This is a genomic window from Pedobacter caeni (genome assembly GCF_900129215.1).
Taxonomy (GTDB): domain Bacteria; phylum Bacteroidota; class Bacteroidia; order Sphingobacteriales; family Sphingobacteriaceae; genus Pedobacter; species Pedobacter caeni.
On the sequence record NZ_FQUQ01000004.1, the window covers coordinates 1038084 to 1079012 of the forward strand.

The window sequence follows — 40929 nt, forward strand, 5'->3', positions numbered from 1 at the left end:
AGGCCACCTTAAAACAAAGCAAAGCGGCTTACTTTCCTACCTTAAGTCTTGATGCCAATTATACCAGGTCGAAACAGTCTGAAGCAGGATTGAATTTTCCTCCGGGGATCAACATCAATACACTGACCAATAACTTCAAGGCGCAGTTGAGCACGAGTTGGGAAGCAGACATCTGGGGCAAACTCAGCAGCACGAAAAGATCTGCACTGGCTGGTTATTTAAAGAGTGATGCGACCAAAAGAGCAGTTCAGACTCAACTGATCGCCGATATTGCCAACAATTATTATAACCTGCTTGCTTTAGACAGACAGCTGGAAATCACTCAGGAAACGCTAAAAAGTAGAATTGCCGGTGTAGAAACGATGAAAACACTGAAAGAAGGCGCCGTAGTGAACGGAGCTGCAGTGGTACAAAGTGAGGCCAGCCGTTATGCAACAGAAGTAACGATACCTGATTTGAAAAGAACAATCAGAGAAACTGAAAATGCCCTGAACATCTTGTTGTCCAGAGCACCGGGGCCAATCAGCCGCAGCAAACTGAACGACAACAGCCTGAGTACGGATGTAAAAATCGGTGTTCCAACCCAATTACTGGAAAACAGACCTGATGTTCAGGGAGCAGAATATGCTTTCAGAGGTGCATTTGAAAACACCAATCTTGCCCGTACTTATTTTTATCCTTCGCTAACCATCACGGCAGCGGGAGGATTATCAAGTCTTGACATTAAGGATTTCTTTAGCAAGTCTATCTTTTACAATCTGGTAGGTGGATTAACACAGCCGATCTTTAATAAAGGCCTCAACAAACAAAGGCTGGAAACTGCAAAATCTGCACAGGAACAAGCAATGAACTCTTTCCAGAAAACCTTATTGGTAGCCGGACAGGAAGTATCCAATGCTTTATATGCATACCAGACTGCCGTTGAAAAAGAAGAAGCCAGAGCAAAGCAAATTGCTGCTTTGGAAAAATCAGTGAATTATACCCAGGAGTTATTGAGATATAGTTCTGCAACAAATTATACTGATGTATTGACTTCAGAACAAAGCCTTTTGGCTGCACAGCTGAGTGGAGTGACAGACAGGTTACAAAAATTGCAATCTGTAGTTAATCTCTACAGAGCACTTGGCGGAGGCTGGAAATAGTAGCTTAAGCGATATCAAAAGGGGATTTCTCAACAGAAATCCCCTTTTGTTTTTACCACCTGTTTCAAGACAGGAAACCACCTGTTCTTTAATCAGGTATTTTTGCCTTTTTCAGTTCTGATCAAAGCACTGATATTAAATGATTTTTTACGTAATATTGAACGCATGAATATTCTGATTGTTGAAGATGAAAAAAACTTAGGACTGGAGATTGCAGAATTTCTTGGCAAAGAAGGTTATACCATAGAGCATGCCTGGAAGAAATCATCAGCTGAAGAGAAAATATTTGTCAATACCTATGACTTTATCCTGCTCGACCTCGGCTTGCCTGGGGGAGATGGGTTTGAGCTCCTGCATCAACTCAAACAACTTAAAGACCGGGAAGATGCGGTAATTATTCTTACTGCCAGAGGCGATGTAGAAGACCGGATCAAAGGATTGGAAGCCGGAGCAGATGATTATCTGCCCAAACCTTTTTCTTTAACAGAATTGCTGGCACGCATGCATGCCATCATCCGAAGGAAACATAAACTGGAAATGAATGAGGTGAATATCCATAATTTCCTGTTAGACATTAAAAACCATAAAGTAAGTTTCGAAGGCCAAAAAATCAACCTGACTGGTAAAGAATTTGAAATCTTCAATTACCTGGTACTGAATAAAGACCGGGTGATCTCCAGAATTAACCTGACAGAACATGTTTGGGGTGATATCCTGGAAATCAATTCTGATTCGAACTTTGTAGATGTCCACGTTAAAAACCTGCGTAAAAAACTTTCCGGTCATGCTCCTATTGACTGGTTTGAGACCGTGAGGAGTATTGGTTACAGAATCAATTCCGGTAAATAAACAGGATGATGAAGCTGCAACTTAAACTGGCCTTATACAATACGCTCACCAAAGTTGCGATCATCACCTTTATGGGAATTCTGATCCTTGTTTCCATCAACAGAATTTCTGTCAACCATATCCAGCATCGCCTGCATCAGAAAAAGAACAAGCTCATTGCCAACTTATCCAGTGTCAAGATCAACGATTTGCTCACCCAGCAAAAAACCTTTACGGATTATAACCTGCTGAAAGAAGAGTACATCATTCTGAAAGAAGTTAAAAACAGTGACACCTCAAAGCTGAAACATTATTTCAGTCAGGAGAGCAGGGAAATAGAGGGTGCGGAAGAAGCTTATCAGATCCTGAATGCAGAGTTCAAATATGGAGGAAGAAGGTACTTGCTGGAGCTGGGGGAAACGATGTCGACTGTTGGCCAGCTGGAACAGACCATTTCCGTATTTACCTTTCTGATTCTCCTTGCCGCTGTAATTCTGACCTTGCTTACTGACCTTGCCTTCAGCAAATTTTTACTTGCCCCATTTTACCAGATCATCGATCAGAAGCTCAATAAGGTGAACGATCCCATCAGCTTCAATTATGAACCGGTAAAGACCACAACAGAGGATTTTAAGATATTGGATCAGAGCATCAGTATCCTGATGAATAAAATTGCCGACTTGTTTCTGACAGAGAAAGAGTTCATTGCCAATGTTTCTCATGAGCTCCTCACGCCCATCTCTATTCTGAATACACGTTTGGAAAACCTCTTAAATGATGAAAAATTGAGTCATGAAGGAGAGAACAAGATTTTTGCCTGTTTAAAAACTTTAAACCGGTTGAAGTCAATTATCAATAGCCTTTTACTCATCTCCAAAGTAGAGAATAATCAATACAAAAAACCGGACACCATTGTGATCAAAGAGGTGGTTCATGAAGTTTATGAAGAACTGGAGCACCGGCTGATGATGATGGATCTTAAATTTAACATTAACCTAAGCCAGGATCATGTGTTTACCGGGAACCGTTCTTTGTTCAATACCTTAATGATGAATGTGGTGAATAATGCCATTAAGTACAACCTTCCCTCCGGCAGTGTTTCCATTTATGATGCTATCATTGACCAGCATTATCAGCTGATTGTGAAGGATACCGGACAGGGCATGGATATCAATGAGGTTCAACATGCTTTCCAGCGGTTTGAAAAGTTCCAGTCGGAAAAGGAAGACAGTCATGGTCTGGGACTTTCTATCGTCCGCAGTATTGCTGCTTTCCATGGAATTGAGATCGAGATTGAGTCGGAGAAAAGTATTGGAACACAGGTTATTATTATTTTTCCAAAAAAAGATTAGCACGATTCCATCTTCATGAAATCTTCATGTTTGATATGCAACTTTGATCTAACAAATCACATTAAATATTAAAAACATGAAAAGAACAATTTTAGCGTTAGCATTAGTTGCAACAACTTTCGGCGCATTCGCACAAACTCCTGCTGCTACTGCAAAACCTGTAGCTCATAAAGTAAAAGCAAACAAAAAAGCTGAAGTGAAAAAAACAGAAGCAGCTAAACCAGTTGAAGCAGCAAAAACTGCTCCTGCAGCAGCTCCAAAAGCACCAGCAAAACATAAATAAGGTTTAAGCACCTCGTTAAGAACTATAGCCTAAGAGGATGTCCAATCATGGATATCCTCTTTTTTTTGTATTTTGGGATCAACCACACAAACGAACCAAATTATGAAAACAACCACAATAGCCCTTCTTCTATGCGGCTTTATGCTTTGCGGCTGCGGCAGCAGAAAAAAGCAGTCTAACGAATATCCATCTGATCAGGGTAAATGGATTTCTCTTTTCAACAAGAAAGACATCAAAGATTGGTTTGTAAAGATCCACCATCATGGCATAGATGAAAATTTCGGCAATACTTTCCGTGTAGAAGATGGCATGGTAAAAGTGAGGTATGATCAGTATGGTGATTTCAATGATCAGTTTGGTCATTTGTATTATAAGGTTCCCTATTCCTATTATCACCTTGTGGTGGAGTACCGTTTTGTAGGTGAACTTCAAAAAGGAGCTCCTTCATATACCTTAAGGAATAGCGGAGTGATGTTTCATTCACAGGATCCACGGACCATGCTTAAAGAGCAGGACTGGCCGATTTCTGTAGAAATGCAGTTTCTCGGTGGCTTGGGAGATGGAAAGCCAAGACCAACAGGAAACATGTGCTCGCCGGGAACCAATGTTGTATATCAGGGGAAAATTGCCGCATCACATTGTCTCAATTCCAGTTCAAAGACTTATGATGGTGACCAATGGGTGCGGGCAGAGCTGATCGTTCTGGGCGATTCTCTGATTACCCATATCATTAACGGGGACACGGTATTACAATATTCAAAACCACAGATTGGCGGAGGTGTAGCCAATGGTTATGATCCTAAAATGAAAATAGATGGCCAACTACTCAGCAGCGGTTACATCGCCCTGCAAAGCGAAGGACAACCCATAGATTTCCGTAAAGTGGAGCTTAAAGACCTGTCTTCACGGAAAGAAAAAGCAAAACGCAGGTAAGGCGGTTAAAAGTATTCTGCCAGGTAAGGGGTTCTGCAATTCTGTCTCAGGGTTTTCAGGGCCCTGTCTTTTAGCTGGCGGATTCTTTCTTTGCTCAGATTGAATACTTCGACCATATCGTCAAGGGTTAATGCGGTATGGTTATCCAGGCCAAAGAAAAGGGTGATGATCCATTTTTCCCGTTCCGGTAAAACACCCAGTGTTCTGTTCAAATCTTCACTTAGAGACTCCGTGATCATCAAGGCATCGGTATTCGGCACATTGTCGTTGGCCAGGGTATCCATCAGGGTAAAACCACTTTCTTCATTGGTGGTCATATCCAGGGAGTAGGATAATGGAGCGCTGGACAGGTAATCGGCTACTTTCTCCTGAGAAAGTTCAGTAGCGGCAGAAAGCTCTTCATAGGTAGGCAATCTTTCCAGCTGTTGTTCCAAAAGATCTGCAGCTTTATTGATTTTAATAATTCCCAGCACCTGGTTCCCAGGAAGTCTGATCATCCTTTTCTGGTCGGCAAGGGCTTGCATGATGCTTTGGCGGATCCACCAAACTGCAAAAGAAATGAATTTAAACCCTTTGGTATCGTCAAAACGATGGGCAGCTTTGATGAGGCCCAGATTTCCCTCACTGATCAGGTCTGCCAATTGCAAACCCCTGTTCTGGTATTTTTTTGCTACTGAAACGACAAAACGTAAATTGGTTTTCACCAGTTTATCCAATGCAGCGGTATCTCCTTTTTTGATTCTTTTGGCCAGGCTTAATTCCTCTTCAATGGTAAGGAGGTCTATTCTTCCAATGTCTGTCAGATATTTATCAATGGAATCGGTATCTCTGTTGGTAATGGATTGTGCAATTTTTAATTGTCTCATACGGACTCATTTAGTGCTAATTCTACTTGTTGATTCGCTTTTACATTTTCGAAGTCACTCATACAGTTTACCAGGATTTCCACACTTGAAATTGGTAATGCATTATATAACGATGCTCTGAACCCTCCTACTGACCGGTATCCTTTTACACCAACCACACCTCTTTTGGAAGCGAAGTCCAGAAATTCCTGCTCCAGGGATTCGTCATACATTTTAAAGGTCACATTCATTCTTGATCTGTGCGCAGGATCAGCAAGTCCATAAAACAAGGAATTGCGGTCTATCTCCTGATATAATAGTATGGCTTTGGCAATATTTTCTGTTTCAATGGCTGATACGCCACCTTTTTCTTTCAACCATCTTAAGTTTAACATAGCCACATAGATGGAGAATACCGGAGGGGTATTAAACAGGGAACCATTGTCTCTGTAGATGCGGTAGTCTGACATAGAAGGAACCTGGCGTTGTATGCGCTCCAACAGGCTGTTTTTAACCACAACAAGGGTCATTCCTGCCGGCCCCATGTTTTTCTGTGCACCTGCATAGATCAGGTCAAAATCAGCAACATTAACCGTTCTGCTAAAAATATCAGATGACATATCGCAAATCACCGGAACAGTAGTTGCCGGAAAGCTGAACATCTCCGTCCCTTCGATGGTATTATTAGAGGTATAATGGAAATAGGCGGAATCTTCAGGAATCTGATATCCCAGAGGGATATAGTTATAACCTTTATCTTTTGAGGAAGCAACAATGTCTACCTGGCCAAATAACAACGCCTCTTTAATCGCTTTTTGCGAAAAGTAACCACAATCCAGATAGGCTGCCTTTTTATCCTGATGCAGGAAATTCATCGCCAGCATAGAGAACTGTGTACTTGCCCCTCCTTGCAAAAAGAGAATGCTGTAACCTTCCGGTACCTGTAGTAATTCCTTTACCAGGTCCTGAGTTTCCTGCATCACAGCTTCGAACTCCGGAGTACGGTGTGAAATCTCCAGGATGCTGAGGCCAATGCCATTAAAATTCCTGACTGCATCTGCTGCCTGATCTAAAACTTTAGCTGGCAGAATACAAGGCCCGGCTCCGAAATTGTGTTTGATAATTGTTGTCATTAGTTACAGTTGATTGCACCAAAGTTCGGAAGGTCAAAACAGATATCTAATTTTTCAACTACATTCAGCAAATTTTTCTGTTTTGACTGCTTTATACCATACAATTTTTGGGTAACAATTATTATCTCTCTGCTTAGCAAAATATAATTTCCCTACTTTCCTATTTTTTAGGGAGTTAAGGTATTATATACACTATGCTTATTTCGGGAGGGCATAAATGTTTCATAAAAAATAAATAATACTATATTTGACCGAAATAGCGTTATAAAAAGAATACACTAAGCTGTAATTTCATTTTCTAAACAATGTCTAAATTAGATCCCACACATCTTGGAATTTTACGCCTCTTACAAGAGGATGCCCGAATGACTCATAAGGAGTTGGCAAGAAGGTTGAGAAAAAGTGTTTCTCCGATTTTTGAAAGGGTAAAATGGCTGGAACAGAATGGCTATATTAAAGGCTATACTGCATTGGTAGATTTGCAGAAAAGCAGCAATAGCATCATTTCTTATACCCATATCCAGATGAATGACCATTCTGAAGAAGCCTTAAGTGCTTTTCAAAGAGAGGTTGTTCTTTTTGAAGATGTCAGGGAGTGTTATTACATCACCGGAAATTTTGATTTTATCCTGAAAATTGTATCTCCGGATATGAAGGGCTACAATGATTTTCTACGTGGGCAATTGTCTAAACTGCCCAATGTGGGCAGCGTACAGAGCTTTCTGGTTTTATCAGAAGAAAAAAGGGATACCACTTACAAGATATAAGTCACTGGCAGCTACTCTTCCATTAAAGCGAGGTAAGCACCTGCAGGATCCTGAATTACAATGTATTTTTGTTTCCCCATGAGTGCCGGCCCCAGCACCACTTTACCTCCGGAAGCATTGCACTTCTCTACGCAGGCATCGACATCTTCTACAATGACATAATTTAACCATTGAGAAGGGAAATCCGACAGGGCTCCTCTTTTATGGCAGATACCAGCAACCACTTCATTGTCTGAGGTACTGATGATGTTATAATCGTCATAGCTTCCCTGACTGACGGCAGAGAAGGTCCATCCTACTACTTCAGTATAAAAATCTTTTACTTTTTCAGCATGTTCTACGGTCAGGTCCTGCCATAGTATTTTTCCCGTTTTGCTCATGTTTGATGGTTAACTGAGCTGAAGATCTAAAAAATTGTCAGGTATTTAAACATTAGGTTTTCGATGTTGAAAAAAATCTGTTTTAAGAACAGTAGAATTATTCCAATTTATTTTGCGGATAAAGGATCAGTTGCTTTCTTTGTAGCTAACTAGATTTAATCCAAATAAAATTCAGCTCATTGAATAAGAAGAAAAACAGGTTCAAATACTGGATCGGACAAATACACCTATGGCTGGGATTGATTTCCGGAATTTTCGTATGTTTCTTAGGCATCACGGGCTGTATCCTTGCATTTGAACGTGAGATAGAAAACATCAGTCAGCCTTATCGTTTTACCTCCGTACAAAAGGCAGCGCTTTTGCCTCCTTCGCAACTTAAACAAATTGCAGACCGTTTATTACCGGGAAAGCATGCCCATAGCGTCGGTTATCAGACAGGCAAATCCGCACAGGTGGTTTATTATGCCGCAGAACCTGAATATTACTGGATTGTTTTCTTAAATCCCTATACCGGAGAAGTCTTAAAGGTAAAAAATATGGATGACGACTTTTTCCGGGTGGTCATCATGGGGCATTATTATTTGTGGTTACCACCAAATATCGGTCAGCCTGTCCTGGCCAGCGCCACTTTAATGTTTCTCTTTTTGTTGATTTCAGGCTTATTCTTGTGGTGGCCTAAAAATGCTGCTGCCAGTAAGAAAAGATTTTCCATAAAATTCAATGCAAAATGGAAAAGAGTTAATTATGATTTACACAATGTTTTAGGCTTTTACATGACCTGGATTCTGATCTTTATCGCCGTCTCCGGATTGGTAATGGGCTTCCAATGGTTTGCAGGTTCCGTTTACTGGATTTCTTCCGGCGGGAAAAGCATAAAACCTTTTGCAGAAACTTATTCAGATACTACAGCAGTAAAGTCCAGTATTCACAAACAACCAGTTATTGATATCCTATGGACAAGAACAATGGCAGGTTTGCCTGATTACACCGGAGGAGTAGAAGTTCATGTACCTGAGAATGATAAACTGGCCATTGAGGTCGCCATTAACCCGGATACCGATACTTACTGGAAGGCTGATTACCTTTATTATGACCAAAATACCCTCAAAGAGATCCCTGTAGATCATATCTTCGGAAAGCTGGCCAATGCAAGTGTGGCGGACCGGATTTCCAGAATGAATTATGACATTCATATTGGCGCTATCGCTGGCCTGACAGGTAAGATCATGGCATTCTTTGCCAGCCTGATTGCGGCAAGCTTACCCATTACCGGCTTTATCATCTGGTGGGGCAGGAAAAAGAAAAAAGCAAAAACACCAGCCTAGCCAACAGATAAACAGACACTTAGTATTGATTAAAAACAAAGTAAAGAGGGGTATTTGAGACAAATTTTCTTAAATTGCATCCTCTAGACTTCTAATGATATGATACAGGTAGCTTTATTATTAACCAACAAATACCGTTTGCTCAGCGTAGCAGCAATATTGGATGTGTTTGATACAGTGAACAGTTATTATGAAAACAATGGAGAAGAACCCTTCTTTAAGATTAACCTGATCCGTAATGGAAATTCGGCTTATGAGGGTGCTTCATTTGAAAAATATGATTCTCTTTCTTTAAACGAATCCGGACAGCAAGATCTGGTTTTAATTCCCGCATTTGATGGAAAAGACCTTAGTTCTTCTATCCATAACAACCTGGAGTTTTTGCCATGGATGCAACAGCAATATAAAAAAGGAGCAGAACTGGCCAGCTTTTGTACAGGAGCCTTTTTATTGGCTGCCAGTGGATTATTAAATGGCAAAAGTGCCACAACTCATGTCAATGCGAGCGATGCCTTTGCCTCAAATTTCCCGGATGTCTACTTCAAACCGGATAAGGTAGTGACCGTTGACCAGGGAATCTATACCAGCGGAGGCGCAACAAGCAGCTTCCACCTTATGCTGACCCTCATTCACAATTATTGTAACCGCGACCTGGCTGTCCATATTGCGAAGATTTTTGCGATAGATATGAACAGGGAACAGCAAAGTTATTTCGGAACTTTCCATCCTGTTAAGGATCATGGTGATGAACTGGTTGCCAAAACACAGGTATGCATTGAAAATGCGTATAAGGAGGCTGTTACTATTGAGGATATTTTACAACAGATCCCATCCAGCAGACGCAATATCGTACGTCGTTTTAAACAGGCTACGGGAAATACACTGATTGAATATTTACAGAAAACCAGAATAGAGGCAGCCAAGAAGCTATTGGAGCAAACCAATTTCAGCATTTTGGAGATCATGCTCCATTCTGGATATAATGATTTGAAGACCTTCCGTCAGCTTTTCAAGAAAAACTCCGGAATGACCCCTAAAGATTATCGGGATAAGTTTAAGCCGAAAGCTGCATAGCAGGTTTTTGTTTTACTTTTTTCTTTTTCTTCTTCAATTTATTTAACCAGATTAAAGTTCCGGTAACGGGTAAACTCGTGGCGATCAGACAGGCCAGAAAATAAATGATTTTTGTAAACATGCCATATACATCACCAAGGTGCAATGCTTTTATAGAGCCTGAGATGCGCTCGTTAAATGGCTTATCCTTAAATACATCTATTTTAAGTACGCCCGCGGTGTATTGATCTAACAGTAATTTATCTCCCGCTGAAGGTGCAAAAAAGCCAACCTTATTTTTTGTGATGGCAATTGCAGAGATGGAGTCCTTAGCCAGGCTAATGCTGTAATCTCCGGGATAAGGTAAAACCGCATCCGCTTTTTTCAGGTATTCAGCGATACTCAAAGGAGCAGCATTTCCAGCGCCAGCCTTGATCACCGAGACAGGGTCTTTAGGTGGCTCGAAGCCTTCCGGCTGATAAGTACCTAATGTTTTACGTAAAGCCTCCCGATACCAGGGGAATGACCATTGAGGTCCGGTGATGCCCATCAGAAATAAAAAGATACAGGCATAAAAACCCAGGCTATTGTGCAGGTCATGGTTTGTTCTTTTCCAGCTCCCTGTCCATTTAATCTTCAGGCCCTGTTTCCAGGATTTCAACTTTTGAGGGAACCAGATGACCATTCCTGTGATCACCCCAAGGGTGAAAAGAATCGTTGCCGCACCGGAAATGTAACTTCCCAGTTTTCTGTTTTCCAACTCTCCAAAAATTGGTTTTTCAATTTTATCCAACAGCAACCACCTGTGCAGACTGAACATGGTCTTCATAAAAGACGCGGCTGTACTTTTTGTTTCTGAGATATTGCCAATGACAACTCCCGTATAAGGATTCACCGCAAAAGCAGATGGGCGTTTTTCTTCGGAAGGTTTATCTTTTCCACCTTTGCCTTTTTCGCCTTTCCCCTTTTCAGTTTTACCTTTTTCGTCTTTTCCTTTTTCGCTTTTGCTTATTTCTTCTTTATTTCTCTGCCCTTCTTTAGCCAGATCATTTACCAGTGTTTTATTTTTATCATCAAGTGCTGTTTTCCCCTCTCCTTTCTTTTTTTCTTCTTTCATTTTAACCATGAACTGATAAGTACGGTTAGGGTCAGCTGGAATTCTTACTGAAACTACTTTTCCACCTGTATTGCTTTTAACCTTTGCAATCAATTCTTCTATTGGCAAAGCCACAGCACCTGCAGTACGTTCTACTTTATACAATTCCGGAGTGGCCATTTCCTTCACCTCAGTGTTAAATACATAGAGTGTCCCGCTGAGACAAACTAAAATCACAATAATACCACTGGCTAGTCCCAGCCATAAATGGATATCATTAAAAAGTTTACGTGTGATTTGCCAGGCAGATCTTGGTGCTGAATATTTCATTTAGGCCTTGTGTTTTTTGCAAAATTAGCATAATTCCTGAAGTATTAAGAACTAGTCTAAATACCCTTGAATTATTTATTGTGTTTTACCTTATTTATCTCAGCTTATCTGCCCGATAAGACCAAAATTCTAACCTTGGGATTTAACCCCGAATTTCATCATCTTTTGTTCCCGATCGCCTGACAATCCCCTGTTTTATCTACAATCTGTTCTAAATCAACAACATTTATCACAAAATCCTTTTCTTTAAAATAATTAATTTCTATCTTTGCCGTCCCTCACGGGAAAAGGAGATTAAATTTTAATGGCTAAAAAACAAGTAGCAGAAAAAGAACTAGAGGCTAAAAAAGCCGAATTACAAGGTGCAGACGCTCGTCTGACCGAGAAAGAAACCATTGAGTCAGAAGCTGATTCAGTGTCGATCGAACAGATCAAATCATCATTAGCTACCCCTGATCAAGATTTTGACTGGGATGCAGATGACAAAGTTTTCGGAAAATATTCTGATGAAGACCGTAAAAAGTTTGAAGACATGTATACCGATACTTTCAATCAAATCAACCAAGGTGAAATCATCAGCGGTATTGTTGTGTCAATCAACAATAAAGACGTAGTATTAAACGTAGGATTTAAATCTGACGGATTAGTATCTACTTCTGAATTCCGTGATACACCTGACTTGAAAATTGGTGATACAGTTGACGTATTCGTTGAAGCTCCGGAAGATGCGAACGGTCAGTTGATTTTATCTCGTAAAAGAGCAAAAACCCAAAGATCATGGGAGTCTATCAATGAGGCTCTTGACAATGACAGAATCATCAACGGATTTGTTAAAAGCCGTACTAAAGGTGGTCTTATCGTTGACATCATGGGTGTTGAAGCTTTCTTACCTGGTTCACAAATCGACATCAAACCTATCCGCGATTACGATGTATACGTGGGTAAAACAATGGAATTCAAAGTTGTTAAGATCAACCATGAGTTTAAAAACGTAGTAGTTTCTCATAAAATCTTAATCGAAGACGATTTAGAAAGCCAAAAAGTTGAAATCGTATCTAAACTTGAAAAAGGACAGGTATTAGAAGGAACAGTTAAAAACATTACTGATTTCGGTGTATTCATCGATTTAGGTGGAGTTGACGGTTTACTTCACATCACTGATATTTCTTGGGGCCGCATAGAGCATCCAAAAGAAGTATTGAGCTTAGATGAGAAAATCAACGTGGTAGTTCTTGACTTTGATGATGAGAAAAAACGTATTGCATTAGGTTTAAAACAATTGACTCCACACCCTTGGGAATCTTTGGATACTAACTTAGCTGTTGGATCTAAAGTTAAAGGTAAAATTGTTACTGTTGCTGATTACGGTGCGTTCTTAGAAATCATTCCTGGTGTTGAAGGTTTAATTCACGTATCAGAAATGTCTTGGTCACAAAACTTACGCAGCCCACAAGAATTCTTGAAAGTTAGCGATGAAATCGAAGCTGAAGTATTAACTTTAGACAGAGACGAACGCAAAATGAGCTTAGGTATTAAGCAATTAACTCAAGATCCTTGGCAAAATGTTGCTGAAAGATATCCTATCGGAAGCAAACATACTGCAGTAGTTAAAAACATGACTAACTTCGGTGTATTCGTAGAAATTGAAGAAGGTATTGATGGATTAATCCATATCTCTGATCTTTCTTGGTCTAAAAAAGTTAACCATCCTAACGAATTCACTAAAGTAGGTGATACATTAGACGTAGTTGTTCTTGAATTAGATGTTGAGAGCCGTAAATTAAGCTTAGGTCACAAACAATTAGAAGAAAACCCTTGGGATACTTTTGAAACTATCTTCACGTTAGATTCAATCCACCAGGGAACTGTTGTTAAAGTAACTGATAAAGGTGCTGTTATTGCTTTACCATATGGTGTAGAAGGTTTCGTACCAACTAAACACATGGCTAAAGAAGACGGAACTACAATCAAAGCTGAAGAAACCAATGACTTCAAAATCATTGAGTTTAACAAAGATGCTAAACGTATCGTTGTTTCTCATGCCCGTATCTGGGAAGAGGCTAAAGCTGAAGCTGTTGCTGAAGAAAGAGCTACTAAGAAAAAAGAAGCTAAAGCATCAAGTAGTGCAGTTAAGAAAGTTAAAGATTCAGTTGAGAAATCAACTCTTGGCGATCTAGGTGTACTTGCTCAATTAAAAGAGCAGATGGAAGGTGAAGAAAGCAAAAACAAAGCTAAATAATCTTCAAAGCTGAATATATTAAAGGCATCCCAATCGGGATGCCTTTTTTTTTGTTACTTTGTTTTGTAAAACCAATACCCCCATTCATTTTATGAGAATCTTAATCAGCATCATCAGTACCCTGCTGTTGTTCCAGATCAGTTATGCACAACTCCCCTCGCTCATTCCTCAACCTGTGGAGATGAAAGCAGGAAAAGCAACGGAGAATTTCACACTTGTCAATGGCAGTACCGTAGTATTCACCAGCGATAACAGCTTAAAGCCTTCGGCAGATTTTCTGATTAATCACCTTAAAAAGTATTATAATATTGACCTTAAGACCAGCAATATCGCTGATGGCAACAGAAAGAATGCGATCAGCTTTGTTCTTGATAAAACTGTAAACCAGTATCCGGAGCAATATGTAATGGAGGTTTTCAGTAAAACGACAACCATCCGTTCGGCTTCTGCTGTTGGCATATTTTATGGTGTCCAGACCTTGATTCAATTGCTGCCACCAAGTGCCAAACCATTTCCTTTGCAGTTTCAGGCAGTCAGCATTACCGACTACCCCCGCTTTGCTTACCGCGGGATGCACCTGGATGTCAGCAGGCATTTCTTTGATGTCAGCTTTGTTAAAAAATACATTGATTACCTCGCCATGCATAAGCTCAATTATTTCCACTGGCACCTGACAGACGACCATGGCTGGCGTATAGAAATTAAAAAGCATCCAAAGTTAACGGCTATTGGTGCCTGGAGAGATGGAACCATTATCGGTCTTTATCCGGGAACGGGAAATGATGGCATCCGATATGGTGGTTACTATACCCAGGAGGAAGTGAAAGAAGTGATCAGGTATGCGGCAGAAAGGTACATCACCATCATTCCGGAAATAGAAATGCCCGGACACAGTATGGCCGTTCTTGCAGCTTATCCGGAATTGAGCACCACCCCAAAGCTGCCAAAGAAAGTTGCAGAAACATGGGGTATTTTCAATAAATTCAACAATGTGTTACTTCCTTCAGAACAGACCTTCAGCTTTCTGGAAGAAGTCCTGACAGAAGTGATGGAGCTCTTCCCCTCTCCTTACATTCATATCGGTGGAGACGAGTGTTCAAAAATCTGGTGGAAGCAATCTGCCTTTTCACAACAACTGATTAAGGAGAAAGGACTTAAAAATGAAACCGGACTTCAAAGTTATTTTATCCATAGGATAGAAAAGTTTGTGAACAGCAAAGGAAAAACCATTATTGGCTGGGACGAAATCTTAGATGGTGGCCTGGCTCCCAATGCAGTCGTGATGAGCTGGCGGGGAGAAAAAGGAGGAATTGCAGCAGCGAAACAAAAACATAAAGTCATCATGACTCCCGAGAATTTCATGTACTTTAACCATGCACAGTTTTTAAAAGACGACTCCCTGACAGCCGCGAAATTTTTACCCTTGGCAAACGTATATAATTATGAGCCTGTACCTGCTGAGCTGAGCCCTGCCGAAGGGAAATACATCTGGGGAGCACAAGGCAACCTGTGGTCTGAATACATCAGCAATCCTGCTAAAGCAGAGTATATGTTATTCCCAAGACTGGATGCTTTAAGCGAAGTACTATGGAGCCCGAAAACGAAGCGCAATTTTAATAACTTTCAACAAAGGTTAAAACAGCAACTCAAAAGGTATGATCAGATGGGCATAAAATACAGCAAAAGATATTGGGAAAATTAAGCTTTTTAAAAACCCGTTGCTTATCGTCTAAATCGTTTCTTATCATTTAAATAGCTTCTTATCTTCTAAACCGTTGTTTATAGACTTAAAGAAACTTCTTTTTCAATTCTGGGGAAGGAACCATACAACTCTCTCTCTTTCCCCAGATTCTGTACCTGTTTTTAGAGATCAGCTGATAGATAAAATCTCTGATGAATGCAGGAATAATAATAAAACCGTATAATATCGGCCATCCCCCACTCAAGCGCCGGGCAATCCGGAGTGCCGCAGTAGAGCGGAGGTAAATCTTCCCGTTCTCCAAAAGAATAATTGTTTTCAAATCTTCTGCTTTGAAATTAAAACCGGCCAGTTTCTCCTTAGCGATTTCACTTTGCAAAGCTCCGAAACGAAAATAATCTTTGTGGTCTCTTTTAATCGCGAACTGCACAGAATGATTACATAAATTGCAAACCCCGTCAAAAAAAATCAAGCCATGTGTGCGATCTTCATTCATTAGATTATTTTCTCTTAATATCCCCCGATATTGGATATATACAAATATAATTTTTTAAATCCAGAGCTTCAATCTATAGTTTTATAAATAAGACAGTTAAAAGTTTTATCTCTTTTAAAATCAATGCAATTGAAAAATCAACAGGAATAATTCCACATTCAGCTTTACGGAATTGAAACATTTTCCTATATTTGGCCAATCCTTTAGTCAATGCAAAAGAGAACCCTGCTAGACGGTCAAAAATTCCAGATCACAATTAAGAGACTTTGTCATCAATTAATTGAGAACCATACCGATTTTTCAAATACTGTTTTAATTGGCATTCAGCCGAGAGGCAGTTATTTTGCCGATAGAGTACAGACCGAACTCTCCCAAATCCTTAAGAAAAACACCATCAAAAAAGGCAATTTAGACATTACCTTTTTCCGTGATGATTTCAGAAGGAAGGACGGAATCGTTTCTGCAAACAGCAATACCATAGATTTTATTATCGAGGGCAAGAACGTAATCCTGATTGATGATGTACTCTGGACCGGACGTACCATACGCGCCGCTATGGATGCATTACTCGCTTACGGAAGGCCGGAAAGAGTAGAATTGATGGTCTTGATCGACAGGCGTTTTTCAAGGCATCTGCCTATAGAACCCGATTATATCGGCCAGCAGGTAGACAGCTTAAACTCACAACAGGTAAGGGTAAGCTGGAAAGAAACAGAAGGAGAAGACAAAGTAATCTTAATATCAGAAAGCAATAAATAACATGGCAGTAGAAAAATTATCAACCCGACATCTTTTAGGTATCAAAGATATTAACCGAAATGATATCGAATTGATCTTAGAAACTGCAGATAATTTTAAAGATGTGATCAACAGGCCCATTAAAAAAGTGCCTTCCCTGAGAGACATCACCATTGCCAATATCTTCTTTGAGAATTCTACCCGTACCAAGCTTTCCTTTGAGCTTGCAGAAAAGAGACTTTCTGCTGATACAATCAATTTTGCTGCTTCCTCCTCTTCAGTGAGCAAGGGAGAAACCCTGATTGATACGGTAAACAATATCCTGGCCATGAAAGTGGATATGGTGGTGATGAGACACCCCTATGCCGGCGCTGGTCAGTTCCTGAGCAAACACATTAATGCACAGATCGTAAACGCAGGAGATGGCGCACACGAACATCCTACACAAGCCCTTTTAGATGCCTTCTCTATCCGCCAGAAACTGGGAGATGTAGCCGGTAAAAAAGTGGTGATTGTAGGTGATATTTTACACTCCAGGGTAGCCATATCCAACATCCTGTGCCTGCAAAAGTTAGGTGCAGAAGTGATGGTATGCGGCCCTACTACCTTGATTCCTAAACACATCGAAAGTCTGGGTGTAAAGGTAGAACACAACCTGATTAAAGCTTTGAACTGGTGTGATGTAGCCAATATGCTGCGCATCCAGCTGGAAAGACAAGATATCAAATACTTTCCCTCCCTTAGGGAATACGCCATGATGTACGGCTTGAACAAGCAGATCCTGGACAACCTGGATAAAGAGATCATTGTAATGCATCCAGGCCCGATTAACCGTGGTGTGGAGATCACCAGTGATGTGGCCGACAGTAAACAATCCATCATCCTTGAACAGGTGGAAAATGGTGTTGCAGTGAGAATGGCGGTACTTTATCTGCTGGCCTCTCAAAGAGATTAAAAAACCAAAAAGTTTTTTATACCAATCTCGTTTTCTTTTCGTTAAACCAGTGTTATCAACAGTTGTTAATTTCTTATGTTAATAAGACATAATACTATTTTTATATTAGTACCAACCATATTTGAAACCAGATGCAGAAAAAATACCTTTTTATTCCGCTATTATTAGCAGGTAGCTTTACGTCTAGTTATGCGCAGTCCAGCATACTAGTACATTTAAATCAGAATTACCGAACCGGCCTGGAGTTACTGGACAATGAAAAGTACATCGCAGCAGCACAACAATTTAGGTTGGTAGAACAAGCCAGACAAAAACCAGGTGCTCAACAGGAAAGTAACTCAGAATTATCCTTACTTAAAGAAAACGCAAAGTTCTATGCAGCCGTTTGTGCTTTGGAACTTGGGAACAATGATGCAGAAAGCCTGTTCCAGAACTTTATAAAAGATTATCCCCTGAATGCTAATACCAAACTGGCCTATTTCCATGTTGGTAAATCATATTTTGCGCAGGAAAACTATCAGAAAGCATTGGATTGGTTTGAAAAAACAGATCCTTCTACCCTTTCAGGAAAACAACGTTTAGAATATCAGTTCAAACAAGGTTATGCTTATTTCATGTTGAAAAACACGGAGAAGGCGGAACCCCTGTTTGAAATCGTGAAAAAAGAAAAATCTCCTTATCAGGAAAGTGCAACCTACTATTTTGCTTACATCAATTACCTGAACAAAGAGTATAAAACGGCATTGGCCAACTTTGAAAAGTTAAAAGGTTCGCCAACTTATGAAGCCAGCTACCCTTATTACATCACCTCCATGTATTACCTGGACGAACGTTATGACGATGTACTTGCTTATGCCATTCCTATTTTAAAAACATCAAAGCAACAGTATGAAGCAGAGATGCTGAGCCTGATTGCAGCTTCTTACTTTGCCAAATCTGATTATACCAATGCAGAGAAATATTTCAGTGAATATTATGCAAAAGATAAGTCAGAGGTAAAAAACAACCTGTTTATCTATCAATACGGCTATTCCTTATTCCATTTAAAAAGATATCAGGAATCGGTATCTATTCTGGAAAAACTGGACACAGATGATGTATACCTGCAAAGCGGGATGTATACTTTAGGCCGCTCTTTCATTCAACTGAAAAACAAAGAAAAAGCGCGCAGTGCTTTCTTCAGGTCTTCAAGACTTGACTTCGATAAGTTCATACAGGAAGAAGCATGGATCAACTATGCACGCTTAAGTTATGAGCTTGATTTTAATCAGCAGGCCCTGGAATCCACTCAGAGTTTCCTGAAGCAATTCCCTAAATCAAGGAAAGCAAATGAAGCTAAAACCTTATTAGGCGAGATCCTGTTAACAAGTAAAAACTATCAGGCTGCCATAGATATTCTGGAGCCTATCCCGGATAAATCACCTGAAGCAAAAGAAGCTTATCAAAAAGTAACGTATTTCAGAGGACTTGAGTTTTATAATGAAAGGGCTTTCCCTAATGCATTATCAATGTTCTTACGTTCTGAGAAGTTTCCTGAAGATAAGGAGATCCATGCATTAAGTACTTACTGGAAAGCAGAAGCCAGCTATGAATTGAGAAAATTCGGAGAGGCGGTGAAAAACTTTGAGCTGTTCCTTGACATGCCCGGAGCGGATAAAACGGAAGTATACAATTTCGCTAACTATGCTTTGGCTTATGCCGCTTTCGAAGACGAACGTTACGGAAAAGCAGCTACCTATTTTGAGCGCTTCCTGAAAGGAAATGATAAAGATCAGAAAACAGTAACTGATGCCACGATCAGATTGGCGGATTCTTACTTCGTAAATAAAAGCTATGGCAATGCCTTAGAAAATTACAATAAAATCATTGCCAGTAAATCTACCGGAGAAGACTATGCCCTTTTCCAGCGTGGAATGATCCAGGGACTTGAAAACCAAAACGATGCAAAAATCAGTACGATGCAAAGTTTGTTAAAGCAGTTCCCTTCTTCAAACTATGCAGATGATGCCGGTTTTGAAACCGCTTATACCTATTTCAATAAAGGAGACCTGGAAAAATCAAAAACAGATCTGACAGGTTTGATCAGTCAGTATCCACGTAGCAGCTATGTACCGCGTGCATTGGTCACCATCGGTTTGGTTCAATACAACCAGGATCAGGATGATGCAGCTGCAGAAACCTTCAAAAAGGTAATTGCCGATTACGGAAGTAGTGAAGAGGCCAAACAAGCTTTGGAATCCATCAAAAACATTTACGTAGACAAAGGCGATTCAGAAGGTTTTATCAACTATGCAAAAACAACTCCAATCGGAGATTTCTCTCTTGCAGAACAGGACAATATCATCTTCACGGCTGCCAATAACCGCTACCTGAAAGGTGATGCTAAAGGTGCTTTTGAAGCGATAAATGCTTATTTTGATAAGTTCCCGAAAGCCATTCATACCAAAGAAGCTAAATTCATCAGAGCAGAATCATTGGTGAAATTAGGCAGACCGGACGAAGCGATTCCTGATTATGAGTTCATCTTAAACGACTGGACAAGTGATTATACAGAACGTTCATTGGTTTCTATCTCCAAACTATTCCTGGATCAGAAAAAATACAATGAGGCGATCGTTTATCTGAAAAGACTGGAAACAACTGCAGATTATAAGGTTCACTATACTTATGCCATCAACAACCTGTTGAAAGCCTACAGTGCTTTAAATATGCCTGATGACGTGATCAAATATGTAGCCCTGATCAAAGAATCTGATAAGTCTTCTCAGGAAGAGAAAAGCAGCTCTGAATTGTATGCAGGAAAGGCCTATTTAGCAAAAGCAGATACCACACTTGCCGTTAAATCATTCAACGCGGTAGTAGAAAAAACAAAAACCCTTGCCGCTGCTGAAGCAAAATATAACCTTGCTGCCATTCAGTATGCAAAAAGAGAATATAAAACTTCTACCAAGACCTGTTTTGACCTGATCAATAACTTATCATCTTATGATTATTGGGTGGCTAAATCTTTCATTTTGTTAGCAGACAATTACGTTGCATTAAAAGACAATCTACAAGCTAAAAGTACGCTCCTTAGCCTTATAGACAATTATGAAGGCAAGGACGAAATTGTCCAGACTGCTAAGGATAAATTACAAAAAATTAAATAAGACAAGCACGATGAGATTGACGAAATTAATATATACCACCCTATTTTTTATTACTGCAGGATCTCTGAGCGCATTGGCACAGGAGACAAAGAAAACTGAAGAAAAAGCCGTAACGGAAGAGATTGAAGTTGTAAGGCCATATAAACCAGTTTTAGCCGAAGCTGTAAAATTGAGAAGAAGCCCGGACCTGAATACCGTAAAGACCTATAAAGCAAAGTTCAATTATAGCCTGACCGACAGAAAACTGGAGTTAAATTCAGACATCAATAAATTACAGGCAGAGCAGGTAGCAAAGGAAAGAGAAACTGAACTGATCAACAATTATGTAAAAGGCGGTTTCGGAATGCGTACGACCATTTTAGGGGAAGCTTACATTAACCTGGGCAGAGATGAAGCCCTACAGGCAGGTGCCTTCTTTAAACACTTCGGACAAAAAGGAAAGCTTGCCGGACAAGAAGTGAATCAACAGCAATTGAGTGTCTTCGGAAGAAGTATCGGTGATCAGGTGACCATGAGTGGCCGTGTGAATTACCAGAGAAACGGTTTGTTCTTTTATGGCTTTAACCCGGCTAAACCGGAACTTAACCTGAATCCTGACAGACAAACACTGAGCTTTATTGAGGCAGAAGGAGAGATCGTAAATAAGTATACGGATGACCCTGATGCACTCAGCTACGCTGTAAAACTAAACGGATACTTATGGAATGATAAATATGCGGCAAAAGAAAACTCTATCGTTCTGAACGGATATGTGAACAAAAGAATCAGCAGCTTTAACTTAGGTCTTGCCGCTTCAGTAGAACTCGGAAATACCAAAGATGAACTGGTAAGCGTGGGAAATAATGTATTGAAATTAAACCCGTACATCAGACTTCAGGCAAATGGGGTAAAGATCAATGCCGGTATTAATTTCGTACAGGAATTTGGTGCGTTCTCAAAAAGCAGGATCTTCCCTTCAGTTACTGCAGACCTGACCCTGATCCCGGATTACCTTCAGTTATTTGCTGAGGTAAAAGGTGATGTAAACCGTAATTCATTAAAACAATTTACAGACGAAAACCCATTCCTGAATTCCAATATTCTCATCAGAAACTCGGTAGAGAAACTAGGCTTCAGTGCAGGGATCAAAGGAACGGGTGGTCCTGGTTTTGGTTACAAAGCAAGAGTTTATCATAAGAAAATTTCTGATATGCCATTGTTCGTAAACAACTTTGCGAACCCAACCCGTTTTGATGTGATCTACGATTTCGGATCTACCACAATGACAGGTCTTGAAGGAGAAATTTCTGTACAGGTGAGCAACTCATTGAAATGGACAGGTAAACTAAACTTTGAAGATTATAAACCTGCTCAGGAATCTGAAAGCTGGTTTAAGCCTCAAATGAGAATCAGCTCAGACCTACTATTCAATATCACAGATAAGATCGGATTAAATGCATCCGTTGCCATTCAGGATGCCAGCAAAGCAAAGGTTTACACCTCTGCCCCAGCAAGTCCTTATCTGATTCCTGACCGTTCTATCGAAACAACAGAAAGTGTGAAAGCTTTTGTAGATCTTGGTGTTGGTGCCAGCTATAAAATCAACAACAAATTCTCTGCTTTTCTAAGAGCGAACAATCTGTTGAATACTTCATACAGCAGATACTTGTATTATCCAACAATCGGAACCAATATTTTCGGAGGTTTAACTTACTCCTTCTAAGCGGTTTTCAATTATTAATTGGTTGATATAGAATTAAAATTTAATTTTACCAGAATGGACATGCTAGCGTATCTTACAGAGCTTATTAAAACCCGTAGAGAGGTTGGGATCCCCGGACTTGGAACGATCTATAAAAAGAAATCACCGGGAAGGTATGATGCGGAGACACATTCGTTCTTACCACCCAGCTATATACTGGATTTCAGTTCTGAAGTAAGAGAGCAATCGGCACTCATTGACCATATCTGTAAAAAAAGAAACATATCTCCGGATGCCGCCACTTATTATGTGGATGAGTTTTCGGACGACATAAAAAAACAACTGGAGCAACATGAGGAAGCCAGCCTTTATCCGCTGGGAACTTTATATGGAAGCCCTGACGCGTTTAACTTTAAACCTGTAAATGATCAAAACTTCGGTTTTGATTTTTACGGTTTACCGCCAGTCAAAGAAGAAGCAAACCTGGTTACTGAACCTGTTGAAACGCCTCCTTATTCTACCGATCCTGTCATTGAAAATCAAGAAATTGAGCAAGAGGAATCCATCGATGATTCATCAGAACATCAGGTTAGCGAAGAACAATTGGAACTGGAAAACAGCAATGCGGATCTTAGGGAAGTAGAGAACGAAACTGCTGCCGAAGCCAAACAACCTATCGTTGAAGAGGCTGGAGAAGAAGATGTGGTACCTGAAATTGAAGAAGTCGCAGCTGTTCCGGAGGAAGAACAACCTTTAGTAACCGAGGTTCAGCAGGAAGAAGAAACACCGGCGGCTACAGAATTACCTACTGCAGCAGAAGTACCAGCGGTAACAGAAACGCCAGCGGTATCTGAAACAAATGCGGAAGAACCAGTAATCCCCCATGGAGAAGAATGGTCTGAAGAAGAAGAATCTGCAGAAAAACAAGAGACTGAAAAGTATCAGATAGAAGAAGCAACTATAGAGGAAATATACGAGGTTGAAGAAGAAAATCAGCCGCTACCTGTAGCTGATGAACAACCTGTTTATGAAGAAATCGCAGAGGTTGAATTTCCTAAAAAACCAATAGAGGAACCCGTAATTGAAACGGTTGTTCCTACGACCATCAACGATATCTATGCGCAGTCTAACAGGCCCCCTCTTTATGAGCCCCGCCCGATTCCGGTACAGCCTGAGCAACCAGTAGAAAGTGAACAAGTAACAGAACCAAGATTTTACAATTCTGATGGAGAATATACAGAACCCGCTAAAACACCTGTTTATTTAAAAATCCTGATCGCCTTATTGCTGATCCTGATCGGACTTGCTGCAGCTTATTTTATTCGCCCTGATCTTTTTGATCCTCTTCTGAAAAGAGGGGAAAACCAGGCTGCAACACCTGTTGAAAACAGTGTTAGTGGTCAGGCAGCGGCACTCACAGCAGACTCACTAGCAAAAGCAGACAGTGCCAAAAGAAATATAGAGAAGACGCTTCCGATAAAAGACAGCACTAAAAAGGACAGTTCAACAGGAGCCAAACCAGTAGCTGCAAAACCTGTGGCTGAAAAACCGGTAGCCACCAAAGCTGAAACGGCAGTAGTACCTCCGGCAACAAAAGCATTACCAACGCCCCCTCCTGTGGCAGAAACAGGAACAACTTATGAAGTAATTGGCTCTTCCGTAACCAGTCAGAAAGAAGCGGACCGCTTTATTGCCAATATGAAGTCTCTGGGAATTACCGCGAAAGCCATCCCCCCTGCTCCAGGCAGAAAAATAATAAAACTGAGCATTGGTTCGTTTAAAGACTACAACTCGGCTCATTCGGAAAGACCTAAACTAGAGAAAAAGTTAGGGATTAAAGACACATACATACACACAAACAAACCATTATAAATTATGATCGCATTAATACAGGGTGCTACTGATAGCCTGACACAACTTGCTGATACTGCTAATAACGCCACTAAAGCCCTTGCTGCAGCACCTCCGGAATTGCACTTTATCGACCTGCTGTTCAAAGGCGGATGGGTAATGCTTCCCCTGGCTTTTCTTGCCTTTTTAGGATTAGTCATTTTTGTTGAAAGATACCTGACCATCAGAAAAGCTTCTAAAACTGAATCTAACCTGATGCTTCAGATTAAACAATATATCCATGACGGCCGATTGGACAATGCCATTGCACTATGCAAGAACAACAACTCTCCTTTAGCCAGAATGCTGGAAAAAGGGCTAAAACGTATTGGCCGTCCGATTAAAGATATTGAAGCCGCAATTGAGAATAACGGTAAACTGGAAGTATCCAAACTGGAGAAAAACATTGGTGTACTTGGAATTATCGCCGGTATTGCACCGATGCTTGGTTTCGTTGGTACCATTATTGGGGTAATTACCATTTTCCATGATGTGTCTATCAAAGGTGCTATTGAGATCGGAACGATATCCGGAGGTTTATATACTAAAATGATCACTTCCGCTACTGGTCTGATCATCGGTATCATCGCTTATGTATTGTATCATATATTGAATATGATGGTAGAGCGCATCATACTAAGAATGGAAACTGATGCTATTGAGTTTATTGATCTATTAGAGGAGCCAGGTAAATAATGAATCTACGCAAGAGAAATAAAGGAACGGTAGAGGTTCATACTTCTGCACTGAACGACATCATGTTCTTCCTGCTGCTGTTTTTCCTATTGGCGTCTGCCGTAGTGAATCCGCAGGTGGTAAAGCTGTTGTTGCCAAGATCAGAATCAGGACAACAATCTTCTGCACAGAAGACCGTTACGGTATCGATAGACGAAAAGCTGAACTATTTTGTAGACAAGCAACCTACAACGCTGGAAAACATCCAGGCTGCAATTGAGACTTATCAAAGAGCATCACCTGATCTGACCATTGTGCTTTATGTGGCCAGAGGGGTTTCCATCGAAAACACCATGCTTGTATTTGATATCGCCAACAAATTAAAACTTAAAGTTGTACTCGCTGTAGAACCTAAGAAATAATGATGTACCCTAAGGAAGAAAACAATTATCCTAAAGCAGTAGCCATCTCTACTGGTATTATGATTGCCCTCATCGCGCTGAGTTTCTTCATTGCGATAGGAACATTCCAGCCTCCTGTTGAGGCAGGTATGGGAGGAATGGTGGTCAATTACGGAACATCAGTTACGGGAATGGGGACAGACTATACGAGTATAGAGGAACCTTCTGCAGATCCGAATGCCAACAATAAACCACCGGATAAAGTAGTTCCCAAAGAACCTACCAAGGAAACTCCGACCAATCAGAACAGTACTAAAGAGATCGTTACACAAAGTACAGAAGAAGCAGTCAGCGTAAATACCAAAAGCAGCAATAAAAACACTGCACCTACTGCAACCACAGAAACTAAACCGGCAAAGCCTGTCATCAATCAAAATGCATTGTATAAAGGCAAAACCAATAAAGGTACAGGTGGTGGTGATGGAACGGGGACAACTCCAGGAAATCAGGGCGATAAAGACGGAGATCCATTGGCCAATAATTATGGCGAAGGCGGCTCTGGATTTGGCGAAACTCCTATTGCACTCAGAAAGTTCACCAATTTGGTTACCCCTCAGGATGACGGACAAAAAACCGGAAAGATTGCCGTAAGGATCAAGATCAATAAAAGTGGTATCGTGATAGACGCCACTCCGGGAGTGAAAGGAACAACCCTGAACGACAGAGAGCTATGGCAGAAATGTAAAGAAGCTGTAATGGGTGCACGTCTGACCCAATCTGAATCCGCCCCTGATGTTCAAATCGGAGTGGTCGTGTTCAACTTTAAAGTGAAATAACGTACCTGGTATTCTTTTTTTGGAACTCCAAAATGAACTATAAACAAACTCTGGATTATCTGTATGGTAAACTACCCATGTTTACCCGTGTTGGCGCCATAGCCTTCAAAAAAGACCTGCACAACACCATCGCCATGTGCGATAAACTGGGAAACCCTCAGCATAAATTCAAAACCATACATGTCGGTGGAACCAATGGTAAAGGTTCCACCTCACACATGCTTGCCGCGATCCTGCAACAGGCAGGGTATAAAACCGGACTCTATACCTCTCCCCACCTTAAAGATTTCAGGGAACGCATCCGGATCAATGGGGAAATGATCTCTGAAAACTTCGTGACTGATTTTGTGGCCCAACAGCAAGACATCATGGAAGAAATCAGCCCTTCATTTTTTGAGGTAACGGTAGCCATGGCTTTTTCTTATTTTGCAGAAGAACAAGTGGATATTGCCGTTATCGAGGTTGGCCTGGGAGGCAGACTGGATTCTACAAATATCATTACTCCTGAACTTTCTGTCATTACCAATATCAGCCTGGACCATACCAATATCCTTGGCAGCACCCTACCCGAAATTGCAAAGGAAAAAGCAGGGATCATCAAGCCAGGTATACCGGTAGTTATCGGAGAACAACAGGAGGAAACAAAAGCCGTATTTATTGGCAAAGCTGAAGAAACCAATAGCCTGATTACTTTCGCAGATCAGGAATTACACCTCACAAACCTCATTAAAAAAGAGAAATACCTGAATGCAGATGTGTATGCTGGAAGCCATCCTTTATACCTGCACCTGGAATTGGACCTCAATGGGTCTTATCAAAGAAAAAACATCCTGACCGTGATTCAGTCTGTATTGATGTTAAAAGAACAAGGTTATCAGATTGATGATGAGGCCCTGTATTCCGCGTTAAAAGATGTGAAGGGATTAACAGGTCTGCAAGGCAGGTGGCAAGCCCTCGGAGAAAACCCTCTGATCATCTGCGATACCGGACACAATATCGGGGGAATCACGGAGGTGATGCAAAACATCAATGACACCCCTCATGATCAACTACATATCGTTATTGGGATGGTGAAGGATAAAGACATCAGTGGAGTCTTAAAGCTGCTTCCAAAAGATGCGCATTATTATTTTTGTCAGCCTGAACTGGAAAGGGCTCTCCCGGCTGCAGAACTTGCAGAAGAGGCAAAACAACATCAACTGATCGGAGATGTATTTCCTACCGTCCAGCTGGCCTTCCATGCTGCAAAAGACAATGCAGATTCAAACGACCTGGTCTTTGTTGGTGGAAGTACCTTCGTTGTAGCAGAAGTCCTATAAAATCTTTACATTACAGCCCCGGCAATAATTATACGGATTAACTATCTTTAAAAATTCTTAATACATACACAACTCAATGAAAAGAATTTACCTGTTATTTTCTGCACTACTTGTCACTTGTAGTGTATCTATGGCACAAAAGAAAACAGCTGCCCCCTCAAAAAAAGACTTCCCTGCTTCTGTAGACAGACCTAAACTGGTCGTTGGCCTGGTGATAGATCAAATGAGATGGGATTATCTTTATCGTTATTACAGCAGATATGGCTCAGGAGGCTTCAAAAGACTCATCAACGAAGGTTTCTCTGCCGAGAATACCTTTATTCCTTATACCCCAACTTATACCGCATGTGGCCACGCCAGCATCTATACAGGTTCGGTTCCTGCCATCAATGGAATTATCGGTAACGACTGGTACGATCCTCAGTTAGGACGTAATGTTTACTGTGCAGAAGATACTTCAGTAACCAGTGTTGGAAGTACCACAAGAGCAGGTGTCATGTCTCCAAAAAACATGCTGACAACTACGATAACTGATGAGCTTCGCCTGGCAACTAATTTCCAGGGTAAAGTAATCGGTATCTCCTTAAAAGACCGTGGATCTATCCTTCCTGCCGGACATACTGCCAATGCAGCTTACTGGTTCGACGGACAAACCGGCGACTGGATCACCAGTACTTATTATATGCCTAAACTACCTACATGGTTGGAAGATTACAATAAGATCAAACTGGCTAATAAGTTTTTTGAGAAAAACTGGCCTACCCTTTACCCGATCGAAACTTATACCCAAAGTACAGCAGACGACAAACCTTATGAAGGAAAAGCAAGAGGCGAACAAAGCCCTGTTTTCCCTCATCCCCTGAAATTATATGCGGGAAAAAATTATGAGATGATCAAAAGCACGCCTTACGGAAACACCATCACTTTAGACCTGGCTAAACTGGCCATCCTTTCTGAAGATCTTGGTCAGGATAACGTAACCGATTTCCTTGCCGTAAGCTGCTCTTCTACAGATTATGTCGGACATATGTACGGACCAAACTCTGTAGAAGCAGAAGATACTTACCTGAGACTGGACAAAGACCTTGCAGAGTTTTTCGACTACCTGGACAGCAAAGTAGGTAAAGGAAATTACCTGTTCTTCCTGTCAGCAGATCACGGTGCAGCACATGTACCGGGCTTCATGAAAGAGAACAGATTACCAGGTGAAACAATTGATGACAGCCCTGTGATGAAAGAACTGGGTGGCCGTCTGGAAGCTAAATTTGGCATCAAACAAGCCATCATCAAATCGATGAACAATCAGGTTTATTTCAACCATAAAAACATCGCGGATTCAAAGGTTGATTTTGATGCAGTTAAAGATTTCAGCATTGAATTCCTGAAAACACAGCATGGTTTTGCAAACGCCGTAGATTTGACTAAAATTGCCGGAAGCACCCTTCCTGAGCCCATCAAGACAAGAATCACCAATGGATACAATGCCAGAAGAAGCGGCGATATCTATTTTATCCTTCAATCCAACCATTTCGACAGCAGCAGCAAGACCGGAACAACCCACGGTTCATGGAATCCTTACGATTCTCATATTCCTGCGGTATTCATGGGTTGGAATGTGAAACCTGGAAAGACCAATAAAACACATTATATGACAGATATTGCAGCCACATTAGCTGCGATGCTGCACATTCAGATGCCAAGTGGCTGTGTCGGAGAGCCGATCACAGAGCTTACCCATCAGTAAATCAGTTTAAAATACAGAAAAGCCGTCCTGAACAAGATTCAGGACGGCTTTTTTTATACATCATCCTTTTGTATTGATTTGGCTATTTTAACCACCTAAGCTCAGTTTTTGTTACCTTTACCTACCAATTATAAAACCATCCTATGGAGAAAATTGAAATCTATAAACCCAAACATAAAATACGTTTTGTTACCGCTGCAGCCTTATTTGACGGACACGATGCAACAATCAATATCATGCGCCGGATCCTCCAGTCTTCAGGAGCTGAGGTGATACACCTGGGGCATAACCGCTCGGTTGATGAAGTGGTAAATTGTGCCATCCAGGAAGATGTACAAGGGATTGCCATGACTTCTTACCAGGGTGGGCATATTGAATATTTTAAATACATGTACGACCTGCTACAGGAACGTGGCGCTTCCCATATCAAGATCTTTGGTGGTGGTGGCGGAGTCATCCTCCCTTCCGAAATTGCAGAGTTGCAGGAATATGGTATTACCAGAATCTATTCTCCTGATGACGGACGTAAAATGGGCTTACAAGGCATGATCAATAACATGCTGGAACAAACCGATTACATCACTACCACAACCCTGAACGGAGAGCTTAAATCTATCCCTCAAAAGAATGTAAAGAGCATTGCCTCTGCCATTACGGTAGCTGAAAATGATCCGGAAGGAGCTCAGGCATTTGTAGATGAATTGAAGAAACTGACTTTAAAAAGCCAGGCTCCGGTACTGGGTATCACAGGAACCGGTGGTTCCGGTAAATCGTCTCTGGTAGATGAACTGGTCAGACGCTTCCTGATAGAGGTGAAAGATAAAACCATGGCCATCATCTCCGTAGACCCCTCCAAACGCAAAACAGGAGGTGCTTTATTGGGTGATAGAATCCGGATGAATGCCATCAATAACCCAAGGATCTATATGCGATCCCTGGCCACGAGACAAGCCAACCTGGCCTTATCTAAAAATGTACAGGAAAGTATAGACATCTGTAAAGCTGCCGGATATGACCTGATCATTGTGGAGACCTCCGGAATTGGCCAGTCAGATACAGAGATTACAGAACATTGTGATGTTTCCCTTTATGTGATGACTCCTGAATTTGGAGCTGCAACCCAACTGGAAAAAATCGACATGCTTGATTTTGCAGATCTGGTAGCCATCAATAAATTCGATAAACGTGGTGCTTTAGATGCGCTACGTGATGTCCGGAAGCAATATAAACGCAACCATAACCTGTTTGATGCCAAGGATGACACGATTCCTGTTTTTGGAACAATGGCATCCCAGTTCAATGATCCTGGAATGAACAACCTCTTTACTGCCCTGATGGACAAGATCAAAGAGAAAACAAAGGTTGATTTCAATGCACAAATGGAACTCACTTCAGAGCAATCTGAAAAGATATACATCATTCCGCCAGACAGGACCAGGTATCTCGCCGAGATTGCCGAGGCCAGTCAGACTTATAACGAATGGGTAGAAAAACAAAGTACCATTGCCAGAAAATTATACCAGCTTCAGGGGGTAATCCAACTGTCTAAAGAGCAGAAACTGATTAAAGATATTCCGGCAACCGAAAACATTGGGGATGCCTTACAGGACATCTATCAACATCTGGAAGAACAACTTGATGGGGAATGCAGAAGGTTACTTCGTCAATGGCCGGAAACAAAGATCAAATACAAACAGGAATTCTTTGTTTACAAGGTAAGGGATAAAGAGATCAGACAACCTTTGTTTTATGAGTCTTTATCCAAACTTCAAATCCCTAAAGTATCCCTTCCCCGCTATGAAGACTGGGGGGATATCTTACGCTGGTTGTTAACAGAGAACGTTCCTGGAGAGTTCCCTTATGCCGCAGGAGTATTCCCGCTAAAACGTGATGGAGAAGATCCAACCAGGATGTTTGCCGGCGAAGGTGGCCCGGAAAGGACCAACAAAAGGTTTCACTATGTGTCTTTAGGTCAGCCTGCACATCGTTTATCTACCGCATTCGACTCAGTTACCTTGTATGGGGAAGATCCACACATCAGGCCGGATATTTATGGTAAAATCGGAAACTCGGGGGTAAGTATTGCCACCATAGACGATGCCAAGAAATTATACTCCGGTTTTGACCTTTGTGCGCCTTCCACTTCAGTATCCATGACCATCAATGGCCCTGCACCGATGTTGCTGGGTTTCTTTATGAATGCAGCTATCGATCAGCAATGCGAGAAATACATCATCGAACATGAGCTTCAGGAAGAAACAGAGGCTAAAATTGCCGCCCTGTATAAATCCAAAGGAATAGAAAGACCAAGTTATAGTGGTGGTCTTCCGGAGGGCAATAATGGCTTAGGGCTAATGTTGCTTGGTGTAACCGGTGATCAGGTATTACCTGCTGATGTTTACGCCAAAATCAGGGCGTACGCGATCAGTACTGTAAGGGGGACTGTTCAGGCTGACATCCTGAAAGAAGATCAGGCCCAAAATACCTGCATCTTCTCCACAGAGTTCGCCTTAAGAATGATGGGAGATATCCAGAACTACTTCATCACTGAAAAAGTACGGAACTTTTATTCCGTGTCGATCTCAGGGTATCACATTGCCGAAGCTGGTGCCAACCCTATTTCGCAACTGGCCTTTACCTTAAGCAATGGGTTTACCTTTGTAGAGTATTACCTGAGCAGAGGAATGAATATTGATGATTTCGCCCCTAACCTCTCCTTTTTCTTCTCCAATGGAATTGATCCGGAGTATTCAGTTATCGGCCGTGTTGCCAGAAGAATCTGGGCTAAAGCCATCAAGAACAAATACAAAGGAAATGACCGTTCGCAAAAATTAAAATACCATATCCAGACTTCGGGTCGTTCCTTACATGCCCAGGAGATCGACTTTAATGATATCCGCACCACATTACAGGCTTTGTATGCGATCTATGACAACTGTAATTCCCTGCATACCAATGCTTATGATGAAGCCATTACCACACCTACAGAAGAATCTGTACGCAGGGCGATGGCCATCCAGCTGATCATTAACAGGGAATTGGGATTGGCAAAAAATGAAAATCCTTTACAAGGTGCCTTTATTATAGAAGACCTGACGGATTTAGTTGAAGAAGCTGTTTTGCTTGAATTTAAACGAATTAACGACAGAGGTGGCGTACTGGGCGCTATGGAAACGATGTATCAACGTGGTAAGATCCAGGAAGAAAGTCTGTATTATGAAACACTGAAACATACTGGTGAATATCCTATTGTAGGAGTAAATACCTTCCTGAATAAAAATGGTTCTCCAACCATTGTTCCGGGTGAAGTAATCCGTGCTACAGAAGAAGAAAAACAATATCAGATTACAGCATTAAAAGCCTTCCAGGAAAGAAATGCAGATAAGACGGCAATTGCATTGAGAAAACTGCAAAAGTCTGCTATCGCAGGTGATAACATCTTTGAAGAACTGATGGAAGTTTGTAAGATCTGTTCATTGGGACAAATATCAAATGCCTTATACGAAGTAGGTGGACAGTACAGAAGAAATATGTAAAATCCTCTTTATTTCTGGTATATAAAAAAAGCTCCGTCACAATGACGGAGCTTTTTTATGAAGATATAGATTCTTTTAAAAATTAGGTTTGTTGACATCCCACCATAGTCTGGTACCTCCATGATCAGGTCCACCCAACAGCTGAAGCGCTTTTTGAACTTCAGCTCCGTTCGTAGAGTATTCGTTGGCCGGATAAGCCAGTCTTCTGATCTGAAGCTGTGTGTCTATCTTTCCGTTACTATTATTAGTGACCACAGTAAATAATTTAGGATAGCCCGTGCGACGGAATTCAGTCCAGGCCTCCTGCCCTTCCGGAAACATTGCCAGCCATTTTTGGGTAATGATCCGTTCCAGTTTACGTTCATTAGAGGCTGCAGCATCCCAGCTGATCGTAACTGTAGAAACAGCAGGAGAATTATTCGCTGCATTTAAAGGGTCTACGTAAGCTTTGGGTAAGCTCGTTGCATCATCTTTATAATTTCCAGCCGTTACTCCCCATTGGTCCATGGAAGCCTGAATTCCAGTCTCATAGTTATTCTTCACATCACCTGCACCGGTCCAACCGCGTAATGCAGCTTCCGCTTTCAGAAAATATGCCTCGGCAGCAGTCATCATCCACATCGGTGAGTTCGGGCCAAAAGCAGTTGCTGAATTTAAGGTGGAAAACCCATTATAACCTGGTTTTGCGGTCACAGCTGCTCCTATACGAATTCCTTTGTACTGACCAGGGAAAAGTTTATCAGTAGCTGGTGTTACATATTTAGGCAGGCGGGGATCATTATAGCCCGTCATATAAGACTCCAGGGATGCCCCCATAGAAATATCTGTCCAACTTGTGGCGATTACGTTTAGTGGGTTATGGTATCCACCACCAGAAATACCTGCATTATCCGCATTTGTAGTTAACAATCCACCATTAGATGGATCCAGTGCTTTTTGGCCTTGTGCCTGAGCAGTAGCCGGATCAACTTTTACGATGTGCATCGCTAAGCGCAATCTTAAGGAATTTGCCAGTTTAATCCATTTCGTATAATCCCCGCCATATACCAGATCATACTTTTGAAAAGGATTTTTTTCCATACTTGAATTCTGAGCAGCCGCTTTTACATACGTATTCAGGTTGGTAACTGCAGTATCCAGTTCCAGGAAGAATTGTTTGTAAATGTTTTGCTGACTATCATAAGGGGTAGAAATGATAGAAGTTCCTGATAAACTGTAAGCAATCGGTCCAAATTTATCTGTTAAGCGGCTAAAAGTTTCCACTTTAAGGATCAGGGCTACTCCCCAAAAATCAGGGAGTTTAGTTCTTGTTCCTGCTTGTCCGATGGTATTGATTGCAAATAACGAATTGGTATAAGAGACGATATATGATTGTCTGTTCCATCCATCCACCAGGTCATAATTCAGGTTATTAATATTGCCCCTGAAAGGATTCGGTGACATCATATAACCGGCATAACAATCTGCATTTAAGTTCTGGGTTAACTGATAATCGTTTTCCAGACCAAAAATTGCACTTTGAATTCCAGGAAAGATCATCCCAACATGGTATTGATCTGAAGTAAAACCGGTGTTATCTGTATTGAACTTTTCAAAGTTTTTTGTACAACTGCTAAACGAAATTAACAGAAGGAAACATAAGACTGCCTGGCAGAACTTATATCCATGATGTACCATTAATATATAAGGAGTTTTCATTGTTTCTTTTTTAAAATTGAATAATCTATAGGGTAAGATTCAGGTTAAAACCAATGTTGCGTGTTGCCGGCTGACTAAATACGTCCACACCAGAAAGTCCATTACCTGTTGACATCGTAACGTCAGGATCAAAAGGAGCTTTTTTATGAAGGTATAAGAGGTTTCTTCCAATCAGAGAAATCCTTAAATTCTTCACAAATCCTTTAGTAAAAGGCAGGCTATATCCCAGAGATACTTCACGTAAACGAACTACTGTTGCGCTATAGACATAATTTTCCGTAATGCCATCACGCCCACCTACAGTAGTATACCATAATGTAGGGTCAACACTACTAATCGGAGCTCCTGTTGCAGCATTCACACCATTGATATTTACACTTCCCCTATCTCTTGCTTCTCCGGTAACTTTAGATACTCCATAATCATCCAGTATAGCCTCTGTAAGAGAAAGCACCTGTCCGCCAAATTTCCCGTCTACCAGGAAACTCAGGCTGAAATTTTTATAGTCGAAACTATTGCTCCATCCCAATTGAAATTTAGGGTTAGGATTTCCCAGGTAATTAAACCCTTGATTCACCATTGGCTTTCCATCAGCACCGATTTTAATCCGGCCCTGTTCATCACGTTGAAAGGTAACCCCATCAATATCACCAAAGGAACCTCCTGTAGTCAAAACTGATTCGTAATTATTGTTGCGGTTAGGTGTCAATACAAAACGGTTTATTCCATTTTTGGAATCTACATCAATTACTTTATTCTTATTGGCTGAACCGTTAAATGAGGTCGTCCAGTTAAAATTGCTGTTTTTAATAACATCATAGCCTAAGTTAAATTCGAAACCTGAATTTTGAATATCACCGGCATTCACATATCCCATCGAGAAGGTTGTGGTATAAGCTGGTATCACCTGAATAAACTGATTCAAAGTATTCGACCGGTAATAGGTAAAACTGAAGCTTAACTTATTCTCCAGAAAACGAAGGTCTGCACCCAGCTCAAAAGAGTTTGTTTTCTCAGGTTTCAATTTAGGGAATGGCGCTACAGAGTTCAAAAGAACACCACCACCGATGAACATATGTGTTAAAGGTCTGGTCACATAAGGAGGAACTGTATTTCCGACCTGTGCAAAAGTACCCCTGATTTTAGCATAACTGATCACTTCCGGTAAAGTTAGTGCCTGGTTCAAAATAACAGATAAACCAGCGGAAGGATAGAAGTAGGATTTATTTGGCGTAAAGGCCAGGTTTGAGGACCAGTCACTTCTTCCGGTAAGGGTCAGGAATGCCCAGTTTTTATAAGAAAAATTTGCACTTGCAAATAAAGACTGGATTTGACTGTGGTTATTAGGTAAAGTCAATGTCGGAGGACCTCCGGCAGCTGTTGCGATGTTTTCAGGTAAAAAGATATTAGGAATTGTTAATCCTGGTTCCGTATAGGTGTTATTTGCATCCGGACCAGTCCGTGTTCCCACAACCTTAGAGTCTGTAATACTGGTTCCCAATACTCCATCTATTTTCAAATCAGATTCTCCCGGAACAGAAAAATTCAGTAATAAATCTGCATATTTTTGCTCAAGTGTCTGGTCACTCATGAGCAGCTGGCCATTTTTCTTAGCCAATACCGCATGTGTTCCCGCGTACAGACGCTGTTCAAATTTATCATTGGTCCGGTCAATACTTCCACGGGCCTGTAAGCTTAGCCAGTTGGTAAACTCATACTTTGCACTGGCGTTCAAAAGGATTCTGTTTCTTTTGGATTCGTTCAGATTCCTATTCAAAACCCACCATGGGTTTTGTTGTACATCCTGATCAAAAGGCCAGTTCTGAACCGGGGCACCGTTACCACCTACTACTGCAGGTAATTCGAATTGGTTTCTATAAGGAGAAAGATCCTTGCCTCTTGGAAACAAATACAAACCAGTTAAGGGATTCAGGTATAAACCCATTCCAGGACTGTTTTGTATCGTCTGTGAAATATAGTTTACATTTCCATCAAGACTTAATTTGTTATCAAAAAACTTTGCACTCTCCCGAAGGTTAACATTATGCCTGGAAAGGTCGTTATTGGGTTGAGTTCCCCTGGCAGCAGTGTTCGAATAAGAGAAATAGGTTTGTGCAGCTTCAGTACCACCGGAAAGGTTAATGGAATTCGTCCAGTTTCTTCCGGTTTGGAAAAAGGAGGATACATTATCAGCTGCGCCATTCACCTTAGCACCCCAGCTGTCTGTTGCGCCGGCTTTGGTTTCTCCATAGCTATCCTGGAACTTCGGTTTGTAAGCTACCTGATCCAAGGTAAGCGAAGAAGAATAATTGACGATTGTTTTTCCTGCTTTTCCTTTTTTTGTGGTGATCATGATGACACCATTCTGTGCCTGACTACCATATAAAGCCGAAGCGGAAGCTCCTTTTAATACCGTGATGTTTTCAATGTCGTCCGGATTCAGGTTTGAGATTCCATCTCCTCCATCCTGACTTGCACTAAGAGGCGTGGTTCCAGCTCCACCTTGTCCAACATTTGTTCCAAAAGTATTGGTAGGCTGGCCATTGCCATTGGAGCCATTGGAGATCGGCACTCCATCAATCACATATAAAGGCTGGTTGTTACCACCAGCTGATTTATTACCCCTAAGGATGACTTTAGCGGAACCACCTACACCAGAAGCACTGGGAGAAATGGTTACCCCAGATATTTTACCGTTAAGAGAGTTCATCAGGTTATCACTTTTAACCTTGGTTAATTCAGATCCTGATAACTGCTGACTGGAATAGGTGATTGACTTTTCTGATTTCTTAATTCCGAGTGCAGTCACCACAACCTCACCAAGTTGTTGTGCATCTTCATCAAGAACGATATTTAATTGTTTGGAACTAATGGTGACTTCTTTTGTCGTGTATCCAAGATAGCTGATCACCAATACATCGCCAATATTGGCTTGTATGCTGAATTTACCATTTCCATCTGCGGAAGTGCCAATTTTTGTTCCTTTAAGCAAAACATTAACACCTGCAAGAGGTTGGCCCTTGGCATCTTTTACGGTTCCGTTAATGGTTTCTGCTTTTTTTACGAGCTCGATCCCGGTCAAAGATCGAATTCTTAATGCACCATGATTTGCAGTGGAAGCCAAAGCTCCCAGCGCAAGACAGGGCATTACTACGGTCAATAGTAATGATTTTTTCATTGTAAGTTAGTGGTTGGGTTAGGTTAATAGAGTTGGGTTGATTGTTATGTTTATGTATTCATTTGAATTCTTTTAGTGTTTATAATTAATTTTTCCTGATTAAAGTTTTCCATCACCAATACAGCAGCACCAATGATCTCTCCGTCAAAACCAAGTTCCGAAATGAGGATTTCTATGTTTGCTGCCAGCCTTGGGATACAATATTTATTTAATGCCAGCTGAATGGGAGCCATCATAATTTTACCGCCTTTTGCTCCTCTCCCGCTCAGTACAATCGTTTTTGGATTCATAATATGAATCAGAATAGCCAAAGCTTTACCGATCTTGTAGCCAGCATCAGAAAGCAATTCAATTACGAAGGGATCGCCTGTTGCTGCCACTTCAAAGATCGCATCCCCCATTAGTTTCAGCGGGTCATTAATCACCGACTGCAACGTAGACAGACGGCCCTGTTTAATCCCTTCTTTTGCTTTCTCCACTACAACCAGCATAGATGCTTCTGCCTCAAGGCAACCTTGTTTTCCACAAATACATAAAGCCCCATCCTCAAACAAAGGGATATGACTAAACTCTCCGGCAAAACCATCATAGCCTCTGAAGACCTCACCTTTAACGATCATGCCCAGACCAATTCCCCAGCCCAGGTTAATCACCATTACTTCTTCCTGAGTTTTTGCAACACCAAATTTCTGTTCAGCCAAAGCGATCACACTGGAATCATTTGCTACGTAAGCAGGTAAACCGGTAGCCTTAAAAATATAATCGTTCAGACTCTGCCCCTGCGCATCCAGATAGGAATAATTGATTCCCTGTTCCGCGCTCACAAAACCGGGCATTCCTATTCCTATGCCCAGGATCCGTTCCTTCTCAATTCCAGTTCTTAAAATATAAGCATTGATGTATTCAATCAATTTATCCAGTGCGATGGCATTATTATTCAACAGCAGTTCTACCATCTCTACTTCGGCAACAGGTTTGTTGTTTAGATCAACGATGGTAATTCTGGTCGAAAGTTGATCCATCGCAATCGCCATAATGTACATGGCATCAGGTTTAACAGCATAAGTCAAAGGTCTCCTCCCACCACTGGAAGGGGCATAGCCTACTTCCAGTACAAATCCTTCCTCAATCAGCTCATTGATAGCTTTCATTATAATTGGCAAGCTTCTACCAAAAAGGGTACTTAGTTCTGCACATGAAAGAGCATTTTCATAGTAAAGCTTCTTTAAAATCTCGCTTTTCAACTCTGATGCTTTTACAAGTTTAATCTTCATAAAAAATTGTTTGTTTAATAAACTTAATAAAATATTTTAATATGTTACCAATTAATATTAAAATAATTCAATTATTTGTATGAAAAACTCTAATTATGAACACAACTATACATAGTTATACACATATATCAAGAAGAATGCACAAGAAATACCAGAAAATGAAGTACTACAAAAGGTTGAAAGGACAACTGAAAAATAGGCTATAACAGAAAAGCCCGGATAAAACTATCCGGGCTTTTCTGTTATGATAAGAAGTGTATACTAAGAGTGTATCCAGCTAAATTTATAATCCATTGTAGGATTCTTCATTCGTTCTGCCACACGTAACAATCTGTTAGGAAGTGCCATGATATAATCACGTGCTTTTTCACCTGCTTCATTTAAATCGCGCATGCTTTCCAGTTTCCACTCTTCAATCAGCTGTTGCATAATTTCCACGTAATCAACGGCAGTGTATACGCCTAAACGTTGTGCAGCATCTGTAAAGTGTCCAAAAGTTTGTCCGATCTTAAGTCCCATTTCACGCAAGAAGTGTGCAGGCATGACGATCTTTTTGCGCATCATATCTTCAAAAGCAATCATTGCTTCATTGGGATCCACTTCAAAGATTTTCGCCATAAAGTCCTTATATGCTTTAGCATGACGTGCCTCATCAGAAGCAATTACACCACACATTTTAGACAATAAGGCATCTCCATCTTTTTTTGCCATTGAGGCTACCCTTCTATGGGAAATATTTGTTGCCAATTCCTGAAAACTGGTATATACAAAGTTTCTATATGGATCATGACCTGTTCCAATATCAAAACCATCTGCAATTAAATACTGGGTAGAGATCTCCATCTGGCGCATATCAACGCGTCCTGACAGATAAAGATATTTATTTAATAAGTCTCCGTGTCTGTTCTCTTCAGCAGTCCAATGACGTACCCATTTCATCCATCCACCTTGCTCATTTTTAGTGATGCCATCCACCATTGTCAACCATGATTCATACGTAGGCAAAGCCTCTTCTGTAATGGTATCACCGATCAATACTGCAACAAGGTCATAAGATAACCCATCAGCATTCTCACGTAATAGCTTTATATCCTGAAAAAATGTTTCACTGGTTGAATCAGGCAGGAAATCAGACGGTTGCCAATTAGTGTCAATCGGTTTCAAGTAGGTGTCCATCATATCCAGCATATAACCTTCAATGTGCAGCATCACTTCCCTTCTTTTTTCTGCGAAAAAACTCATTGTTTTTTATGTTTTAAATTAGTTCCAAAGATAACCAAAAATTGCATATTTTATCGTTTCGATATTATTTTATTCGCAATTAAGGCCCTTAAAAGGTAGTTCTTCCGACATAATATTTGGCACTATATGGTAACAACAGCAGATCAAAGAATAAGTTTTAAATAAGGTGCAATGGTGGTCTCCAAAGCCAGGCTTTAGAACCAATAAAAGAGATGGCAGAGCTGCCATTGAGAATTCAGAAATCCCATAAACCAGCGGTTCTAAACACAAATCTGATCGCCTCTATTCCTTAAAGGGAATATCAGGGGCTAACTAGGATCTCTGAGCAAAAAGCGAAAAAAGCTGATAAACAAGAAAAGCCTGTAGTTTCCTACAGGCTTACTTTAAGATTTGGCACCGACCTACTCTCCCACGTGTTACCGCAGTACCATCGGCTCTGGTGGGCTTGACTTCTCTGTTCGGAATGGGAAGAGGTAGACACCACCGATATAGGCACCTAAATATTTTTATTGTTTGATCTTTTATCAGTGATCATGCTTTCGCATCCCACCATCAAACAGTGACATATTATTGAAAGAAGTTAAGTTAGGAAGAACAAACAACAGTTTATTGCTCTTGAAAGCTTCGGATTATTAGTATTACTCGACTTTGATGTCACCACCTTTACATCTGTAACCTATCAACGTAGTAGTCTTCTACGGTCCTATATGGA

30 protein-coding genes and 2 rRNA genes (1 of these 32 cut by a window edge) are annotated in these 40929 nt (G+C 40.9%); 21 read left to right on the top strand and 11 right to left on the bottom strand.

The genetic code is table 11. From position 1 onward, the window contains the following. From BUC20_RS23885 to BUC20_RS23905, 5 genes are all read left to right on the top strand, one after another. Positions 1–1142, top strand: partial view of an efflux transporter outer membrane subunit gene (locus BUC20_RS23885; protein ID WP_073233799.1) — the 3' portion only. 265 nt of this gene lie to the left of the window's left edge; the window shows 1142 of its 1407 coding nt (coding positions 266–1407); the start codon falls outside the window, past its left edge; it ends in the stop codon at positions 1140–1142. Between the two features lie 165 nt (positions 1143–1307). Beyond that, positions 1308–1991, top strand: a complete 684-nt coding sequence (locus tag BUC20_RS23890; protein WP_073234083.1) for a response regulator transcription factor — start codon at positions 1308–1310, stop codon at positions 1989–1991. A 5-nt stretch (positions 1992–1996) separates the two neighbouring features. Then, positions 1997–3322 (top strand): sensor histidine kinase, encoded by a 1326-nt coding sequence (locus tag BUC20_RS23895; RefSeq protein ID WP_234994585.1) that lies wholly within the window; start codon positions 1997–1999, stop codon positions 3320–3322. A gap of 76 nt (positions 3323–3398) precedes the next feature. Further along, on the top strand, positions 3399–3605 hold the full coding sequence (locus BUC20_RS23900; protein WP_073233802.1) for a hypothetical protein: 207 nt from the start codon (positions 3399–3401) through the stop codon (positions 3603–3605). Positions 3606–3707: 102 nt separating this feature from the next. Beyond that, entirely contained in the window at positions 3708–4538 is an 831-nt protein-coding gene (locus BUC20_RS23905; protein WP_084529209.1) for a 3-keto-disaccharide hydrolase, read from the top strand. A gap of 5 nt (positions 4539–4543) precedes the next feature. On the opposite strand, the gene BUC20_RS23910 is transcribed toward BUC20_RS23905, so the two are convergent. Beyond that, a complete protein-coding gene (locus BUC20_RS23910) occupies positions 4544–5404 on the bottom strand; it encodes a sigma-70 family RNA polymerase sigma factor (RefSeq protein ID WP_073233805.1) in 861 nt (286 codons plus the stop codon). Then, positions 5401–6516, bottom strand: coding sequence for a 3-phosphoserine/phosphohydroxythreonine transaminase (gene serC / locus BUC20_RS23915; RefSeq protein ID WP_234994586.1), 1116 nt, complete (start codon positions 6514–6516; stop codon positions 5401–5403). The genes BUC20_RS23910 and serC overlap by 4 nt, the downstream gene beginning before the upstream one ends. 305 nt (positions 6517–6821) lie before the next feature. Here serC and BUC20_RS23920 point away from each other — a divergent pair, with 305 nt between their 5' ends. Continuing rightward, complete coding sequence (locus BUC20_RS23920) at positions 6822–7283, top strand: Lrp/AsnC family transcriptional regulator (protein ID WP_069378149.1); 462 nt, start codon at positions 6822–6824, stop codon at positions 7281–7283. Positions 7284–7294: 11 nt separating this feature from the next. On the opposite strand, the gene BUC20_RS23925 is transcribed toward BUC20_RS23920, so the two are convergent. Further along, positions 7295–7663, bottom strand: a complete 369-nt coding sequence (locus BUC20_RS23925) for a VOC family protein (RefSeq protein ID WP_073233807.1) — start codon at positions 7661–7663, stop codon at positions 7295–7297. 179 nt (positions 7664–7842) lie between these two features. Here BUC20_RS23925 and BUC20_RS23930 point away from each other — a divergent pair, with 179 nt between their 5' ends. Beyond that, the gene (locus BUC20_RS23930; protein WP_073233809.1) at positions 7843–8988 is read left to right on the top strand and encodes a PepSY-associated TM helix domain-containing protein; all 1146 of its coding nucleotides are present in this window, start codon (positions 7843–7845) and stop codon (positions 8986–8988) included. A 99-nt stretch (positions 8989–9087) separates the two neighbouring features. Next, positions 9088–10062, top strand: coding sequence for a GlxA family transcriptional regulator (locus BUC20_RS23935; RefSeq protein ID WP_073233811.1), 975 nt, complete (start codon positions 9088–9090; stop codon positions 10060–10062). On the opposite strand, the gene BUC20_RS23940 is transcribed toward BUC20_RS23935, so the two are convergent. Beyond that, positions 10043–11467: a PepSY-associated TM helix domain-containing protein gene (locus BUC20_RS23940; RefSeq protein WP_073233813.1), complete on the bottom strand. Its 1425-nt coding sequence runs from the start codon at positions 11465–11467 to the stop codon at positions 10043–10045. The two genes, BUC20_RS23935 and BUC20_RS23940, sit on opposite strands and share 20 nt — an antisense overlap. Positions 11468–11771: 304 nt before the next feature. Here BUC20_RS23940 and rpsA point away from each other — a divergent pair, with 304 nt between their 5' ends. Together rpsA and BUC20_RS23950 are read left to right on the top strand one after the other, a co-directional pair. Further along, positions 11772–13706 (top strand): 30S ribosomal protein S1, encoded by a 1935-nt coding sequence (gene rpsA / locus BUC20_RS23945; RefSeq protein ID WP_073233816.1) that lies wholly within the window; start codon positions 11772–11774, stop codon positions 13704–13706. 91 nt (positions 13707–13797) lie between these two features. Next, on the top strand, positions 13798–15408 hold the full coding sequence (locus tag BUC20_RS23950) for a beta-N-acetylhexosaminidase (RefSeq protein ID WP_073233819.1): 1611 nt from the start codon (positions 13798–13800) through the stop codon (positions 15406–15408). An 85-nt stretch (positions 15409–15493) separates the two neighbouring features. Here the strand turns inward: BUC20_RS23950 and BUC20_RS23955 are convergent, their stop codons facing one another. Continuing rightward, positions 15494–15901: a thiol-disulfide oxidoreductase DCC family protein gene (locus BUC20_RS23955; protein ID WP_073233821.1), complete on the bottom strand. Its 408-nt coding sequence runs from the start codon at positions 15899–15901 to the stop codon at positions 15494–15496. A 210-nt stretch (positions 15902–16111) separates the two neighbouring features. Between BUC20_RS23955 and pyrR the strand changes: the two genes are divergently transcribed. The 11 genes from pyrR to BUC20_RS24010 all read left to right on the top strand — a co-directional run bounded on the left by pyrR (position 16112) and on the right by BUC20_RS24010 (position 32825). Continuing rightward, positions 16112–16660 carry a bifunctional pyr operon transcriptional regulator/uracil phosphoribosyltransferase PyrR gene (pyrR, locus tag BUC20_RS23960; protein ID WP_073233824.1) on the top strand — a complete coding sequence of 183 codons (549 nt, stop codon included), beginning with the start codon at positions 16112–16114 and terminating at the stop codon, positions 16658–16660. A gap of 1 nt (position 16661) precedes the next feature. Continuing rightward, positions 16662–17594 carry an aspartate carbamoyltransferase catalytic subunit gene (locus tag BUC20_RS23965; RefSeq protein WP_073233827.1) on the top strand — a complete coding sequence of 311 codons (933 nt, stop codon included), beginning with the start codon at positions 16662–16664 and terminating at the stop codon, positions 17592–17594. A gap of 131 nt (positions 17595–17725) precedes the next feature. After that, positions 17726–20743, top strand: a complete 3018-nt coding sequence (locus tag BUC20_RS23970) for a tetratricopeptide repeat protein (protein WP_073233830.1) — start codon at positions 17726–17728, stop codon at positions 20741–20743. 10 nt (positions 20744–20753) lie between these two features. Further along, the gene (locus BUC20_RS23975; RefSeq protein ID WP_073233833.1) at positions 20754–22445 is read left to right on the top strand and encodes a TonB-dependent receptor; all 1692 of its coding nucleotides are present in this window, start codon (positions 20754–20756) and stop codon (positions 22443–22445) included. Between the two features lie 60 nt (positions 22446–22505). Beyond that, on the top strand, positions 22506–24296 hold the full coding sequence (locus BUC20_RS23980) for an SPOR domain-containing protein (RefSeq protein WP_159441154.1): 1791 nt from the start codon (positions 22506–22508) through the stop codon (positions 24294–24296). A 3-nt stretch (positions 24297–24299) separates the two neighbouring features. Further along, positions 24300–25010 (top strand): MotA/TolQ/ExbB proton channel family protein, encoded by a 711-nt coding sequence (locus BUC20_RS23985; RefSeq protein ID WP_143166891.1) that lies wholly within the window; start codon positions 24300–24302, stop codon positions 25008–25010. Then, positions 25010–25411 (top strand): ExbD/TolR family protein, encoded by a 402-nt coding sequence (locus BUC20_RS23990; RefSeq protein WP_073233838.1) that lies wholly within the window; start codon positions 25010–25012, stop codon positions 25409–25411. The genes BUC20_RS23985 and BUC20_RS23990 overlap by 1 nt, the downstream gene beginning before the upstream one ends. Continuing rightward, entirely contained in the window at positions 25411–26226 is an 816-nt protein-coding gene (locus BUC20_RS23995; protein WP_073233841.1) for an energy transducer TonB, read from the top strand. The genes BUC20_RS23990 and BUC20_RS23995 overlap by 1 nt, the downstream gene beginning before the upstream one ends. A gap of 32 nt (positions 26227–26258) precedes the next feature. Further along, on the top strand, positions 26259–27545 hold the full coding sequence (locus BUC20_RS24000; RefSeq protein ID WP_073233844.1) for a bifunctional folylpolyglutamate synthase/dihydrofolate synthase: 1287 nt from the start codon (positions 26259–26261) through the stop codon (positions 27543–27545). A 76-nt stretch (positions 27546–27621) separates the two neighbouring features. Beyond that, complete coding sequence (gene pafA / locus BUC20_RS24005) at positions 27622–29289, top strand: alkaline phosphatase PafA (RefSeq protein ID WP_073233847.1); 1668 nt, start codon at positions 27622–27624, stop codon at positions 29287–29289. A gap of 143 nt (positions 29290–29432) precedes the next feature. After that, a complete protein-coding gene (locus tag BUC20_RS24010; RefSeq protein ID WP_073233850.1) occupies positions 29433–32825 on the top strand; it encodes a methylmalonyl-CoA mutase family protein in 3393 nt (1130 codons plus the stop codon). Positions 32826–32900: 75 nt separating this feature from the next. Here the strand turns inward: BUC20_RS24010 and BUC20_RS24015 are convergent, their stop codons facing one another. From BUC20_RS24015 to BUC20_RS24040, 6 genes are all read right to left on the bottom strand, one after another. Next, positions 32901–34523, bottom strand: a complete 1623-nt coding sequence (locus BUC20_RS24015; RefSeq protein ID WP_084529212.1) for a RagB/SusD family nutrient uptake outer membrane protein — start codon at positions 34521–34523, stop codon at positions 32901–32903. A gap of 25 nt (positions 34524–34548) precedes the next feature. Then, the gene (locus tag BUC20_RS24020) at positions 34549–37701 is read right to left on the bottom strand and encodes a SusC/RagA family TonB-linked outer membrane protein (RefSeq protein ID WP_143166892.1); all 3153 of its coding nucleotides are present in this window, start codon (positions 37699–37701) and stop codon (positions 34549–34551) included. Positions 37702–37751: 50 nt separating this feature from the next. Next, positions 37752–38975 (bottom strand): ROK family transcriptional regulator, encoded by a 1224-nt coding sequence (locus tag BUC20_RS24025; RefSeq protein WP_073233855.1) that lies wholly within the window; start codon positions 38973–38975, stop codon positions 37752–37754. Between the two features lie 261 nt (positions 38976–39236). Next, the gene (locus BUC20_RS24030) at positions 39237–40217 is read right to left on the bottom strand and encodes an acyl-ACP desaturase (RefSeq protein WP_073233858.1); all 981 of its coding nucleotides are present in this window, start codon (positions 40215–40217) and stop codon (positions 39237–39239) included. Positions 40218–40605: 388 nt separating this feature from the next. After that, positions 40606–40717: ribosomal RNA gene (gene rrf, locus BUC20_RS24035) — 5S ribosomal RNA — on the bottom strand. 112 nt (positions 40718–40829) lie between these two features. After that, a 23S ribosomal RNA gene (locus BUC20_RS24040) occupies positions 40830–40929 on the bottom strand; the annotation flags it as partial.

What these genes read in the sequence shown, in the direction of transcription:
- BUC20_RS23890 (WP_073234083.1), top strand. Translation starts at nt 1,308, where the DNA reads ATGAATATTCTGATTGTTGAAGATGAAAAAAACTTAGGACTGGAGATT.
- BUC20_RS23895 (WP_234994585.1), top strand. Translation starts at nt 1,997, where the DNA reads ATGATGAAGCTGCAACTTAAACTGGCCTTATACAATACGCTCACCAAA.
- BUC20_RS23900 (WP_073233802.1), top strand. Translation starts at nt 3,399, where the DNA reads ATGAAAAGAACAATTTTAGCGTTAGCATTAGTTGCAACAACTTTCGGC.
- BUC20_RS23905 (WP_084529209.1), top strand. Translation starts at nt 3,708, where the DNA reads ATGAAAACAACCACAATAGCCCTTCTTCTATGCGGCTTTATGCTTTGC.
- BUC20_RS23910 (WP_073233805.1), bottom strand. Translation starts at nt 5,404, where the DNA reads ATGAGACAATTAAAAATTGCACAATCCATTACCAACAGAGATACCGAT.
- serC (WP_234994586.1), bottom strand. Translation starts at nt 6,516, where the DNA reads ATGACAACAATTATCAAACACAATTTCGGAGCCGGGCCTTGTATTCTG.
- BUC20_RS23920 (WP_069378149.1), top strand. Translation starts at nt 6,822, where the DNA reads ATGTCTAAATTAGATCCCACACATCTTGGAATTTTACGCCTCTTACAA.
- BUC20_RS23925 (WP_073233807.1), bottom strand. Translation starts at nt 7,663, where the DNA reads ATGAGCAAAACGGGAAAAATACTATGGCAGGACCTGACCGTAGAACAT.
- BUC20_RS23935 (WP_073233811.1), top strand. Translation starts at nt 9,088, where the DNA reads ATGATACAGGTAGCTTTATTATTAACCAACAAATACCGTTTGCTCAGC.
- BUC20_RS23940 (WP_073233813.1), bottom strand. Translation starts at nt 11,467, where the DNA reads ATGAAATATTCAGCACCAAGATCTGCCTGGCAAATCACACGTAAACTT.
- rpsA (WP_073233816.1), top strand. Translation starts at nt 11,772, where the DNA reads ATGGCTAAAAAACAAGTAGCAGAAAAAGAACTAGAGGCTAAAAAAGCC.
- BUC20_RS23950 (WP_073233819.1), top strand. Translation starts at nt 13,798, where the DNA reads ATGAGAATCTTAATCAGCATCATCAGTACCCTGCTGTTGTTCCAGATC.
- BUC20_RS23955 (WP_073233821.1), bottom strand. Translation starts at nt 15,901, where the DNA reads ATGAATGAAGATCGCACACATGGCTTGATTTTTTTTGACGGGGTTTGC.
- pyrR (WP_073233824.1), top strand. Translation starts at nt 16,112, where the DNA reads ATGCAAAAGAGAACCCTGCTAGACGGTCAAAAATTCCAGATCACAATT.
- BUC20_RS23965 (WP_073233827.1), top strand. Translation starts at nt 16,662, where the DNA reads ATGGCAGTAGAAAAATTATCAACCCGACATCTTTTAGGTATCAAAGAT.
- BUC20_RS23970 (WP_073233830.1), top strand. Translation starts at nt 17,726, where the DNA reads ATGCAGAAAAAATACCTTTTTATTCCGCTATTATTAGCAGGTAGCTTT.
- BUC20_RS23975 (WP_073233833.1), top strand. Translation starts at nt 20,754, where the DNA reads ATGAGATTGACGAAATTAATATATACCACCCTATTTTTTATTACTGCA.
- BUC20_RS23980 (WP_159441154.1), top strand. Translation starts at nt 22,506, where the DNA reads ATGCTAGCGTATCTTACAGAGCTTATTAAAACCCGTAGAGAGGTTGGG.
- BUC20_RS23985 (WP_143166891.1), top strand. Translation starts at nt 24,300, where the DNA reads ATGATCGCATTAATACAGGGTGCTACTGATAGCCTGACACAACTTGCT.
- BUC20_RS23990 (WP_073233838.1), top strand. Translation starts at nt 25,010, where the DNA reads ATGAATCTACGCAAGAGAAATAAAGGAACGGTAGAGGTTCATACTTCT.
- BUC20_RS23995 (WP_073233841.1), top strand. Translation starts at nt 25,411, where the DNA reads ATGATGTACCCTAAGGAAGAAAACAATTATCCTAAAGCAGTAGCCATC.
- BUC20_RS24000 (WP_073233844.1), top strand. Translation starts at nt 26,259, where the DNA reads ATGAACTATAAACAAACTCTGGATTATCTGTATGGTAAACTACCCATG.
- pafA (WP_073233847.1), top strand. Translation starts at nt 27,622, where the DNA reads ATGAAAAGAATTTACCTGTTATTTTCTGCACTACTTGTCACTTGTAGT.
- BUC20_RS24010 (WP_073233850.1), top strand. Translation starts at nt 29,433, where the DNA reads ATGGAGAAAATTGAAATCTATAAACCCAAACATAAAATACGTTTTGTT.
- BUC20_RS24015 (WP_084529212.1), bottom strand. Translation starts at nt 34,523, where the DNA reads ATGAAAACTCCTTATATATTAATGGTACATCATGGATATAAGTTCTGC.
- BUC20_RS24020 (WP_143166892.1), bottom strand. Translation starts at nt 37,701, where the DNA reads ATGAAAAAATCATTACTATTGACCGTAGTAATGCCCTGTCTTGCGCTG.
- BUC20_RS24025 (WP_073233855.1), bottom strand. Translation starts at nt 38,975, where the DNA reads ATGAAGATTAAACTTGTAAAAGCATCAGAGTTGAAAAGCGAGATTTTA.
- BUC20_RS24030 (WP_073233858.1), bottom strand. Translation starts at nt 40,217, where the DNA reads ATGAGTTTTTTCGCAGAAAAAAGAAGGGAAGTGATGCTGCACATTGAA.